The sequence below is a fragment of the Nonomuraea sp. NPDC049129 genome, from assembly GCF_040648495.1.
In the GTDB taxonomy this organism is placed as follows: Bacteria; Actinomycetota; Actinomycetes; order Streptosporangiales; family Streptosporangiaceae; genus Nonomuraea.
Map to the genome: position 1 here is coordinate 1 of NZ_JBEZDU010000013.1, position 55747 is coordinate 55747.

Annotated in this window: 56 protein-coding genes and 3 tRNA genes (1 of these 59 cut by a window edge); 28 read left to right on the plus strand and 31 right to left on the minus strand. The window is 70.8% G+C overall.

Translation table 11 applies throughout. The features are described 5' to 3' along the window. Positions 1 to 158: 158 nt before the first annotated feature. Genes AB0B64_RS34780 through AB0B64_RS34800 form a run of 5 tightly spaced genes read right to left on the minus strand, consistent with a single transcriptional unit; the run spans position 159 to position 6458 of the window. Positions 159 to 998, minus strand: a complete 840-nt coding sequence (locus tag AB0B64_RS34780) for an ABC transporter permease (protein ID WP_357951602.1) — start codon at positions 996 to 998, stop codon at positions 159 to 161. After that, positions 967 to 1938, minus strand: a complete 972-nt coding sequence (locus AB0B64_RS34785) for an ABC transporter ATP-binding protein (protein ID WP_357951616.1) — start codon at positions 1936 to 1938, stop codon at positions 967 to 969. Before AB0B64_RS34785 ends, AB0B64_RS34780 begins: the two co-directional genes overlap by 32 nt. 5 nt (positions 1939 to 1943) lie before the next feature. Next, a complete protein-coding gene (locus AB0B64_RS34790) occupies positions 1944 to 4406 on the minus strand; it encodes a PEP/pyruvate-binding domain-containing protein (RefSeq protein WP_358182696.1) in 2463 nt (820 codons plus the stop codon). After that, positions 4403 to 5236 (minus strand): class I SAM-dependent methyltransferase, encoded by an 834-nt coding sequence (locus AB0B64_RS34795; protein WP_357951599.1) that lies wholly within the window; start codon positions 5234 to 5236, stop codon positions 4403 to 4405. Before AB0B64_RS34795 ends, AB0B64_RS34790 begins: the two co-directional genes overlap by 4 nt. A gap of 31 nt (positions 5237 to 5267) precedes the next feature. Continuing rightward, positions 5268 to 6458 (minus strand): nucleotide disphospho-sugar-binding domain-containing protein, encoded by a 1191-nt coding sequence (locus AB0B64_RS34800; RefSeq protein WP_357951597.1) that lies wholly within the window; start codon positions 6456 to 6458, stop codon positions 5268 to 5270. Between the two features lie 169 nt (positions 6459 to 6627). Between AB0B64_RS34800 and AB0B64_RS34805 the strand changes: the two genes are divergently transcribed. Continuing rightward, entirely contained in the window at positions 6628 to 7779 is a 1152-nt protein-coding gene (locus AB0B64_RS34805) for a nucleotide disphospho-sugar-binding domain-containing protein (protein WP_357951596.1), read from the plus strand. A 38-nt stretch (positions 7780 to 7817) separates the two neighbouring features. Here the strand turns inward: AB0B64_RS34805 and AB0B64_RS34810 are convergent, their stop codons facing one another. Then, positions 7818 to 9599 carry a BTAD domain-containing putative transcriptional regulator gene (locus AB0B64_RS34810; RefSeq protein WP_358182699.1) on the minus strand — a complete coding sequence of 594 codons (1782 nt, stop codon included), beginning with the start codon at positions 9597 to 9599 and terminating at the stop codon, positions 7818 to 7820. 930 nt (positions 9600 to 10529) lie between these two features. Here AB0B64_RS34810 and AB0B64_RS34815 point away from each other — a divergent pair. The 5 genes from AB0B64_RS34815 to AB0B64_RS34835 are packed head-to-tail and all read left to right on the plus strand — an operon-like array spanning position 10530 to position 15326. Further along, the gene (locus AB0B64_RS34815) at positions 10530 to 10772 is read left to right on the plus strand and encodes a DUF6059 family protein (RefSeq protein ID WP_357951592.1); all 243 of its coding nucleotides are present in this window, start codon (positions 10530 to 10532) and stop codon (positions 10770 to 10772) included. Further along, entirely contained in the window at positions 10766 to 12418 is a 1653-nt protein-coding gene (locus tag AB0B64_RS34820; RefSeq protein ID WP_357951591.1) for an acetyl-CoA carboxylase carboxyltransferase subunit alpha, read from the plus strand. The genes AB0B64_RS34815 and AB0B64_RS34820 overlap by 7 nt, the downstream gene beginning before the upstream one ends. Continuing rightward, positions 12411 to 12905 carry a biotin/lipoyl-containing protein gene (locus tag AB0B64_RS34825; protein WP_358182702.1) on the plus strand — a complete coding sequence of 165 codons (495 nt, stop codon included), beginning with the start codon at positions 12411 to 12413 and terminating at the stop codon, positions 12903 to 12905. The genes AB0B64_RS34820 and AB0B64_RS34825 overlap by 8 nt, the downstream gene beginning before the upstream one ends. 5 nt (positions 12906 to 12910) lie before the next feature. Then, entirely contained in the window at positions 12911 to 14281 is a 1371-nt protein-coding gene (locus tag AB0B64_RS34830) for an acetyl-CoA carboxylase biotin carboxylase subunit (RefSeq protein ID WP_357951587.1), read from the plus strand. A gap of 4 nt (positions 14282 to 14285) precedes the next feature. Beyond that, positions 14286 to 15326, plus strand: coding sequence for an NAD-dependent epimerase/dehydratase family protein (locus tag AB0B64_RS34835; protein WP_357951586.1), 1041 nt, complete (start codon positions 14286 to 14288; stop codon positions 15324 to 15326). Positions 15327 to 15380: 54 nt separating this feature from the next. Here the strand turns inward: AB0B64_RS34835 and AB0B64_RS34840 are convergent, their stop codons facing one another. From AB0B64_RS34840 to AB0B64_RS34915, 16 genes are read right to left on the minus strand one after another with little or no spacing between them, the layout of a single operon-like run. After that, positions 15381 to 18488: an AMP-binding protein gene (locus AB0B64_RS34840; protein ID WP_358182705.1), complete on the minus strand. Its 3108-nt coding sequence runs from the start codon at positions 18486 to 18488 to the stop codon at positions 15381 to 15383. Continuing rightward, the gene (locus AB0B64_RS34845) at positions 18481 to 19353 is read right to left on the minus strand and encodes an NAD(P)-dependent oxidoreductase (RefSeq protein ID WP_358182708.1); all 873 of its coding nucleotides are present in this window, start codon (positions 19351 to 19353) and stop codon (positions 18481 to 18483) included. The genes AB0B64_RS34840 and AB0B64_RS34845 overlap by 8 nt, the downstream gene beginning before the upstream one ends. Then, positions 19350 to 19733 carry a SchA/CurD-like domain-containing protein gene (locus AB0B64_RS34850; RefSeq protein ID WP_357951581.1) on the minus strand — a complete coding sequence of 128 codons (384 nt, stop codon included), beginning with the start codon at positions 19731 to 19733 and terminating at the stop codon, positions 19350 to 19352. Before AB0B64_RS34850 ends, AB0B64_RS34845 begins: the two co-directional genes overlap by 4 nt. Positions 19734 to 19746: 13 nt before the next feature. After that, the gene (locus AB0B64_RS34855) at positions 19747 to 20475 is read right to left on the minus strand and encodes an SDR family NAD(P)-dependent oxidoreductase (RefSeq protein ID WP_358182711.1); all 729 of its coding nucleotides are present in this window, start codon (positions 20473 to 20475) and stop codon (positions 19747 to 19749) included. Between the two features lie 58 nt (positions 20476 to 20533). Beyond that, a complete protein-coding gene (locus AB0B64_RS34860; protein WP_357951577.1) occupies positions 20534 to 20995 on the minus strand; it encodes a DUF1772 domain-containing protein in 462 nt (153 codons plus the stop codon). Positions 20996 to 21031: 36 nt separating this feature from the next. After that, positions 21032 to 21340 (minus strand): antibiotic biosynthesis monooxygenase, encoded by a 309-nt coding sequence (locus tag AB0B64_RS34865; protein ID WP_357951575.1) that lies wholly within the window; start codon positions 21338 to 21340, stop codon positions 21032 to 21034. Continuing rightward, positions 21337 to 21660: an antibiotic biosynthesis monooxygenase family protein gene (locus tag AB0B64_RS34870; RefSeq protein WP_357951573.1), complete on the minus strand. Its 324-nt coding sequence runs from the start codon at positions 21658 to 21660 to the stop codon at positions 21337 to 21339. The genes AB0B64_RS34865 and AB0B64_RS34870 overlap by 4 nt, the downstream gene beginning before the upstream one ends. 2 nt (positions 21661 to 21662) lie before the next feature. Further along, positions 21663 to 22388, minus strand: coding sequence for an SDR family NAD(P)-dependent oxidoreductase (locus AB0B64_RS34875; RefSeq protein ID WP_357951571.1), 726 nt, complete (start codon positions 22386 to 22388; stop codon positions 21663 to 21665). A 17-nt stretch (positions 22389 to 22405) separates the two neighbouring features. Next, positions 22406 to 22867: a DUF1772 domain-containing protein gene (locus AB0B64_RS34880; RefSeq protein ID WP_357951569.1), complete on the minus strand. Its 462-nt coding sequence runs from the start codon at positions 22865 to 22867 to the stop codon at positions 22406 to 22408. Positions 22868 to 22870: 3 nt separating this feature from the next. After that, entirely contained in the window at positions 22871 to 23326 is a 456-nt protein-coding gene (locus tag AB0B64_RS34885; protein ID WP_357951567.1) for an SRPBCC family protein, read from the minus strand. Positions 23327 to 23329: 3 nt separating this feature from the next. Then, positions 23330 to 23596: an acyl carrier protein gene (locus tag AB0B64_RS34890; RefSeq protein ID WP_357951566.1), complete on the minus strand. Its 267-nt coding sequence runs from the start codon at positions 23594 to 23596 to the stop codon at positions 23330 to 23332. Positions 23597 to 23611: 15 nt separating this feature from the next. Then, positions 23612 to 24835, minus strand: coding sequence for a ketosynthase chain-length factor (locus AB0B64_RS34895; protein ID WP_357951564.1), 1224 nt, complete (start codon positions 24833 to 24835; stop codon positions 23612 to 23614). Further along, entirely contained in the window at positions 24832 to 26100 is a 1269-nt protein-coding gene (locus AB0B64_RS34900; RefSeq protein WP_357951562.1) for a beta-ketoacyl-[acyl-carrier-protein] synthase family protein, read from the minus strand. Before AB0B64_RS34900 ends, AB0B64_RS34895 begins: the two co-directional genes overlap by 4 nt. Next, positions 26100 to 26519: a cupin domain-containing protein gene (locus tag AB0B64_RS34905; protein WP_357951561.1), complete on the minus strand. Its 420-nt coding sequence runs from the start codon at positions 26517 to 26519 to the stop codon at positions 26100 to 26102. The genes AB0B64_RS34900 and AB0B64_RS34905 overlap by 1 nt, the downstream gene beginning before the upstream one ends. Continuing rightward, entirely contained in the window at positions 26519 to 26839 is a 321-nt protein-coding gene (locus tag AB0B64_RS34910) for a TcmI family type II polyketide cyclase (RefSeq protein WP_357951560.1), read from the minus strand. Before AB0B64_RS34910 ends, AB0B64_RS34905 begins: the two co-directional genes overlap by 1 nt. A 56-nt stretch (positions 26840 to 26895) precedes the next feature. Then, complete coding sequence (locus AB0B64_RS34915; protein WP_358182714.1) at positions 26896 to 28401, minus strand: oligopeptide:H+ symporter; 1506 nt, start codon at positions 28399 to 28401, stop codon at positions 26896 to 26898. A 145-nt stretch (positions 28402 to 28546) separates the two neighbouring features. Between AB0B64_RS34915 and AB0B64_RS34920 the strand changes: the two genes are divergently transcribed. The 4 genes from AB0B64_RS34920 to AB0B64_RS34935 are packed head-to-tail and all read left to right on the plus strand — an operon-like array spanning position 28547 to position 32630. Then, positions 28547 to 29587, plus strand: a complete 1041-nt coding sequence (locus AB0B64_RS34920) for a methyltransferase (protein WP_357951556.1) — start codon at positions 28547 to 28549, stop codon at positions 29585 to 29587. Next, positions 29584 to 30387: a methyltransferase domain-containing protein gene (locus tag AB0B64_RS34925; RefSeq protein WP_357951555.1), complete on the plus strand. Its 804-nt coding sequence runs from the start codon at positions 29584 to 29586 to the stop codon at positions 30385 to 30387. Before AB0B64_RS34920 ends, AB0B64_RS34925 begins: the two co-directional genes overlap by 4 nt. 30 nt (positions 30388 to 30417) lie before the next feature. Continuing rightward, positions 30418 to 31659 carry an MFS transporter gene (locus AB0B64_RS34930; RefSeq protein WP_357951554.1) on the plus strand — a complete coding sequence of 414 codons (1242 nt, stop codon included), beginning with the start codon at positions 30418 to 30420 and terminating at the stop codon, positions 31657 to 31659. Continuing rightward, on the plus strand, positions 31656 to 32630 hold the full coding sequence (locus tag AB0B64_RS34935) for a hypothetical protein (RefSeq protein ID WP_357951553.1): 975 nt from the start codon (positions 31656 to 31658) through the stop codon (positions 32628 to 32630). Before AB0B64_RS34930 ends, AB0B64_RS34935 begins: the two co-directional genes overlap by 4 nt. Before the next feature lie 21 nt (positions 32631 to 32651). Here the strand turns inward: AB0B64_RS34935 and AB0B64_RS34940 are convergent, their stop codons facing one another. Then, the gene (locus AB0B64_RS34940; RefSeq protein ID WP_357951552.1) at positions 32652 to 32810 is read right to left on the minus strand and encodes a hypothetical protein; all 159 of its coding nucleotides are present in this window, start codon (positions 32808 to 32810) and stop codon (positions 32652 to 32654) included. A 23-nt stretch (positions 32811 to 32833) separates the two neighbouring features. On the opposite strand from AB0B64_RS34940, the gene AB0B64_RS34945 reads away from it, so the two are divergent. The 8 genes from AB0B64_RS34945 (at position 32834) to AB0B64_RS34980 (ending at position 38288) form a co-directional block, all read left to right on the plus strand. Continuing rightward, a complete protein-coding gene (locus tag AB0B64_RS34945) occupies positions 32834 to 33028 on the plus strand; it encodes a hypothetical protein (protein WP_357951550.1) in 195 nt (64 codons plus the stop codon). A 93-nt stretch (positions 33029 to 33121) separates the two neighbouring features. Beyond that, positions 33122 to 34039 carry a cation diffusion facilitator family transporter gene (locus AB0B64_RS34950; RefSeq protein WP_357951548.1) on the plus strand — a complete coding sequence of 306 codons (918 nt, stop codon included), beginning with the start codon at positions 33122 to 33124 and terminating at the stop codon, positions 34037 to 34039. Between the two features lie 332 nt (positions 34040 to 34371). Further along, positions 34372 to 34444: transfer RNA gene (locus AB0B64_RS34955), tRNA-Met, on the plus strand. Between the two features lie 4 nt (positions 34445 to 34448). After that, positions 34449 to 34521: transfer RNA gene (locus tag AB0B64_RS34960), tRNA-Arg, on the plus strand. Positions 34522 to 34523: 2 nt separating this feature from the next. Next, a tRNA-His gene (locus AB0B64_RS34965) sits at positions 34524 to 34600 on the plus strand. A gap of 161 nt (positions 34601 to 34761) precedes the next feature. Then, the gene (locus tag AB0B64_RS34970; RefSeq protein WP_358182717.1) at positions 34762 to 36108 is read left to right on the plus strand and encodes an amidase; all 1347 of its coding nucleotides are present in this window, start codon (positions 34762 to 34764) and stop codon (positions 36106 to 36108) included. 10 nt (positions 36109 to 36118) lie between these two features. Further along, complete coding sequence (locus AB0B64_RS34975; protein WP_358182720.1) at positions 36119 to 37681, plus strand: phospholipase D family protein; 1563 nt, start codon at positions 36119 to 36121, stop codon at positions 37679 to 37681. 94 nt (positions 37682 to 37775) lie between these two features. Next, positions 37776 to 38288, plus strand: a complete 513-nt coding sequence (locus tag AB0B64_RS34980; protein WP_357951542.1) for a GNAT family protein — start codon at positions 37776 to 37778, stop codon at positions 38286 to 38288. 21 nt (positions 38289 to 38309) lie between these two features. On the opposite strand, the gene AB0B64_RS34985 is transcribed toward AB0B64_RS34980, so the two are convergent. From AB0B64_RS34985 to AB0B64_RS35010, 6 genes are all read right to left on the minus strand, one after another. Next, positions 38310 to 38924, minus strand: a complete 615-nt coding sequence (locus tag AB0B64_RS34985) for an alpha-ketoglutarate-dependent dioxygenase AlkB (RefSeq protein ID WP_358182723.1) — start codon at positions 38922 to 38924, stop codon at positions 38310 to 38312. 256 nt (positions 38925 to 39180) lie between these two features. Then, complete coding sequence (locus AB0B64_RS34990; protein WP_357951538.1) at positions 39181 to 39708, minus strand: CGNR zinc finger domain-containing protein; 528 nt, start codon at positions 39706 to 39708, stop codon at positions 39181 to 39183. A 79-nt stretch (positions 39709 to 39787) separates the two neighbouring features. Beyond that, positions 39788 to 40762 (minus strand): hypothetical protein, encoded by a 975-nt coding sequence (locus tag AB0B64_RS34995; RefSeq protein WP_357951537.1) that lies wholly within the window; start codon positions 40760 to 40762, stop codon positions 39788 to 39790. Positions 40763 to 40767: 5 nt separating this feature from the next. Continuing rightward, positions 40768 to 41769: a hypothetical protein gene (locus AB0B64_RS35000; RefSeq protein ID WP_358182726.1), complete on the minus strand. Its 1002-nt coding sequence runs from the start codon at positions 41767 to 41769 to the stop codon at positions 40768 to 40770. Positions 41770 to 41864: 95 nt separating this feature from the next. Beyond that, positions 41865 to 42227, minus strand: a complete 363-nt coding sequence (locus tag AB0B64_RS35005) for a DUF2203 domain-containing protein (protein ID WP_358182729.1) — start codon at positions 42225 to 42227, stop codon at positions 41865 to 41867. 41 nt (positions 42228 to 42268) lie between these two features. Beyond that, positions 42269 to 42961 carry a GntR family transcriptional regulator gene (locus tag AB0B64_RS35010; protein ID WP_357951614.1) on the minus strand — a complete coding sequence of 231 codons (693 nt, stop codon included), beginning with the start codon at positions 42959 to 42961 and terminating at the stop codon, positions 42269 to 42271. 85 nt (positions 42962 to 43046) lie between these two features. On the opposite strand from AB0B64_RS35010, the gene AB0B64_RS35015 reads away from it, so the two are divergent. The 7 genes from AB0B64_RS35015 to AB0B64_RS35045 all read left to right on the plus strand — a co-directional run bounded on the left by AB0B64_RS35015 (position 43047) and on the right by AB0B64_RS35045 (position 50081). Then, a complete protein-coding gene (locus AB0B64_RS35015) occupies positions 43047 to 44369 on the plus strand; it encodes an MFS transporter (RefSeq protein WP_358182732.1) in 1323 nt (440 codons plus the stop codon). Between the two features lie 185 nt (positions 44370 to 44554). Beyond that, complete coding sequence (locus tag AB0B64_RS35020; protein ID WP_358182735.1) at positions 44555 to 45517, plus strand: SPFH domain-containing protein; 963 nt, start codon at positions 44555 to 44557, stop codon at positions 45515 to 45517. Positions 45518 to 45642: 125 nt separating this feature from the next. Then, the gene (locus AB0B64_RS35025; protein WP_357951529.1) at positions 45643 to 46269 is read left to right on the plus strand and encodes an RNA polymerase sigma factor; all 627 of its coding nucleotides are present in this window, start codon (positions 45643 to 45645) and stop codon (positions 46267 to 46269) included. Next, on the plus strand, positions 46266 to 47054 hold the full coding sequence (locus AB0B64_RS35030; RefSeq protein ID WP_357951528.1) for a zf-HC2 domain-containing protein: 789 nt from the start codon (positions 46266 to 46268) through the stop codon (positions 47052 to 47054). Before AB0B64_RS35025 ends, AB0B64_RS35030 begins: the two co-directional genes overlap by 4 nt. Then, a complete protein-coding gene (locus AB0B64_RS35035; protein WP_357951526.1) occupies positions 47054 to 47890 on the plus strand; it encodes an ATP-binding cassette domain-containing protein in 837 nt (278 codons plus the stop codon). Before AB0B64_RS35030 ends, AB0B64_RS35035 begins: the two co-directional genes overlap by 1 nt. Continuing rightward, entirely contained in the window at positions 47887 to 49365 is a 1479-nt protein-coding gene (locus tag AB0B64_RS35040) for a hypothetical protein (protein WP_358182740.1), read from the plus strand. The genes AB0B64_RS35035 and AB0B64_RS35040 overlap by 4 nt, the downstream gene beginning before the upstream one ends. An 80-nt stretch (positions 49366 to 49445) precedes the next feature. Beyond that, positions 49446 to 50081 carry a hypothetical protein gene (locus AB0B64_RS35045; RefSeq protein WP_358182743.1) on the plus strand — a complete coding sequence of 212 codons (636 nt, stop codon included), beginning with the start codon at positions 49446 to 49448 and terminating at the stop codon, positions 50079 to 50081. Here AB0B64_RS35045 and AB0B64_RS35050 read toward each other — a convergent pair. Further along, positions 50061 to 51362, minus strand: coding sequence for an MFS transporter (locus tag AB0B64_RS35050; protein ID WP_357951521.1), 1302 nt, complete (start codon positions 51360 to 51362; stop codon positions 50061 to 50063). The genes AB0B64_RS35045 and AB0B64_RS35050 overlap by 21 nt on opposite strands. A 256-nt stretch (positions 51363 to 51618) precedes the next feature. On the opposite strand from AB0B64_RS35050, the gene AB0B64_RS35055 reads away from it, so the two are divergent. Then, positions 51619 to 52326 (plus strand): hypothetical protein, encoded by a 708-nt coding sequence (locus AB0B64_RS35055; protein WP_357951519.1) that lies wholly within the window; start codon positions 51619 to 51621, stop codon positions 52324 to 52326. A gap of 139 nt (positions 52327 to 52465) precedes the next feature. Here AB0B64_RS35055 and AB0B64_RS35060 read toward each other — a convergent pair whose 3' ends face one another. Next, positions 52466 to 53488 carry a LacI family DNA-binding transcriptional regulator gene (locus AB0B64_RS35060; protein ID WP_358182746.1) on the minus strand — a complete coding sequence of 341 codons (1023 nt, stop codon included), beginning with the start codon at positions 53486 to 53488 and terminating at the stop codon, positions 52466 to 52468. A gap of 148 nt (positions 53489 to 53636) precedes the next feature. On the opposite strand from AB0B64_RS35060, the gene AB0B64_RS35065 reads away from it, so the two are divergent. Next, the gene (locus AB0B64_RS35065; protein WP_358182749.1) at positions 53637 to 54917 is read left to right on the plus strand and encodes an extracellular solute-binding protein; all 1281 of its coding nucleotides are present in this window, start codon (positions 53637 to 53639) and stop codon (positions 54915 to 54917) included. Then, positions 54914 to 55747: the 5' portion of a sugar ABC transporter permease gene (locus AB0B64_RS35070; RefSeq protein ID WP_358182752.1), read on the plus strand. 129 nt of this gene lie beyond the right edge of the window; the window shows 834 of its 963 coding nt (coding positions 1-834); it begins with the start codon at positions 54914 to 54916; its stop codon lies off the right edge, out of view. The genes AB0B64_RS35065 and AB0B64_RS35070 overlap by 4 nt, the downstream gene beginning before the upstream one ends.

The window sequence follows — 55747 nt, forward strand, 5'->3', positions numbered from 1 at the left end:
CGCGGCGCCGCCCCCCGGTCGCCCTATTGGGGGGGGGGGGGGCCCGCCCCGACCAACTACAAAACCCGGGGGGGGGGGGGGGCCCCCCCCCCCGCCCCGCCCTCTGTCGTCTTCTTGCTGACGGCTCTACCTGCCGACGGCTCTACTCGCTGACGGCTCTACTTGCTGACGGCCTTGCGGAAGAACCGGATCGAGAGCAGCGCGGTCACCAGGGTCCCGCCGACCAGCGCGAGCATGAACGCCCACTGCGGCATATGCGGCATGACCGGTGTCAGTACGGCGCGCAACGCCTCGCTGAGGTAGACGATCGGGTTGAGCAACACGAGAGCCTGAAGCCAGGGGAGGTTGCCGAGCGCGGCCCAGGGATAGTAGACGCAGCCCAGCATCAGCGCCGGCATCATGATCACGGTGAAGAGCAGGTTGAACTGGGTGGGGTCGATGATCGTCCCCAGTAGCAGGCCCAGGCACGACGACAGCAGCGCCCCCGAGACGACGACGGCGGCGAACAGCGGCCAGCTCGTCACCAGCAGCACCGGCGACTCCCCGGGAGCGTGGGTGAAGTAGAGAACCGGGAAGACACAGATCGCGGCGAGCAGCGCCTGTATCGCGCCCGAGGTGATCTTCTGGAGAGCGAGCGCCCAGAGCGGGATGGGGGCCAGCAGCCGGTCCTCGATCTCGCGCGGGAAGGACATCTGCGAGATGAGCGGCACCGAGACGCCCATGATGCCGGCGTAGATCATCGTGGTGGCGAGGATGCCAGGGATCATGATCGTGCTGTAGGAGACGCCACCGGCGGCCGGGGAGAGCTGGGCCGCCGGCAGGACGTACGAGAAGACGAACATGAACAGCAGCGGCTGCACCAGCACCCGCGACAGGAACGTGAACCACTGCTTGCGCAGCACGACCCTGGCGTCCCTGGCCAGCATCGCCCAGAAGGTGTGGGCCCCGCCCAGGCGCCGCGTCTCCTCAGCGGGCGGCGCGATGTCCAATGTGGTCATTGCGGTACTCCCTTCCGGTCAGCGCCAGGAAGACGCTCTCCAGGCTCGGGCGCAGGGTGGTGATGTCCAGCAGGTCGGCGCCGTGCGCGGCGCCGATGTCGATCAACTCCCGCAACAGGCCTTCTGGCCGGGTGGTGACGACGCGGATCTGCGCCCCCGAGACCGTCACCGCGCTGACGCCCTCGCGCCCGAGCAGGGCCCGCGGCTCGCCGGGCGGCGGTACGTCGTAGGTGGCGGTGATGACGGTGTCGCCGTGGGATTTCTTGAGCGCGTCGACGGTGTCGCAGGCCAGCACCCGCCCCTTGTCGATGATGGCCACCCGCTCGCACAGCGCCTCGGCCTCCTCCAGGTGATGGGTGGTCAGCAGGACCGTCTGGCCGCTCGCGTGCATCTCCCGCAGCACACCCCACAGATCGATCCTGGTCTGCGGGTCGATGCCGGCGGTGGGCTCGTCGAGGAAGAGCACCTCGGGGCGGTTGATCAGGGTACGGGCGATCATCATGCGGCGCATCTGGCCGCCCGACAGCTGTGCCGCCTCCGCGTCGCGCCTGTCTGCCAGCTCGAACTGCTCCAGGAGCAGCTCGGCGCGGGCCCGCGCCGCCCGCCGGGACAGCCCGACATAGCGGCCGCGGAACTCCAGATTGTCGATGACGCTCAGCTCGCGGTCCAGGGTGTTGAACTGCCCCATGACGCCGATCCTGCGCTTGACCTCCAGAGGGTCGCGGCTGACGTCGAAGCCCGACACCCTCGCGACGCCGCCGCTGGGGGTCACCAGCGTGGTCAGCATGCCGATCGTCGTGGACTTGCCCGCGCCGTTGGGCCCGAGCAGCCCGAAGAACTCCCCACGCCCGACCTCCAGGTCGACGCCGCATACGGCGTGCACCTCGCCGGACGGTGGGGTGTAGGTCTTGCGAAGGTCCCGCGCCTCGATGGCGGACATCGACGTCACGACAGGACCTCCACCAGTCCGGCCCGGCCGTCCACGGTGACGAGCTGGCCGTCGCGCAGCAGCCGGGTGGCGTTGCCGGTCGCGACGACGGCGGGCACGCCGTGCTCCCTGGCGATGATCGCCGGGTGGGAGAGCAGCCCGCCGCTGTCGGTGACCAGCGCGCCGACACTGCCGAACAGCATCGACCACTGCGGCGTGGTCTCCGGGCAGACCAGCACGTCACCCGGCTCGAGCTTGGCGAAGTCGGCCTCGCTGACCAGGATCCTGACCGGCCCCGTGTAGCGCCCGGCCGAGGCGGCCACGCCGCGCAGCAGGACGCCCGGGCTCTGTTCCGGGCGTTCGGAGCCGACCCGGTAGGCGGCGTCGACCCAGCGCATGGGGGCCAGCGCGGCGTGATCGTCGGCGTCCAGCCCGGCCATCGTCTCGGCCACCGGGGGAAGCGTGGGCGGGTCCCCGTAGGACTGGGGCCCCATGTGCATGGCGGCCCATGCCACGCGCGCCGTCTCGGCGGCGACCAGCTCGCCTCGCGGCCGGCCGTCGGCGACGGCCGAGCGCACCTCGTCCAGGTTCAGCATGAACACGTCGGCCTCCTCGGAGATCTGGCCACGCAGGGCGAGGCGACGGCCCGTCTCCAGCAGGCCGAGCCGGAACAGGCCCCAGGCGGTGTGGGCATGGAAGGCCGTGTCGTCCCTGAGCGGGTAGGCGATGAGCGCGCGCTCCAGCAGCCGCTCGAACCGGGCGACCGTGTCGCTCCCGGAATCGTCCCCGGAGGTGGCGAGCCGGGCGTGGGCCTCGGCGACCGCCTTCTTCCGTGCCCTGGCCGCCTCAGTGCCCGCGGCGGGGCCGGGGGCCTCGAGCTGGGCGGCCACCAGGCGCAGCAGGGAAGCGGGGCGTTCGGCCATGGTGGGCTCGGCCAGGTCGGCGCCGAGGCAGCGCAGGCCGTACACGTCCATGAACGCCCGCACCCGGGCGGCGAACTCGGGATCGGCGGCGAGGACCCGGTCGGCCTCCGCCTCCTGGAGCAGCAAGTCCCGGACGGCGGGCTTACCGCGGGCCAAGGCCGCCAGGCCGGACAGCTCGCGCGCGGGTTCGCTGGTCTTGCCCGGCGTCCCGGACACCAGCACGAGAACCTGGGCCACGTCCCAGCCGAGCAGTTCCTCGCAGAAGGCACCGAGCTCGCCCCAGACCAGGCTGGATGCGCCGCCCACCAGAAAGTGCAGACGTTGCGCCTCGGCGGCCAGTTCGTGCAGCGCGGCCAGCCGGTCGAGCAGCTCGGTGTCGGTCAGCGCCGCCAGGTCGGTCCGCTTCGCGCGGTCGATGCCCGCGGCGATCTCCGGCTCCCAGGTGTCGTGCCAGGAGCTGACGAGCTGCCAGGGTTCGTCGGCGCGCAGGGCCGCCGCGATCCGGGTGAGGCGCTTCAGGATGGCTTCGGGCTCGTGGATGAGAGCGATCCTGACGTAGGACCAGCCCTCGATGCTGCGCACCTGTACGCGGTCCGCGACAGCGAACCTGAACAGCTCGGTGCTGAAGTCATTGACGGCCTGGATCAGAGTGCAGACGTTCATCGGGGACAGCGGCTTGAGCGAGTACTCGCCACGCGTCCAGAATCCGGGCGGCGGCGCTGATCCGTTCGGTGCCCCCGTGTCGCCGAGAGTGGTGATCGGACGGGCCTGCAGCAGCGCCACCGCGCCGCCGTACCAGGCCCACTCCACGTCCACCGGCACCCCCGCCCACGCCTCGACCCTGGCGACCAGGTCGGCGACGGCCGCGACCTCCTTCTCACCGAGCGCGTTCTCGGACTCCGCGGTCCGCGTGGGCCTGCCTTCGCGTACGGACCACTCGTCGGGCGTGGCCTGCCCCGAGACCAGCCGCTCCCCCAGCCCCGCGACCACGCTCACCAGCGTCTCGTCCCGGTCGCCTGTGACGGGATTGGCGCTGAAGGCCACCCCAGCCGCCTCGGCGGGAACCATGCGCTGCACCAGCACGGCCATCGAGGGCTCCCGGTCACCCCGGTAGGCGGCGACCCGGTCATGGAAGGCCGAGGCCCAGCAGGTCCGCACCGCGTCCAGCAGCGCGTCGTGCCCCGTGACGTCGAGCACCGTGTCGTACATCCCCGCGTACGAGCGGCCGGGGAGGTCCTCGTCGGCGGAGGAGGAGCGCACGGCGACGGGGCCGCCGCCGAGCGCGTCGTAGGCCGCGCACAGGGCATCGGCGACCTCACGGGGGACCCCGCCTTCCGGCAGCGCTCCCTCCCCCGCAGCTCCCTCCGCCACAGCTCCCTTCGCCACAACTCCTTCCTCCAGCGCGAGGGCCAGCGCACGCGTGGTGAGTACGAACCCGCCGGGCACGAGAAAACCCGCGGCCATGAGCCCGCCCAAGGTGGCCGCTTTGGTGCCGACCTGGGCGGAGGTGGCCCCACCCAGGTCGGCCAAGGCGAGCGTCAGCGTGCCGGAACTCACCCGACCGGCTTCCGCAGGGCGGCCGTCTGCGTCATCACCGGGTACACCTTCGAGATCAACAGCTCGGGCAGCAGGTCCACGACCCGCTCGAAGTCGAACTCGGGGAAACCGAGCAGCTCGCGCGGGTCTCCGGCGACCAGGTCCAGGCCTGAGCGCTCGACCAGGGCGTGGACGTCCTGGTTGATGCCCCACACGTTCCTGGTCATGACCCCGAACGGCTTGAGGTCCAGGAACAGGTCGACGGTCAGCAGCAGCATCCCGCCCGGACGCAGCAGCTTGACGCAGTGGTCGATGATCTCCAGCGTCTCGGCGGCGTCCAGGTGTTCGAGGACCGACAGGCAGAAGATCCGATCGAAGCTCTCGACCCCGAGGTCGGCGTCCTGGATCCGCTCGGCGACGAGCTTGACCGAGGTGCCGAAGGTGTTGTTGAGCACCTGGTGCCGGTTGGGGGTCAGCAGGATGTATCCGGGGTCGCTCCAGTCGTTGTAGTCGCTCCTGGCCGTGGGATCGACGTTGACCACGTCGTGCCCCTCCATGCCGGCCACGAACTGGAAGCCGCTGGCGCCGCCGCCGATGTCGAGCAGCCGCTTGGGCGAGTCGAGCTCGGCCGTGAGGTAGGCCCACGGGTATTCGTAGATGCGCGTGTGGCTGGCGGGCTGGAAGGCGAACGGGCCGAAGTCGGGGCCGCTCGGGTTGTGCTGGGCGGCCCGGACGTCCTGTGTGGGATGCCCGCCCGCGGCCAGGCGCCGACCGGCGGCGTGGCCGAACGGGGCGCCCCAGCGCTCGTTCCACTTGCGGTAGTCCTCGGGAAGTTGCTTTCTGCCGATCATGCGGATCTACCTTTCGGGATCACTTTCGGGATCAGGAGTGAGCCGGCGCGTGCGGTGAGCGGGCGGCGAGATCCTCCAGCACGCCCACGATCTCCGTGGGGGCCTGCTGGCTCACCGCCTCGTCGTGCAGGCTGCGCACGGAGGCGCGCAGTTCCTCGTCATCGAGCAGCCGCCGCACATGGGCGCGTACCGCTTCGGGATCGGCGTCTTCGGGCATCAGCACGATGCCGCCGCCCGCTCCCGCGAGGCGGGCGGCGTTGAAGGCGTGGTCGGGGAACTGCGGCACGATCAGTTGTGGCACGCCGCAGACCAGGCTGGTCATGGTGGTGCCCGTGCCGCCTTGATGGACGATGGCGTCGCAGGTCGGCAGGAGCATGTGCAGCGGCAGGGACTCCACCAGCCTGACACCCGCCGGAAGGTCCCCCACCAGGGCCGCGTGCCCGGGGGCGACGGTCGCCACGACCTCCACGTCGAGCTCGGCGATGGCCCGCAGCATCGTGCCGGCCAGGACCATGTTCGGGTTGAGCCTGCCCAGGGTGGTGCCCCAGGTAACACAGACACGAGGCCGCTCGGCCGGCTCCAGCAGCCAGTCCGGCATGACTCCCGGGCCGTTGTAGGGGATGTAGCGGATGAGCTGCCGGGGGTACTCCGATGGGACCTGCATGCGCGGCGGGCACGGGTCGACGGTCAACGCGCCGATCGGGTCGACGGGGGCGGAGATCCCCAGCCTCTTGCGCAGCGGCTCCAGCAGCTCCACCTCCAGTTCCCGCGCCGGGTAGGCGATGTCGGGCGCCTTGAGATGGCGGACGTTGGGCACGCCGAGCGCGGCCGCGGTCAGCGGTCCCGCGAACCCCGACGGGGTGTGCACCACCAGGTCGGGCCGCCAGGCGCGGCCGAAATCGACGAGGTCGTCCACCATGGCCTCAGCGAGGTCCACGAAGATCCGCAGGGCCGCCTTGCCCTTGCCCTTGCGCAGCTCGCGCCAGCGCTCGGGAGTCATCTCCGCTGTTCCGTCGATGCCCATCTGCTGGCGTACGGTCTCCACGAAGTCGATGTCCTTGCCCACGCTGACCGCGGGCAGACCCGAGTTGACGATCGGGTCGATGATCCCCGGCTGCCCGGCGACCCGGACCTCATGCCCGGCGTTGCGCAGGGCCCAGGCCAGCGGGACCATCGGGAAGTAATGCGGGCTCCACGCCCAGGTGGTGAACAACACGCGCATAGGGCGACCACTCCCTCGGGTGACATGTGCTGTCACGGTCGCAGCGAGCGTTCGCGATCCGCTCGAGTATCGATGAGCCGGGGTGCCTCAACCGATCCAGGATCGGCTCACGAGGGGCCGGTCCCACGCTGACGGCCAACCCTCATCGCACCATCGACAGGAGCGCCTCATGCGGGTCCTCTTCACGACGTACGCCGCGGCCTCGCACTACTTTCCGATGGTGCCGCTGGGCTGGGCCCTGCGCCTGGCCGGGCACGAGGTGCGGGTCGCCGCCCAGCCGTCCTTCGCCGCGCGGATCGCCGAGGCCGGGCTGCAGCCGGTCGCCTCGGGCACCGACGCCGACCCGGGCGCCGCCTGGCTCGGCCTGGACCTGACCGTCAGGGGCGACCCCGCGGGCGGCGCCGATGAGCGGACGGCGCGGACGATGACGATGTTCCGGCTCGCGGCCGAGGCGATCGTGGACGACGTGGTCGCCATCGCGCGGGAGTGGCCGGCCGACCTGGTGGTGTTCGAGCCGCGCGAGTACGCCGGACCCGCGGCGGCGCGGGCGCTCGGCATCCCCTCGGTGAGACTCCCCTACGGGATCGACCACACCTCGCCGCGGCGGGGCGCCGAGTGGCCGCTGCTGGCGCCGCTGTGGGAGCGGCTGGGGCTGACCGGCGTCGACGCGGCGGGGACGGCGACGCTGTGCCCGTGCCCGCCCAGCCTGCAGATTCCCGGCCTGCCCGAGCGGTGGCGGATGCGCTACATCCCGCACAACGGGCGCACCCACGCGCCGGCCTGGCTGCACGAGGGCGGACCCAGGGTCTGCGTCACCTGGGGCACCTCGCTGGCCCAGGCCCGAGGGAATCTGGAGCCGCTGGAGGAACTGCTGCGCGCCCTGGCCGGCGTGGACGGCGAGATCGTGCTCGCGGTGGACCCCGCCCAGCGTGAGCTGCTCGGTGACCTGCCTCCAGGGGTCAGGGTCGCCTGCGGCGTCCCGCTGAACCTGCTGCTGCCGACCTGTGCCGCCGTCGTCCACCAGGGCGGAGCGGGCACCACGATGACGGCCGCCGCGTGCGGCGTCCCCCAGCTCGTCGTGCCCGTCAAGGGCGACCAGCTGGTCAACGCCGAGCGCGTGGCCGCGCGCGGCGTCGGCCTGTCAGTGCCCTACCCCCAGCTGGACGCCGCCGAGGCGAGGCAGGCGGTACGAGTCCTGCTGAGCGACCAGTCGGTACGGCGGGCCGCCCTCGAGGTGGCGGCGGAGAACGCCGCCCAGCCGAGTCCGGCCGAGGCGGTGACCACCCTCACCGAGCTGGCCGGCGCATACGCAGGTGCCTGAGCCGGCGCATGCTGGTCGGCGCCCGAGCCGGCGGCTGACTAGACAAGACCCAGGATCGGCCCGACGGTCTCCAGGAGCTCCATGGCGAACAGCCGGAACAGCACGGGGATCTGGTAGCCGATGTCGCCGTTGGGCAGGCCCTGCTCGACGGCGGTGTGCAGGAACTGCCTGATGACCAGGCTGTCGAGCGTGCTGTCCACGAGCTGTCTGTCGCCCTCCAGCATCGACGCGGCCGCGCCAAGAGTGAAGATGGAGGTCTTGGCCGCCGCCAGGGTGAGCACGGCCGACCGCTCGACATCGTCGAGTTCCTGGTAGCTGGAGGCGATCTCCGCGCGGATGTCGAGGTCCTCGGTGCGCAGCTCGCTGAGCCTGTCGCACTCGTCGCTGAGCCGTACGACCAGCTTGTCCAGCGTCCAGTGCGGCGCGGCGACCAGGCGGTCGGCCGCCGTACGGATGGCCAGCGGCCACAGCCCGCACATCGTGACGATATCGACGGCGGCCTCGGGCTCAGCGGCCACTCGCTCCTTCCCGACGATGTTGCCGAGCATCTCCACCGCCTCCTCGACGGTGAGCAGGCCGATGCGCAGGTGGTCGGCTCCCGCCAGCCCGGTCAGCACGGAGCGGCTGGTGACCACGACCGCCCAGTGCGGGCCGCTCGGCAGGAGCGGCCGTAACAAGGCGGCGGAGGTGGCGTTCTCGAGCAGCAACAGTCCCGCCCGGTTGGCACCCCAGGCCCTGAAGAGCTGCTCACGACCGCGCAGGCTGCTGGGGATCAGATCGGGGCGCACTCCGACCGTCCGCAGGAACCCGGCGAGCACCTCGGCGGGATCGGCCGGCCCGGTGTCGCCGGCCAGGTCGGCGTAGAGCTGGCAGTCGGGGAACCGGTCTCTCACCCGGTGGGCGGCCCTGCTGGCGAGCACCGACTTGCCGATGCCCGCCGACCCCGTCAGCACGACCACCCTCGGGGCGGTCTCGCGCGGGGTGAGCAGCCTGTCCAGGTCGGCCAAATCATCGTTTCTTCCCGCGAAGTCGCCGATGTCCGGCGGAAGCTGCGCGAGCTGCACGTTCTGCAGGATCGTGCCACCCCACGTACGGGCCTGCACGGGAGGCTGCAGCGAAGGCGCGTCGGACAGCACTTCCTGGTGCAGGCGCCGCAGGGCGGGGGACGGGTCGAGCCCGAGCTCCCGGTTGAGCGAGCAGCGCAACTCGTGGTAGACCTCCAGCGCGGTGGAGCGCCGGTCGGACCGGTAGAGCGCGATCATCAGCTTGGCGTAGAGATCCTCGTGCAGCGGGTTCTCGGCGACCAGCGCGCGCAACTCGCTGACCAGCTCGTGATGCCGCCCCAGCTGCAGGTCGGCTTCGACGCGCAGGACCAGCGCGCGCAACATGGCCTCGTCGATCCTGGCGACCTGCGCGGAGAGCAGCGCCCCGCGCTGCACGTCGGGCAGCGCGCTCCCCCTGCACAGGCGAAGGGCGGAGTGGAGCGCGGTGGAGGCCTCCTCGACCTGGCCCGTGTCCAGAGCCGCCCGCCCCCTGGCCAGGAGCTTCTCGAACACGGTCAGGTCGAGGTCGTCGGGCGAGATGGCGGCCACATAGCCGAGTGGCTTGGTGATGAGGATGTCGTCGGCGTGCTGTCCCGCGTGCACGGCGAACAGTTTGCGGACCTGGTAGACGTACGTCTGGAGGGTAGTGACCGCGCTCTTGGGCGGCGACTCGCCCCAGATCTCCTCGATCAGCGTACTGACCGGCACGACGCGGTTGCGATGGGTCACCAGCAGAGCGAGCACGGTACGCTGCTTGAGCGCACTCGGCGTCAGCACTTTATCGCCCTCAGTGACCTCAAGTGGACCCAGCACACGGAATTGCATATGCCACCAGCCTTCGCTTGACCCGCCAAGCGCCAGGCGTCTCCACGGGCGGCAGCAAGCTCCAACGCCTCCGGTAGCCGGAAGGGCAAGCCACGATCATCCGGCCCGAGACAGTGCTACGAAGACCCCGAGAACCACCTGAGACTCGACGCGAATTCCCCGTTAGGGCGAAGCCTTTCAGCTCGCCCTCCGGCCTGCGCCACCTCCGACATACGGCGCCAGAGGCGCTCTGACTAAGTCACATCGAGCAACATATAGAAGCATGTTATTGAAAGTCCAGGGTTTGTGACAGCATCTGAACATAAATCCGGACAGGCCGCCGAAGCTGGCTATTCCCTGGCAACTCTGCCGCGGGCCGCGTCCACAACGAAGCGGGTCGACCTGGCAATGTTTCCGAAAGTGACGAGTGCGTCACCGTTAGGCTGTCAAGAATTGCCCAACATTCCAAAGAACATTGTCAACAGTCATTGGGGACAGTCCAGAACCGCGTTATGTGTCACTTAACGGATGAGGCGCCTACCGTCCGCAACCAGGGCCCCTTGCGGCGCGGGCGAGCCGGCGCCGCCGGATCACCCGCGCCCCAGGAGGCCCTGGAGCTGCTCGGCGCCGACGGGATCGGCGGACCGACGCCTACCTGGCACCACACGACACAATGATCAACAATGCGAGCTATGTTCCGTTTGTCTGACATAACACTTCTTATGACCGATAGTCGGATTGTCGCACCTCAAGTCGATCTCTACCGATCCTCGAGCGGCGAGACGCAGAGTCACAAGGAAGGACGTCCCCAACAATCTTCTCGCGCCGCCAATCGAGCGAGGCGGAGAATATGACAATTGCTCACATCCGGTAAGGTAACCGGCTGTTAACAAAGGGCGTGCGATGTCCCTGAAAATCATCGGAAAATTTTTCTGGACGAAATCCCGGGCATTCGCCCGCTATTTGACGACAGGTCTGGCGGCGATTGGCCACTCCCATTATTCATGGTCGGGGGACTGGATGCCTCCCGAGGAGGCGATGGTCCCCGGGCACCCTGAGCGTCTCGTATCGCACCTGCGGCCCTCCGACGAGGAGAGGCGACTCTGGGCCCAGTTCGGCAACGCCCCCGATGAGGCCCGATGGTGAAAGGGACCTGGGCGCGCTGCGAGAGCTGCCGCACCCCCGTGTACGACCGGCGGCTGGCCCGCACTTTGCAGGTGTGCCCCGAATGCGGGCACCACGGGCGGCTCGACGCCCGCCACCGCCTTGAGCTGCTGTTCGACGACGGGGAGTGGAAGGAACTGCCGGCACCGCCCGACGCCGACGACCCGCTGGACTTCACCGACATCCGCCCCTACCGCGAGCGCCTGGAACAGGCACGCGAGTCGACAGGGCTGGATGAGGCGATCGTGTGCGCGACGGGCACGATCATGGGGCGTCCCCTCGTCGCGGGCGCGATGGACTTCCGTTTCCTCGGCGGCAGCCTGGGCGGCGGCGTCGGTGAGCGCATCGAGCGGGCGGCGCGACAGGCCCTGAACGACCGGATCCCGCTGATCCTCATCAGCGCCTCGGGCGGGGCGCGCATGCAGGAGGGGGCCCTGGCCCTCATGCAGATGGTCAAGACCAGCCAGGCCCTGACCAGGCTGGACGAGGCGGGAATCCTGACGATCTCGCTGGTCACCGACCCTACCTACGGCGGTGTCGCCGCCTCCTTCGCCGCGCTCGCCGACGTGATCCTGGCCGAGCCGAGGGCGCGCATGGGCTTCGCGGGGCCGCGTGTGATCGAGCAGACGATCGGCCATCGGCTGCCCGATGGCTTCCAGACGGCGGAGTTCCTGCTGGAGCATGGCCTGATCGACGCCATCGTGCCGCGCGCCGAGCTGCGCGAGGTCATCGGGCGGCTGCTCGCCACCGCCGACGGCGAGCGACCTCCCCGTGTGCCGTGCGCGAGGGTCAGCCGGGTCATGGGCCGCCCTGACGACGCCGATCTGTGGCGGGCCGTGCAACTCGCCAGGGATCCCGGCAGGCCCACCGCGCTCGACCACGTGGACGCCATCGTGGACGGGTTCCAGGAACTGCGTGGCGACCGCGCCTCCGGCGACTGCCCGGCGATCATCGGCGGCGTCGGCGACCTGGCCGGGCGGCCGATCGTGGTGATCGGCGTCCAGAAAGGCCACGACCTACGTGAGCGGATCGCCCGCAACTTCGGGATGCCCTCGCCCGCCGGTTACCGCAAGGCGAGGCGGTTGCTGCGGCTGGCCGCCAAGCTGCGGCTGCCCGTGCTGACGCTCGTCGACACGCCGGGGGCCCATCCCGGGCAGGAGGCCGAGGAGCGCGGCCAGGCCTTCGCCATCGCGGAGAACCTCCGTCTGATGTCCGGACTGCCGGTTCCCATCGTCAGCGTCATCACCGGTGAGGGAGGCAGCGGCGGAGCTCTCGCGCTGGCGGTGGCCGACCGGGTGCTGGCCCTGGAGAACGCCGTCTATTCGGTGATCAGCCCCGAGGGCTGTGCCAGCATCCTGTGGCGTGACCCGGCCGCCGCGCCGCGCGCCGCCGCGGCCCTGCAGCTCGGGGCGCACGGGCTGCTACGACACCGCATCGTCGATGCCGTCATCCCCGAACCGCCCGGCGGCGCCCACACCGATCCGCAGGCCACCTCCATGGCCGTCAAGGACGCGGTCGCCGCTCATCTGGACGAGCTTGCAGAGCTGGAGCCCGCCGTACTGGTAGAGGAGCGCCGCAGGCGCTTCTCCCTGTACGGGGGCCCGGGAACGGGAGACTTCCATGACTGACACACCACCAACGGACGCACCACCGCAGGACTCGGCGGCCACGGGAGCCCTGGCAACGTTGCGGCATCACCTCATCGGGATTCTGGACGCCACCCGCGACCGCCCCGTGGCGCACCTGCGGCTCGCCTTCTCCGGCGCCGAGGTGGAGCTGGCCTGGCCCGCCACGCCTTCCACCGATCCGCCCACCGATCCGCCCACCGTCCCTTCCACCGATCCGCCCGCCACCCCTCCCACCGTGTCCGGACACGCGGTCGCCGCCCCGCTCGTCGGCACCTTCTACGCGGCGCCCGCCCCGGGAGAGAAGCCGTTCGTCCAGGTGGGCGACTACGTCGTCGCCGGTCAGCAGCTCGGCATCCTCGAGGCGATGAAGCTGATGAACAGGATCGACGCCGACGTGGCCGGCCATGTGGCCATGGCCTGCGTCATCGACGGCACACCCGTCGAGTACGGCCAGGAGTTGTTCGTCATCATCCCGGAAACCTCCTGAGCGCCATGTTCAAGACCATACTCGTGGCCAACCGCGGGGAGATCGCGCTGCGGATCGTCCGCACCTGCAAGGAACTCGGCATCAGGGTCGCCGTCGCGCACTCCACAGCCGACGCGGACTCACCCGCCGTACGGCTGGCCGACCAGGCCGTCCAGATCGGCCCCGCGCCCGCGCGTCACAGCTACCTGAACATCCCCGCCGTCATCGAGGCCGCCAGGCTCTGCGGCGCGAACGCCATCCACCCGGGGTATGGCTTCCTGTCCGAGGATCCCGACTTCGCCGAGGTCTGCGCCGACCACGACCTCACCTTCATCGGCCCGTCTCCGCGGGTGCTGTCCACCCTGGGCGACAAGGTCCACTCGCGTACCGCCGTGGTGGGCGCCGGGCTCCCCGTGCTGCCGGGCAGCCGTACCGCGACCTCGACGGCCGTGCAGGCCCAGGAGGCGGCCGACCATCTGGGTTACCCGGTCATCATCAAGGCCAGCGCCGGCGGTGGCGGGCGCGGCATGGCCGTGGTCGACCATCCGCGCGAGCTGTCCGGAGCCTTCGCCAGGACCAGGGCCGAGGCGCGGTCCCTGTTCGGTGACGACCGCGTCTACGTGGAGCGCTACCTGCGATCCAGCCGCCACGTCGAGGTTCAGGTCCTGGCCGACCAGCACGGCGGCGTCGTCCATCTGGGTGAGCGAGACTGTTCGGTCCAGCGCAGGCGGCAGAAGCTGCTGGAAGAGACGCCTTCGCCAGGGCTGCCGGCCTGCCTGCTCGACGGGATGACCTCCGCCGCGACGCACGCCGCCCGTGTCCTGGGATTGACCGGAGCCGCCACGTTCGAGTTCCTCGTGGAGAAGGACGGCTTCTACTTCATGGAGGCCAACTGCCGGCTGCAGGTGGAACATCCGGTGACCGAGATGGTCACCGGGATCGACCTGGTGCGTGAGCAGATCCTGATCGCGGCCGGGGAGCCGCTGTCGCTCACCCAGGACGACGTGGCGCCGCGGGGGGTGGCCGTCGAGTGCCGCGTCAACGCCGAGGACCCGGCGCGGGCCTTCATGCCGACGCCCGGGGTGCTGGACACCTTCGTCCCGCCCGGCGGTCCCTTCACCAGGGTCGACACGCACGGCCACGCCGGACAGCGGATCAGTCCCGAGTACGACTCACTGCTGGCCAAGGTCGTCGTGTGGGCGCCCGGCAGGGAGGCCGCCCTGCGCCGGATGGACCGGGCCCTCGCGGAGTTCCGGATCGAGGGCGCGGGCCTCCACACGACCGCCGGCTTCCTGCGGCAGGTCATCGACCATCCCGCCTTCGCGGCGGGCACCCACTCGACAACGCTGGTCGAGGAGATGCTCGACCAGTTCGGCGACCGCTCCGAAAGGCATTAGAGACATGCGCGTTCTGGTCACGGGAGGAGCCGGGTTCATCGGGACCCGCATCGTGGAGGCCCTGCGGGAGCAAGGTCACGAGGTGCGGGTCCTGGACGCCCTGCTGCCGGCCGTACACGGGGGACGGCTGCCCGACTTCCCCGACGACGTGGAGTTCATCCATGGGGACGTCCGCGATCCCGGCACCGTGGAGGCGGCGATAAGCGGGGTCGATGTCGTGTGCCACCAGGCCGCGATGGTGGGCCGCGGGCACCACATCTCCGACGCGCCGGAGTACGCGTCGATCAACGACATGGGCACGGCGATCCTGCTGGCCGCGATGACGAAGGCGGGAATGGGCAGGCTCGTCTTCGCCAGCTCCGTGGTCATCTACGGTGAGGGCGTCTACACCTGTGCCGAGCACGGCCGCGTGTCGCCGGGGCCGCGCTCGCCCGCCGACGTGGCCGAGGGCCGCTTCGACCCGCTCTGCCCCCGCTGCGGGTCCACGACGGCGCCCGCCGATCTCGACGAGGACGACCGGCTGGCCCCGCTCAATGTGTACGGTGCGACCAAGCTGGCCCAGGAGCACCTGGTGGGAGCATGGGCCAGGGAGACCGGCGGCACGGCGGTGGCGCTGCGCTACCACCAGGTGTACGGCCCCGGCATGTCACACGACTCCCCCTACTCCGGGGTCACCTGCGTCTTCCGCTCGGTCCTGCAGAACGGGCAGGCCATCGAGCTGTTCGAAGACGGCGCGATGCGCAGGGACTTCATCCACGTCCGCGACATCGCGCTGGCCAATGTGGCCGCGATAGGGGTGGACCGCCCGGGGTTCCGCGCCTACAACGTGGCGACGGGAGCGCCCAGGACGGTCGGGCAGCTCGCCCACACTCTTACCGACCTGTCGGGAGGCCCCGCGCCGGTGATCACCGGCCGCTGCCGCTTCGACGATGTGCGCCACCTCGTGGCCTCCCCCGCCCGCCTCAGGAGCGAGCTCGGCTGGGCCCCCACTGTGGCCTTCGAGGACGGCATGAAGGAGTTCGCCACCGCCCCCATGCGAACCTGAGAACCACGGGCCGGGGAGACGACCAGGGCCGCCTGAGAGCTGCGGCCCTGGTCGTCAGGCTCTTGGAATCGCGGAGTCTCCGGCGGACAGGGATGTGACGAGGGACTCGGCCTCGGCCAGGCAGCGGTCGGCCAGGCGCCGGGCCTCGGGTTCGGTGAGCACGTCGGAGCGGTAGCGCAGCATGGCACGAGGCCGCGGCGCGGGCCAGACCTCGAAGGCCACGTCACTGCGTTCGCGGGCGGGCCCGATGCGCTCGCCCTCGCAGGTGATGCCGGGCAGCTCGATCCGGCCCGGTGCGTAGTCGTGCATGGCGAAGCGGACCTGGAGCAGCGGGTGCCGGGGTGCGTCGGCCGGCGGGTCGTAGAACCTGTCGATCGGCACGACCGGCGAGGAGACCGCCGCGCGCAGGCCGTCGGCGACTGCTCTGACCGCCGCCATCGGATGGGCGGAGAGCCCGGGGAAGCGCAGGGTGATGAGAGAGGCGAAGCAGCCGATCACGTCTTCGGTCTCGGGGATGGACCTGGCGGCCACGGGCACCGTCACGGGGAAGTCGTCCGCGCCGGTGTGGGCGCGCAGCGCGCGAACGTAGGCGGCCAGGAACAGCGCCGTCACGGTGCCGCCCGCGAGCGCCGCGGCCCGCGCCGCCCGTTCCAGCAGGCTCTGGTCGATCGCCAGGACGAGCTCGGCCGCGGGACCGACCTCGTCGGCCGGGCCGGGCAGCGGCAACGCGGGCATCCCCGCCAGGTGGTCGGCCCAGAAACGGCACGCGTCGTCGTAGCGGGGCGCCGCCCACCGCTCCTGCTTGGCGATCACGCGGTGGAAGGAGGTCGGGACGCGGTCCGGCGGACGGCGGCCCGCGACCAGGTCGGCGTAGACCTGGCCCACGTCCCGCCAGAACAGGACTTCCGACCAGCCGTCGAACCCCGAGTGGTGCGCCGACAGCACCAGCAGGTGATCATCGGTGCCCAGCGGGATGAGCAGCACCCCGAGCGGGGTTTCGCGCCCGATGTGGTAGCGGCGCCGGGCGAAGGCCGTGGCCAGCTGCCGCGCCGCCGCCAGGTCGCCCGCCGGCTCGGCGACGGTGAACACGGAGGGCAGGGACGCGGGGTCGAGGATCTCGATGGCCGGTCTGCGTCGTACGGCCGGCAGCCGGGTATGCAGCGACTCGTGCCAGCCGACCACGGTGTCGACGGCGGCGGCCAGGGCCGCTCGGTCCAGCGGCCCGCGCAGCCGATACTCCATGCCGATCAGCGCCTGGTCGTGCTCGGGGCTGAGCCACTCGCTGAGCCAGAATCTGTACTGGTTGAGCGGTAGCCCGTCGAGCCAGTCCGGGCTGCCGTCCTCCGCCTCCGCGCAGGTCATGGAACCCGGGTGCAGGAGCTTGGCGATCCGCGCCGGGGTACGGCGCTCCAGTATGTCGGCGGCGGCGATGACCTGCCCCAGCCTGACCCGGATCCGGTTGGCCAGCCGTACGGCGGTGAGCGAGGTGCCGCCCCTGACGAACAGGTCGTCCCCCTGGCCGATCGGCCGGTCCAGCAGGTCACCGGCGAGCTCCATGATCGTCCGCAGCTCGGGGCCGATCGGCGCGGGGTTGTCCCGCTCCTGCTCGGCGGCGCCGCCGGCGTCGTCAGGATCGGGGAGCAGGCCGGGGAGCGCGGCGTAGTCCACCTTGCCGTTGGCCAGCAGCGGCAGCGCCGCGAGCGGGACCAGCGTGTCGGGGACGAACGCCTCGGGCAGGCGGCTCAGCAGGTACTCGCGCAGGGCCTTCGGGCCGACCCGGGTGCCGGCGTCGGTGGTGTAGCAGGCGGCCAGCCGTACCGGCACCCGCGTGCCCGCGGGCAGGGCGAACGCGGCGGCGCGCCCGACCCCTGGGACGCGCTCGATGACGTGCTCGACCTCGCCGAGCTCGATGCGGAAGCCGCGCAGCTTGATCTGGCGGTCGCGGCGGCCGGCGAAGACCAGGTCGCCTGAGTCGTCGATCCTGGCCAGGTCGCCGGTCAGGTAGACCCGTCGCGGCTCGCCGTCCAGCTCGAGTGTGGGGAAGCGGTCGGCGGTGGCCTCGGGATCACCGAGGTAGCCGATGGCCAGTCCGTCGCCGCCGATCGCGATCTCACCGAGCTCACCGGGGGCACTCAGCCGCCCTTCCGCGTCCAGCAGGTACACCGTCGTGTTGGCCACGGGACGGCCGATCGGCACATCCTCTCCCTCCTCGGCGCTGGTCACCAGGTGGGCGGTGGCGCAGATGGAGCTCTCGACGGGTCCGTAGGCGTGGACCAGGCGCATCCCTGGGTGCTCGCGCACGCCCGCGGCGAAATGCCGGCCCGAGGCGCGCTCGCCGCCGGTGACCATGAGCTCGATGCCGTCCAGGCAGCGGGGGTCGTCGTCGAGGGCCGCGTTGAACAGCACGGCGGGCAGGGCCAGCACGTTGACGCCCTGGGCGACCGCGTCGCGGATGCCCGCGGCTGTCAGGTGCCCCTCCTCGTGCAGCATGCAGAATCCGCCGCGCATCAGCGGGACCCACAGTTCCATCGCGAACACGTCCCAGGCGACGGACGCGCTCTGCAGCGAGTTCATCGGCCCGTCCAGGGTGTGCAGCGGGTCGAGCGCGGTACGGATCACGCCTCGGTGCGGCGCCAGCACGGCCTTGGGGGTGCCGGTGCTGCCCGAGGTGAGGAAGACGCAGCAGGGGTCGGTCCCCGAGCCGCGTTCGGGTGGCTCGGCGGGCGGCAGGCGCCAGCCCTCGCGTAGCAGCGTGGCGGCGGTGACGACGCCGTGGCGCAGTGTCCCGCCCGCGCCGGTGATCTCCACGCGGGGGGTGACCAGGTCGGTGAGCTGCTCGTAGCGGGCCCGCGGCCAGTCTGGAGGGACCGCCGCGTAGGCCGCGCCTCTCTTCAGTACGGCCAGCAGCGCCGCGACCATGCGGGGGCCGCGCCGCATCCTGACCGGCACCACGTCGCCGGGGCCGACGCCGCGCTTGGCCAGCGCCCCCGCCATCGTCTCGGCGTCGACGACGAGGTCGGCGTAGGAGGTCTCCTGGCCGCGCCAGCGCAGAGCAGGGGCGGCGGGGTGCAGCGAGGCCTGCCGGTCGATCCATTCGTCGATGTGCTCGCCGTGCTCGTAGGAGACGACGGGCCCGCGCAGCACCGGTGCCCCGTCACTCATGCGCACCCGCCGCCGCTTCGCGCTCGGCCAGCTCGATGAGGACCGCGGCGTCCAGATCGCCGTCGCCCGAGGCGATGACGGCGGCGAAGCGCTCGGCCGCGCGTTCCGCGACCGGGAGGGCGACGCCCAGCTCGGCGGCGGCCGCCATACCCAGGCGCAGGTCCTTCTCCATCAATCTGGCTCTGAAGGCGGCGGGTTCGTAGCGGCGTTCGCGCATGATGCCGGCGCGGAAGGCCATCACCTTGGAACTGAAGCCACTGGCGGCGATCGCGTCCAGCAGCAGCTCGCGGGAGATCCCGGCCCGCACGCCGTAGACGACGGCTTCGGCGAGAGAGGCGACCTGCGCGCCGAGCAGCAGGTTGAAGACGAGCTTGAAGGCAGCGGCCTGACCTGTGGGCCCGAGATGGATCACCTCCTTGCCCAGCGCGTCCAGCACGGGGCGCGCCACCGCGACGTCCTCCGCCTCCCCCGCGGTGAGCACCCGCAGCTCGCCCGCGCGCGCCTGCGACGGATTGCCCAGCAGGCTCGCCTCGACGAAGCGCCGTCCGGCGGCGACGACCCGCCCGGCCAGGAGCCGGGAGTAGCCGGGCGACACGGTGGAGGTGTTGACGATCACGGCGTCCGGCTTCACCTCCGCCAGCACCCGCGCGGTCAGGACGGCGTCGACGGCGGCCTCGTCGCTGAGGCAGAGCAGGACCAGCTCGGCGCCGGCCACGGCCTCCGGGGGTGAGGCCGCCACGACCGCCCCGGCGAGGGACTCGGCCCTCCCGGGAGTCCGGTTGTGGACCGCGACGGGGAATCCCGCCGCCAGCAACCGGTGGGCCAGGCCCGTTCCCATCCCGCCCAGGCCGATGACGGCGATCACGCCGTCGTCTCCTTCGCCGGCTCGGCCGACAGCTGGGAGATGCAGCGCATCAGGCTCGCCGAGAAGTGCCGCTTGAACCCCTCGGTGGTACCGGTGTCGCGGGGGCCGGCGAGGTAGGGCTTGAGCTTCTCCTCGATCAGGTGCACGCCCTTGTGCCCGGCCATGTGCCTGGCCACGTGCTCGATCGCGCCCTCATAGTGGATGAACCTGACGAGGGTCGCGTCGTTGATGAACACGGCCGTGCCGAGCAGGCGGCCGGCGATCTTGCCTTCCTCGTCGCGCAGTTCGGGAGTGTCGACGCGCTGGAAGTCGGCGAAGATGGCCGCGATCTCGTCCTCGTGGCCGGGCTTGACGTTGTAGGTGATGGCTGCGTAGGGCATGGCCCCTCCTCCGCTAGATGCCGCCGTCGACGGTCAGGGTGGTGCCTGTCAGGTAGGCCGACAGGTCGCCCGCCAGGTAGAGGGAGGCGGCGGCCACCTCTTCCGGGCGGCCCAGGCGGCCCAGGGCCGTCATGCTCTTGATGCGCTCGACGACGGGCGGCGGCAGCGGATCGCCACCTCCGGTGTCGATGATCCCGGGTGCCACGGCGTTGACCCGGATGTTGCGAGGTCCCAGCTCCTTGCACAGGGAGCGGGTCAGGCCGAATATCCCGGCCTTGGCCGCGGTGTAGTGGGAGCGTCCCGGTACGCCGCGCAGCGCGGCCGATGCCGCGACGTTGACGATCGCCGAGCCTGGGCCGAGCAGCGGCAGGCATGCCTGGGTGACCCGGAAGACCGAGGTCAGGTCCAGCCCGAGTACGCGCTGCCATTCCAGCTCGTCCAGGTCCGCCAAGCGGCTGTGACCGTCTACGCCCGCGTTGTTGATCACGGCGTCCAGCCCGCCGAACTCCGTACGGCACTCGGCGGCCAGGCGGGCGACGTCGTCGGCTCTTGTCAGGTCGGCCCGGACGATCCGGTGCGGGGTGCCCAGTTTGGCCGAGAGGGCGGCGGCGGCCGCCTCGTCGGCGTGGAAGCAGGTCACCACGCGGGCTCCGGCCCGCGCGGCGGCCAGCACCGTGGCTCTGCCGACCCCCCTGGTGCCTCCCGTCACAAGCAGGCGCTTGCCTGCGAGAGCAGTGTCCATCGCTCTCTCGTCCATCACTCGTCCATCACTCCTCCACGTCCATAACTCCTCCTCGAGCTCATGTGTGTGGCGAGGCCACCGTGGCGATGGCCATGCAGGCCAGGGCGAGCAGGGCCAGCCCGGTGCGGAGCAGGTTCAGGGCGCGCCACCTGCGCCGCAGGTCGGTCAGGCGCGAGTGCGGCACGTCCCGCTCCGGCGACTTCACCAGGCGGTTGATGGGCACGTTGCCCAGGTGCGAGACCAGGGACACGGCCAGCAGCAGCACGGCGGCCAGCGTGAACGGCAGGCGCTGCGGCCAGCCGGCCGTAAGGGTGGCCCGCGCCGCGGCGGCGAGGGTCGTGCCGATGACGATGATCGGCATGGTGGGGTCGTAGTTGCGGCCGACGAGCCGGTGCACCTGGATGTAGGTGTCGGGGGGCAGCGCGGCGAAGGTGGGCACGATGCTCAGCGCGACGCAGAACAGCACGCCCGCGGTGACGCCGCTCCCGACGAGCGCGAGAACGTCCAGTACGGCGAGCACGTGAAGACCTCCGTCAGGTACTCCGTGAAAGGCGGCTCAGTAGAAAGCGACGACCTCGTAGATGCCGTAGCGATCCTGGCGTCGCTGGTCCTGGTAGGGGCGCAACGGCGCGGTGCTCTGGCGGTGGGTCGAGCCCTCCTCCCAGACGCGGAAGGCCTCCAGGCTCTCCCACTCGCTCATCACCACGAAGGTGCCGGGGTCCAGGAGCGAGTGCATGAGCTCGTTGCCCAGCAGTCCCGGGGTGCCGGCGAGTTCCTCACTGATCTGCCGGTACGCCTGCTCCAGCCCCGACGGCCCGGACTCGGGGGCCACGGTGTGCAGCAGGACCCGCAGTCTGTTGCTCATGACCGCCGCGCCGCGCCGGCCAGATCGTGGACGACGTGCATGGTCGTCATCGAACCGCTGGACCGGTAGGGATGCAGCCGGCCGCGGTGCCGTAGGTGCGCCTCGCTGCGCTCGTAGGCGCGGAACGGCTCCTCCCCGACCCAGTCGCTGACGATGTAGTAGACGCCGTCCTCTTCCGCGCTGCGGGACAGCCACTGGCCGAGGTTGGCGGGCTGGCCGGTGATGGTGGCCGCGCTGTCGTGCCAGACCTTCTCGAACTCCGCCCCCTTGCCGGGGAGCACCTCCATGCGGAGCATCACTCGAAAGACATCAGCGCTCATGCTCAAATCCCTCCGTCCACGTGGATGGTCTCGCCGGTGACATAGCCGGCCTGGTCGCCCGCCAGGAACAGCACGGGCCCCGCCACCTCTTCGGGGGTGCCGAGCCTGCCCAGCGCGGTGAGCCCCTCGTAACGCTGCCTGACCGGCTCGGGCAGGGTGCCGTCCCCCGGGTCGATGACGCCCGGCGAGACGAGGTTGACGCGGATCCCGCGTGGTCCCAGCTCCTTGGCCAGCGAGCGGACCAGCCCGACCAGGCCCGCCTTGGCGGCGGTGTAGTGAGCGCGCTGGGGGATGCCGACGAAGGCCGAGCGCGAGCCGATGCCGATGACCGAGGCGCCCTCACCCAGCAGCGGCAGTGCCTGCCGTACGAGGCGGTACATCGAGGTCAGGTTGGTGTCCAGCACCCGCTGCCACTCCTCGACCGCGAGTTCGCCGAAGGGCACGTGGCTGATGGTGCCGGCGTTGCTGACGAGCACGTCCAGGCCGCCCAGGTACGTCCCGCACTCGTCGATGAGCGCGGCGACGTCGCCGGCGTCCGTCACATCGGCGCGCACCACCTTGTGTTCGCCCAGCTCGTCCAGCTCGGCGGCCAGGAGCTTCGCGGCGTCCTCGTCGCTGCGGTAGCAGGTGACCAGCCGCGCCCCGGCCCGCGCCAGCGCCAGCGCCAGGCCATGGCCGATGCCCCGGGTGCCACCGGTCAGCAGGACTCTCTTGCCATCGAGTCGCATGTCTCCTCCAAAGATGATCAGGTCAGGACTGCCGCGCCGACGGCGTTGGCCGCGAGTGCGGCGACCATCAGCACGGTGCGGACCAGGTTCCAGTTGCGCCAGCGCAGCCGAGGGTCGCGCTCGCCCCAGTCGGCGGGGCAGGCCTCGGGGTCCAGTGCCATCACATAGCGGTTGATCGGTACGGCTTTCGCCACCGAGATCACGATCACCGCGCCGATCAGTGCCGCGGCCGCCCCGAAGAGCAGCCGCGGCACCGGCTGCCCGGTCATGACCGCCATGACCAGGTCCAGCAGCAGGGTGGCCAGGTTGATGGCGGGCACCGCGGGGTCGTAGCGCGGCCACAGGAACTGCACGAGGCGCACGTAGCCGCCGTAGGGCAGGGTCAGCATGAGCGGTGCCAGGCCCACGGCCGTGCAGAACATGTCACCGGCCGCGAGGCCGTTGCCCAGCAGCGCCACCGGGAGCAGGAACCTGATCACGGGTCAGCCCGCCGCCGCGTCGGTCTCGATGATCTTCTTGATGCGCTCGAGCTGGACGACGCTGTTGCCGTTGACCCGCTCGGCCATGTCGCCGTCGCCCAGCGGAGCGTTCGCCTTCATCTCGAAGTCCTGCACCCAGCGCAACAGGACGCCTTCCTGGGTCTGCAGGTACTCCCAGAACAGGTTCATGTACTTGAAGGGGCCGGTCTCCACCCGGTAGGACCTGGTGGTGCGCGTCACGGGGTCGAGGGTGCGCTGGGACACCCAGCTCCACACCATGCCGTTGTGGTCGGGGTGCATGGTGAGCCGGAACCTGATCACGTCGCCCTGGCGCTCCAGCACCTCGGCCGAGGCGTACTCACTGAACAGCGACGGCCAGGACTCCACATCGTTGGTCCGGTCCCAGACCAGGTCCATGGGTGCGGAGATAAGGATGGAATTGTCGGTGTGTACGGCCATATGTCAGCCCGCCTGAATCTGTGCGTTGACAATCTGTGCGTTGACGTAGTGGATGATCGTGCGTGGCGTGTCGAGCTCAGCGAACGCGGCGTCGTCGATGGTGATGCTGGTCTCCCGCTCGATCAGCGAGGCGATCTGCAGCATCGCCAGGGAGTCGTAGCCGAGGTTGGCGATATGGATGTCGTTGATGTCGCCTTCGAAGTCGAGGGATTCCTCGACGCCGCAGGAACGCATGATCACGCGTAGGTCGTCGAGCGTGAAACCCGGCATCTGTTGCCTTTCTCATCAGGCGGCCGCCGTGACGACGACCGCGGAGTTGAATCCGCCGAAACCCCTGGCCAGGACGAGCGCGCGGCGCACCGGCGCCGGCCTGGTCTCGGTGACGAGATCGAGGCCGGCGCAGGCGGGAGCGAGCTCGCGCACCCCGACGGTCGGCGGGATCACGCCGTCGCGGATCGACAGCAGGGCCGCTGCCAGATCAAGCGGTGCGCCGCCGCCGTACAGGCGGCCGAGCATGGTCTTGGGCGCGGTCACCGGGACACCTCGCGGCCCGAACAGCCGCGTGATGGCCTCGGCCTCGGCCCGGTCGAGTTCGGGAACGGCCGCGGCGTCGGCGAAGACCACGTCCACCTGCTCGGGCGTGATCTGCGCGCGCTGGAGAGCCAGCTCGGCCGCGCGGTACAACGTGGGGCGCCCGCCGCTGCCCGGGGGCGGGTCGAAGGTGGCGGCGTGACCGGCGACCCGGCCGTAGACCTGCGGCGCGTGGCGTTCTCTGGCCTCCTGCTCGGGTTCGACGATGAGGATCGCGCCGCCCTCGCCCGGGATGTGGCCGCAGGCGTCCACATCGAAGGGCAGGTAGGCGGAGCCGGGGTCGTCGCGGTGGCTGAGGCGGCCGCCCGAGAGCTGGCAGACCAGCGCGTACGGGCTGAGCGGGGCCTCGGTACCACCGGTGACGACCAGCCGCGACCCCGAGCGGAGCGCGCTCACCGCCTGCGCCAGCGCGTCCAGCCCGCCGGCCTGCTCGGCCACGACGACCCCGCAGGGGCCGCGCATGCCGTGCCTGATGGAGATCTGGCCCGTGGTGGCGGCGTAGAACCAGGCGATCGACTGGTAGGTGCTCACCCGCTGCGGGCCGTGCCGCCACAGGTCGGCGATCTCGCGCTGGCCGAACTCGTTGCCGCCCGAGGAGCTGGCGGTGATCACGGCCAGCCCGTACTCGTCCAATCCGGCCAGGTCCTCGGCGCTCAGGCCCGCGTCGGCGAGCGCCGCCTGAGCCGCGTACAAGCTGAGCTGCGTCCAGCGGTCGGTCTGGGCGACCAGCCGGCTGGGCAGGCGTTCGGCGGCGGTGAAGTCGGCGACCTCGCCGGCCAGCCGTACCGGGTAGTCGCCCGCCTCGAAGCGGCTGATGGGGCCGATGCCGCTGGTGCCGGCCAGAACGGCGGCCCAGTGGGCGTCCACGCCCGTGCCGTTGGGCGCGACGACGCCCAGCCCGGTGACGACGGCGTTCATTCCGCCCGCCCGGGGGCGGTCAGCAGCATGGCGCTCTGGAAACCGCCGAACCCGCTGCCCACGGTCAGCACGGTGTCCATGCTGACCTCGCGCGCGGTGAGCGGCGTGTAGTCCAGGTCGCATTCGGGGTCGGCGACGCGCAGGTTGGCCGTGGGCGGGACGACCTGATGTTCCAGGGCGAGGACACACGCGGCGATCTCGATGGAGCCGATCGCGCCGAGCGAGTGGCCGACCATGGACTTGATCGAGCTGATCGGGACGCGGTAGGCGTGCTCGCCGAGGCTGTGCTTGAAGGCCGCCGTCTCGTGCCGGTCGTTCTGGCGGGTGCCGGAACCGTGGGCGTTGATGTAGCCGATGTCGGTGGGATCCACCCTGGCGTGCCGCAGGGCGCCCCTGATCGCCTCGGCCATCTCCCGGCCGTCGGGCCGCAGGCCGGTCATGTGGAAGGCGTTGCTCCTGTTGGCGAAGCCGGAGATCTCGGCGTAGACGTGGGCTCCCCTGCGGCGGGCGGCCTCCCGCTCCTCGATGACGAAGACGGCCGCGCCCTCTCCGAGTACGAACCCGTCGCGTTCTTTGTCGAAGGGGCGCGAGGCCGACTCGGGTTCGGCGTTGTTGGGTGAGGTGGCCCTGATGGCGTCGAAGCAGGCGACGGTGATCGGCGAGATGGGCGCGTCGGTGGCACCGGCGATGGCGACCTCGGCCACACCCTCCTCGATGAGGGCCAGGGCGTGGCCGACGGCGTCCAGGCCCGAGGTGCATCCGGTGGAGATGGTGGTGACCGGGCCCTCCGCGCCCACCAGCCAGGCGACCTCGACGGCCGTGGAACTGGGGACCAGATATTCGTACAGGTGCGGCATGGCGTAGCGGTGGTCGACGACCCAGTCACGGGCGACGTCGCTGACCACCAGGTACTCGTTCTCCAGGCCGACGGTGGCACCGACCGCGCTGCCGATGACGACGGCGACGCGGTCGCGGGGCCCGTCGTCCTGGGGCCAGCCGCTGTCGGCGAGCGCCTCGCGGGCGGCCACCACGGCGAACTGAGCGCTTCTGTCCATCCTGCGGGTCTCGCGCGGGGTGAGACCCTCGTGGGCGGGGTCGAAGTCGCATTCGGCGGCGATTCTGGAGCGGAACCCGGTCGCGTCGAAGGCGGAGATGGGGCGGGTGGCCGTCCTGCCCTCGGTGAGCAGCGACCAGAAGGCCTTCACCCCGAGGCCACCCGGGGCGACGACGCCGATGCCGGTGATCACCGCATGCCGGGCGCCCATCAGCCGGCCTCGACCTGGAGTGCGGGCTCGTGCGCGGCGGGCAACGGCTCGGTGTCGACGTGGCCCAGCTCGGGACGGGGGGCCAGGGGGCACAGGTGAAAGACGGCCTCGGCCGGCTCGCCGCTGTCGTTCCACACCCGATGCCTGACTTCCTTGGGGACCAGCACGCCCTCACCCGCCCGCACGGTCAGGTGCTCGCCGTCCAGCCTGACCACCAGCTCGCCGCCGGTGACGTAGAGGAACTCCTCGGAGTAGGGGTGGTAGTGCTCGGCGATGTGCTCGCCGGGATCGAGTCTGAGCACGCCGAGGAACCCGGTGGTGGCACCGGTCGTCGCGGGACCGAGCACCACGCGCAGTTCGCCGCCCCTGCGCCGGTTGGGCGGCACCTGCGCCGCCGAGATCACGGTGAAGCGGGACATCAGCGGCTCCAGGTGTAGAAGGTCTGGGCCATCGCGTCGGCGGGAGAGCGCCAGGTGGCCGGATCGTAGGCGCCGATGTACGGTTTGAGCCGCTCATTGAGATCGGTGAAGAGCGGGTCTGTGCGCAGTTCGGCCAGCCGCGCGTCCACGGGGCCCTCGGCCTCGATGAGGTGGAAGTAGAGTCCCTGGAATTGGAAGAGCGCACGGCCGGAGACCCCGACCCGGTGCGGCAGATCCGTCGCGTCCGACTCCTCGAAGAGACGGGCGACCGAGTCCGCGTCTTTGGGATCCATCCGGGCGACGATGAGCGTTCGATGCACCGTTGCTCCTTCACGGGACGACTAGTTAGTTCATGGTGTTCTGAGCGGTTCGAAAGTCACTCGAATAGCGCTGTGGTTTCCGCCGTCCGCAGCCGCCGCGTCAGCGGCACGCGCGCCAGGATGAAGGCGAGCATCGCGCCCAGGCCCGACAAGCCCAGGATGAGGAAGTACGCCCACCGGGGAACGACGTCCGACAGGCGCACCACCAGGCTGCCCAGGCCGCCGCCCAGCGCGGAGAAGGTCCAGTACAGGCCGATGACGCGGCCGGTGAGCGCCGCCGGCACCACGTCGACCGACGTGCTCAGCCCGATGGGCGCGATGGCCACCTCGCCACAGGCCAGCAGCAGGAAGGCGGCCAGCAGCCAGAGCGGGGAAACCGGCTCGCCGCCCTCGGCCAGCCAGGAGGCCAGGCTCATCAGCAGCAGCCCCGACGCGGCGAAGGCCAGTCCCGCCGCGAACTTCACCGGTGCCCCGAGCCGGCTGCCCGCCGACAGCCAGACCCGCGCCGACAACGGCGCGAGCACCAGAATGAACAACGGGGTGACCGACTGGAACCAGCTGGCGGGCACGAGCTGACCGAACATGACCCGGTCCGTGGAGTTTCTGGCGAACAGGCTGAGCGTGGAGCCGCCCTGGATGACGAAGAGCCAGAACAGCGCCGAGGCCAGCAGCAGCCAGCGGTAGGCCGACAACCGCGCCCGCGCGGCCGCGTCCAGCTCGGGGCGGCGGCGCAGCGCGGCGAAATAGGCCAGCGGCGTCACCAGCGTGACCACACCCAGAGCCGCCACGACGTGCATGATGCCGAACCCGCCGCTGAGCAGGTCGGCGGCGAGGAGGACCGCGACCACGGCCACCGCGCCGGCCAGCAGTCGCAGCGCGCGCCGCCGCTGACCCGCGTCCAGCGGATGCCCCGGCGCCCGCCCTTTGCCCGCGAAGTGCCCGGCGCCCAGCGCGAACTGCAGCACCCCGAAGGTCATGCCGACTCCCGCCGCCGAGAAGCCCAGATGCCAGCTCAGCGTCTCGCCGAGAAAACCGGTGATCAGCGGTGCCAGCAGCGCGCTGATCTGGATGCCGACATAGAACACCGAGATCGCCGCCTCACGTGCCGCCGCACGCCCCCCGCCGTAGAAGCGGCCGAGCAACGCCAGCAGGTTGGGCTTGAGCAGCCCGGTGCCCGCCGCGATCAGCGCCAGACCCGCGTAGGCGCTCGCTTGGAAGGGAAGCGCCATGGTGAAGTGGCCCAGCGCGATGACGGCGCCGCCGATCAAGGTCGCGCGCCACTCGCCGAGTACCCGGTCGCCCAGCCAGCCTCCCGGTACCGCCAGCACGAAGATCAGCCCGATGTAGGAGCCGTACAACGCGGTGGCGACGGTACCCGGCAGTCCGAGGCCGCCCCGCGCGACCGGCTCGGTGGCATACAGAACCAGGATCGCCTGCATGCCGAAGAAGCTGAATCGCTCCCAGACGTCGGTCAGGAACAGGGTCCTGAACCAGCCGAGGCGCCCGTAGGCGCCCAGCGTCGTCTCCTCGGCGGGCCGGGCGCGCGGAAAACCGATGGTCATGGCAGGACCTTGCGGGCCTGCCCTCGTGCCCGGCTCGAACCTCGCTGGACCCCGGGCGGTGCCCGGTCGAGCGAAGCCATGCTCGAGCGGATCTCGAGATCGGCCTGCCAGCGTCCTGGCAGGACACATCGAGAGAGGACCCGACGTGACGGAAACGGCCGTACCCAGGCGCGAAATCACGACGCTGGCCGACATCAACCGGCTGGGCACCGCGTTCTGCGGCGCCAAGGCCGTTCTCAGCGCGATCGAGCTGGGCTTGTTCACCGAACTGAGCGCCGGACCGGCCACGGAGGCGGAGCTGTGCGAGCGCCTCGGTCTGCACCCTCGCGCCGTACCCGACTTTCTGTCCACGCTGGCCGCCCTGGGCCTGCTCGACGTGAAAGACGACCACTACGCCAGCACTCCGGCGGCGGCCCGCTTCCTCGACCGCACCTCGCCCTCCTACGGCGGCGGGTTCCTCGAGCGGGCCAACCACATGATGTATCCCGCCTGGGAGAACCTCACCGGCCTGTTGAGGACCGGCGAGCCGCAGGTCGCCGGTCGAGAGGACCAGGCCGCGGCCTTCGAGCGGATGATGGGCGACCCCGACCACCTGGATCGCTTCCTGCGCATGATGGACGCGGTCAGCGGGCCGCTGGGTCCCGAGCTGGCCGCCAAGTTCGACTGGGCGAATTACACCACGGTCGTCGACATCGGCGGCGCTCGCGGAAACCTGCTCGCCCACATTCTCAACGCCCACGAACACCTCAGCGGATATGTCTTCGACCTGCGGGGAATCGAGTCGGCCTTCGGCACGCACATGGAGGCGCTCGGCCTCAGGGACCGGGCACGGTTCGTCAGCGGCGACTTCTTCAAGGACGCGCTGCCCCAGAGCGACGTCCTGATCATCGGACACGTCCTGCACGACTGGTCGCCCGCCGAACGCGCCCAGTTGATCAGGAAGGCTTTCGGCGCCCTCCAGCCCGGCGGGGCGCTCCTCATCTACGACCAGCTCACCGGGCAGGGGCACGGCGGCGACCCCTGGAACGAGATCATCAGCTTGAACATGCAGCTGCTGTCGCCCGGCGGCTCGGAGTACACCCTGACCGAATGCCGCACCTGGCTGCGCGACGCGGGCTTCCAGTCCATCTCCACCTTCACTCTCGGCGAGCACGACACCTGCGTGGTCGCGCTGAAGGACAGGTGAGCTCGGTGCTGGAGGAGTCGCTCCTGCTCGAGACGGAGCTCCGGATCGGTGACGCGTTCGGCGAGATGCTGCAGGCCGCCTTCTACGAGCTGCCGGCCCCTCCCGAGGCGCGCTGGACCTACGACATCGTGGAGCGCGAGGACGGGAACCTCCTGGTCACCCCGGCGGCCCACTGGTTCCAGCCGCCGGCGCTGTGGCCCGAGCACATCGTGACCGGGATGGAGCGGGCACGCGGCCGCGTGCTCGACGTCGGATGTGGCGCGGGCCGGCACGCCTTGGCGCTCCAGGAGCAAGGGGAGGAGGTGACCGGCCTCGACACCTCCCCAGGTGCCCTCAAGGTCTGCCGGCGCCGTGGTCTACGGTCGGTGGTGCACGCCACCGTCGCCGATCATGCCGTGAACCGCGCGGCCGACGGCGGGCGATATGACACCTTTCTCCTGCTCGGCGCGAACGTGGGCCTGCTCCAGGGGCGGGCGAGCGCCCCGGCCTTCCTCGGCGCCCTCGCCGCGATGGCCACGCCGGGAGCCCGGATCATCGCCGACAGCATGGATCCCGACCTGCTGAGCGAGCTCGACCCGACCCAGGTGGCCTACGGCGAGCTGAACCGGCGCCGCGGCCGCCTGCCCGGGCAGACCCGGATGCGGGTCCGGCACAAGACCATGACCACCTCGTGGTTCGACTACCTGTACTGCTCCCCGGCCGAGCTCGGCGAGCTGGCAGAGGGAACGGCCTGGCGCGTCGAGGAGATCCTCCCCTCGGGCGGCCCGTCCTATGTGGCGACGCTGGTACATAAGCCCTGATCCCCGCCGGACGGAGGAAGAGCACGCACCGTGTACCTGTCAACCATCGGAAGGAGCACCGCTCCCACCGGGAAACGGCCATGGGCCGCCGTCGGCGCCAACGTCGTCGCGCTCGGCGCCGTCAGCATGATCACGGACGTCTCCGCCGAGATGGTCACCGCGGTCCTGCCGCTCTACCTCGTCATCGGGCTGCACCTGGGCCCGGCCGCCTACGGCCTGGTCGACGGCCTGTACACGGGGGCCACCGCCGTGCTCAGGCTGGCCGGCGGGTATGTCGCCGACCGGACGCGCAGGCCCAAGGTCGTCGCGCAGGTGGGGTACGCCCTGTCAGCCGTCGCCAAGCTCGGTCTCCTGGCCGCGGGCTCCGCAGGCATGATCGGCCTGGTGGTGGCCGTCGACAGAACGGGCAAAGGGCTGCGTACCGCGCCACGCGATGCGCTGATCACGCTGTCCGCCGCCCCCGAGGCACTGGGCAGAGCCTTCGGCCTGCACCGCGCGATGGACAGCTTCGGCGCCTTCCTCGGCCCGATCGCGGCGCTTGCCGTACTCGCCGTCTCTGGGCAGGCCTTCGACGCGGTGTTCGTCGCCAGCTTCTGCGTCGCGGCGGTGGCGGTCATGGTGCTCATGCTGTTCGTACGCGACCATGCGCCCACCGCCGCCCCCGCCCCGCGCGCGCCGTTGCGAGAGCTGCTCGGCACCCCCGGCGTGCGGCGGATCGCCGCGGCGGCTTGCCTGCTGGGGCTGACCACCGTCGGCGACGGTTTCGTCTACCTGCTGTTGCAGCAGCGGGAGTCGCTGGCAGTCGGCTGGTTCCCGCTGCTGGCCGTCGGGACCAACCTGGCCTACCTGCTGCTGGCCGCGCCGCTGGGCGCGCTGGCCGACCGGGTCGGGCGACTGCCCGTGGTGCTCGGCGGCTACTGCGCGCTGGCGGCCGTCTACCTGTTGCTGTTCAGCCCGTTGGGCGAATGGCCGCTGCTGGTGGCGGCACTCGGGTTGTACGGCGTGTTCTACGCGGCCACCGACGGCGTCCTGATCGCGCTGGCGGGTCCGATGCTGCCCGAACACCTGCGCACCACGGGGCTCGCCCTCGTCCAGACCGGGCAGGCCCTGGCATACCTGCTCTCCTCGGTCCTGTTCGGGCTCACCTGGCAGCTGTGGGGAGCCGCAACGGCGACCCGGGGAGCCGCCGCGGGCGCCGTCGTCGCGACGCTCGCCACCGCAGTCCTCCTGTCCAGGCGTACGGCCCTGTCCAGGCGTACGGCGGCCCGGTGACCGCCTCCGCCCGCGTCACCATCGCCGCCGTGGTCACGCTGATACTCACCGCCGTCACCGTCTTCTACATACGGCACGCGGTCGCGCGCAGCACACCCATCCCGCCGGTCGCGACGACCGAGGCGGCCACCGGTCGCGGCATTCTCGTGCGCAGCACGGCCCCGGGATCGAGGAACCGGGTCATGAGAGTCTCGCTCGCCGACCACTCCGCCGCGCCCACCTCGCTCACGTGCAGCCGGGTCTACGCCTCCGGCGGCACCACCGTGTGCCTGCGGCCCGAGGGCGCACTCGGCACCTACCAGGTCGCCGTCCTGGACGCGCGGCCGCACCAGACGAAGGTCTTCTCCCTGGCCGGATTGCCCAACAGGGCCAGGGTCTCGGCCGATGGCCGGATGGTCGCCTGGACGGTCTTCGTCACGGGCGACTCCTACGACAGCAGCACGTTCTCCACGCGTGCCGGGATCTTCGACACCCGTACGGGCGAGCTGACGGTCACGCTGGAGGACTTCGCCGTCACCGGGGGCGACGGGCTCACCACGGCGCCTGACCGCAACTTCTGGGGCATCACCTTCGATGCCGACGATGACCACTTCTACGCCACCATGTCCACCGGCGGCCACCGCTATCTGGTGGCGGGAGACCTCGCCGTCCGCACGGTGAGAATCCTGCGGGACAACGTCGAATGCCCCTCACTGTCCCCCGACGGTACTCGCCTCGCCTTCAAGGAGGCCGTCGGTGGCGATCCGGCACACGGCTGGCGGCTGTCCGTCCTGGACCTGTCCACCCAACGGGTGACCCACCTGGCCGAGACTCGCAGTGTGGACGATCAGGCGATGTGGCTGGACCGCCAGACGCTCGCCTACGCGATCATCCGTCCCTGGGGCCACGCCGATGTGTGGTCGGCGGCCGCCGACGGCTCAGGAACCCCCAAGCTCCTGGCCGCGGAGGCGGACTCCCCTTCCCCCGCCTGAGATGGGCCGGATCGACCGCGCTCACCGTACGGACGCCGAGACGGCTCGCGCGAACAAGGTGAGCACGTCGCGGACGAAACGCGTCCGAGTCAGGCCCAGGCAGCGCAGCGCCAGACCGTGATCGACGGCGACCACGGTCACCGTGCCGAGCATCAGGCCCCACCAGCAGCCCGTCAGCACGGCGGGTGAGCTAGCAGGCGGGCGTGGTTCTGCTCTTCCGCGACGAAGAGGCGGACTGCCGCGCTATATGTGTCGTCCTCGGCTTTGTCCGCTTCGCCGATCAGAGCGGTGTCATCCCCGGCTTTGTCCGCTTTGCCGACCAGCGCGGCGCCGTCGCCGCTCTCGCCGATCTGGAAGCGCTGGGGTACGAACGGATTGTGGACAAATCCTGCGGGTGATCGTCGAGGTTTCGTGCAGATTGTCCGCCAGCAGCCGCAGGGTCGTGGACCGCGGAATGTCAAGATTGCCGCCACCTGGGTAGAGGGGGCCGCATGAGCGGCGACGGATCACATCAGGCGACTCTCGCGGCGCTGGCCGCCAACGTGGGAGTCGCGGCCACCAAGTTCGTGGCCTTCTTCTTCACCGGCTCCTCGGCGATGCTCGCCGAGGGCATCCATTCCATCGCCGACACGGGTAACCAGGGCCTGCTCATGCTCGGCCGGCGGCGGGCCAAGCGGGAGCCGAGCGCCGACCACCCCTTCGGCTACGGGCGCGAGCGCTACTTCTACGGCTTCCTGGTGTCGCTCGTGCTGTTCTTCGGGGGCGGGCTGTTCGCCCTGTACGAGGGGTACGAGAAGATCACCCACCCGCATCCGCTGGAGAGCTGGCCGTGGGCGGTCGGGGTTCTGGTGGTGGCGATCGTCATGGAGGCGCTCTCGCTGCGGACCGCCGTACGCAACTCCAACCGGGTGCGTGACGGCCGGTCGTGGGCCGGGTTCATCCGCGACGCGAAGGCGCCCGAGCTGCCGGTGGTGCTGCTGGAGGACACGGCGGCGCTGGCCGGGCTGGTGTTCGCGCTCGTCGGCGTCGGGCTGACGGTGCTCACCGGGAACTCCGCCTTCGACGGTCTCGGCTCGATCGCCATCGGGCTGCTGCTGGTCGCGGTGGCGGTGACGCTGGCCAGGGAGACCAAGAGCATGATCATCGGCGAGGCGGCCACACCCGCCGTTCAGGACGCCATCGAGAAGGTTTTGGACGGCGACCCGTCCATCCAGGCGTTCGCCCAGGTACGGACCCTGCACCTGGGGCCGGAGGACCTGCTGATCGCCGCCCGGGTGACGATGCACTCGTCGGGCGACGTGGACGGGGCCGCGCAGGCGCTGGCGGAGACGGAGCGGCGGATCAGGGAGCAGGTCTCGATCGCGTCGGCGGTGTACCTGCAGCCGACCCCGCCGGAGAGGGTGCCGTGAAGCAGGTCGATGCTCCGTGAAGGCGGGTCAACGTGCCGTGAACTCAAGCGGCTCTGCCTGCGCTTGCTGCGCGTCTGAGGTCCAGCGAGCGGCCGCTGCGCCTGCGAGCCGTTGCCGGCGTGGGCCGACGCACCGGCTCAGTGAATAAATGCGTTGCCCGGCGATGATCCGTCCGGCATGCTTCTCGACATGAAGAACCTCAGCAGCGACGCGATGCGCCACGGTCATATGGTCCGCCATGGCCGTATGCCCTGGGGTCTTCGTCACTGACGTCACAGTCAGCGAGCCGCCGCCCAGGACCACACGGTCTGGGCGGTTTTTTAGTTCCCGATGGCGGGTGAGGGTGCTGGTGTGCCCGGCGGTTTCATAAACCGCTGCAGGCGGGTTCGATCCCCGCACCCGCTACCGGGCCTTCGTGGCGCAGTGGAGAGCGCGCCTGCTTGCGGAGCAGGAGGACGCCGGTTCGAATCCGGCCGAAGGCACTGCGGCCGATCCCGAAGCGAACGAGGGACCAAGTTGTGATCTTGGTGAAAGCGGGTTCAAGTCCCGTCGGCCGCCCCACGTCGGTGTCATCGAGAGGGTGTGGAAACCGGGCCGGTCGAGGATCGTGCGGATCCCGGCCTGGGTCGGGGGTCCGGCTCGGCGCGGGCCACCGTGATGTGCTCGCGCGGGTCGGCGAGGAGGTCCTCGCGGCGACCGGCCGGCCTCTACGGTTAAGCCCTATGCCGACACCCTCTGGCCCCTTCACCGGACGTACGATCGACGGCCTCGCACGCGACCTGCGCGACGGCCGGACCACCTCGACGGCGCTCGCCCAGCTGGCGCTCGACGCCATCGCCGAGCTCGACCCGCTGCTCAACGCGTTCATCACCGTGGACGCCGCCGGGGCGCGGGCCGCGGCGCGGCGCGCGGACGAGGAGCTGGCCGGGGGCGTCGACCGGGGGCCGCTGCATGGCGTGCCGGTCGGTGTGAAGGACCTCATCATGGTCGCCGGGCTGCCCGCGACCATGGGCTCGCGGCACTTCGCCGGTCACGTCGCGGTCGCCGACGCCGCCTGCGTGACCCGCCTGCGCCAGGCCGGTGCCGTCGTCATCGGCAAGACGAACACCCACGAGTTCGCGTACGGCCCCACGGGCGATCGTTCCGCCGCCGGCCCGTCGCGCAATCCGTGGGAACCCGCGCGCATGTCGGGCGGCTCCAGCGGCGGCAGCGCGGTCGCCGTGGCGGCGGGCATGGTGCCGGTGGCCCTCGGCACCGACACCGGTGGTTCGGTCCGCATTCCGGCGGCACTGTGCGGGGTCGCCGGTTTCAAGCCGGCGTACGGGGTGATCCCGGTCGACGGTGTCTTCCCCTTGGCGCAGACCTTCGACACCGTCGGGCTTCTCGCGGGCCACGAGCGGGACTGCCTGATCGCCTACCGGTCCCTCGTCCCCGCCGGTGTCCAGAAGGGGGACGGCTGGCCGGCGCGGGTCGCCTGGCTTGATCCCGCCGGCGTGTTCGCCTGCGACCCGCAGGTGGCCCGTACGGTACGCCGGGCTGTGGAGGCGGGCACCGGACCGCTGGAGGAGCTCGCGTTCCCATTCAAGGAGGTGGACGAGCTGCGCGAGACCTTCACCGCCATTCAGAGCAGCGAGGCGGCGGCCGTACACGCCGACCGGCTGGCCGAGGCGCCCGAGCTGTTCGACCCCGAGCTGCTCGAACGCCTGCGCGGCGCCGCCGAGATGCCGGGCTGGCGGTACGTACGGGCCATGCGGGCCCGCCCACGGCTCGCCGAGAGCGTCGGCGCGCTGTTCGAGCGGCATGACGTGCTCGCGCTGCCAACCGTACCGCTCACCGCGCCGTTTCTCGGTCAGCGGACGACCGAGCTGGACGGCGGGTCCGTCGCCGTGCGAGCCGCGCTGCTCGCCCTGACGAGCATGTGGAACGTGGTCGGTTTTCCGGCGCTGAGTGTCCCGGCCGGAACGGTGCGCGGCCTGCCGGTCGGGTTGCAGCTCGTCTGCCGTCCCGGTGGGGAGCATCTGCTGTTCGAAACCGCCGGGGCCACGCATGGAGGCCCGCCGCCCGGGTAGCCGACTGCGAATGCGGATCCAGGACTGGTTCCTCACGGACCAGGAAAGAGGCAATCCGGCGACCAAGCTCGACGCCTGGTCGACGGGTAACGACGTACGCCCGCTGATCCACGGCGCGACCTACTTCGCCGAGCTGAAGACCTGCGTCGAGGCGCTGCGCGAGGACGACTTACTCCTGTTCGCCGACTGGCGCGGCGATCCCGACGAGCGGCTCGCCGAGAACGGGCCCTCCGTGGGCGACGCGATGGCCGCCGCCGCGCACAAAGGCGCGCTGGTCAGAGGGCTCATCTGGCGTTCGCACCTGGACCGGTTACGCTTCAGCTCGGCCGAGAACCGGCACCTGGGCGAGGCGATCGAGGCCGCGGGCGGGCAGGCCGTCCTCGACACGCGGACCAAGCCGGGCGGCTCGCACCACCAGAAGTTCGTCATCCTGCGTCATGACGGCGATCCGGTCGCCGACGTGGCCTTCCTCGGCGGCATCGACCTGTGTCACAGCCGCCGGGACGACGCCGACCACCTCGGCGATCCGCAGGCGTGCCCGATGCCCGGCGAGTACGGCCGGCGGCCCCCGTGGCACGACGTCCAGGTCGCCATCCACGGCCCCGCGGTGGCGGAGGTGGAGAAGGTGTTCTGCGAGCGGTGGGAGGATCCCGCGCCGGAGACCAGGGATCCGATCAGGCGGCTGCGCGACCATTTCGCCAGGATGGACGACGTTCCTCCGCTGCCCGAGCCGGGGCCGCCGCCGCCTCCTGCGGGCACGCACACCGTACAGCTCCTGCGCACCTATCCCGCCAGGCGTAGCAGTTACCCGTTCGCGCCGGAGGGCGAGCGGAGCGTGGCGCACGCCTACCAGAAGGTGCTCGGGCGGGCCCGTTCGCTGGTCTACCTGGAAGATCAGTATCTGTGGTCCACGGACGTGATCGAGCCGTTCGCCGAGGCGCTGGAGCGCGAGCCCGATCTGCGGATGGTCATCGTGGTGCCCCGCCACCCCGACCAGGACGGCTGGCTGGCCGGGCCCGCGAGCCTGATCGGCCGGGTCCACGCGCTGAACCGGCTGCTGCGGGCGGGCGGCGACCGGGTCGCCCTGTACGACCTGGAGAACCATGAGGGCACCCCCGTCTACGTGCACGCCAAGGTCTGCGTGGTCGACGACGTGTGGGCCTCGGTCGGGTCCGACAACGTCAACCTGCGCTCCTGGAGCTACGACTCAGAGCTGAGCTGTGCCGTACTCGATGAGCAGGAGGATCCGCGCGAGCCGCCCGGCGCCCGGCGGTTCGCCCGCGAGCTGCGCCTGGCGCTGATGGGCGAGCACCTGGACCTGCCCGAGGACGATGCGGCTCGCGACGAGCTGTGCGATCCCGCGGCCGCGTTCGACGCCTTCGCCGACGCGGCGGCGCGGCTCGAAGCCTGGCACGCCGGCGGCCGTAAGGGGCCGCGACCGCCGGGGCGGCTGCGGCCGCATTCCTATCCCGAGCTGCCCCGGGTGCGCGGGCTGCTCGCCACGCCGCTCTACCGCCTGGCGATCGATCCCGACGGGCGGCCTCCCGCACTGCGGAGATCCAGGACTTTCTAGCGCTCGCTGCTGTCCTAAGGCCACCCTCCGTGATCACTCGGCGGCGCGCTGCCCTATCCTGTACGGCTCTGTGCAGCTGAGGAAGGGAACCCGAGTGAACGTGAGCCTGCGCCCGGTCCGTGCGGCGGACCTGGATGTGTTCGAGGAGAATCTGGGCAGCCCGAAGGGGACCGGCGAGCTGCAGTGGTTCGGCCATCGCACCCTGCACGCGATGCGCGAGGAGTTCGCGGCGACCGGGCTGCTGAGCGCCGAGGGCGGCTATTTCACCATTGACGCCCGTGGCGAGGTGGCCGGGTGGATGCACTGGTTCCAGCGGATCTGGGGTCCGCGGCACACCTCCTGGTGCTGGTCGCTGTCCATCGTGATCTTCCCGCGCCACCGCGGCAAGGGTGTGGGCAGCCGGGCGCACCGCGAGCTGGTGACGTACCTGTTCGACCACACCCGGGCAGAGCGGATCGAGGCCATTACCGACGTCACCAACCTCGCAGAGCAGGGCGCGCTGGCCAATGCCGGATTTGAACGAGAAGGCGTGATCCGCCGGGCCCAGTGGCGCGGCGGAAGCTGGCACGACCAGCTGTTGTATTCGGTGCTGCGGCCGGAGAAGTAGTGCCTGGCGCCATCCCTGCTCTCAGCGCACGCCGCGCGGCCGGAACTGGATGCTGATGCGCGGCCCGGTGGGACGGGTGGTCTTGGGGATCGCGTGCTCCCACGTGCGCTGGCAACTGCCGCCCATCACGATGAGGTCGCCGTGCCCCAGGTCGTGACGGATCGAGGCGCCGCCGCCCCGGGGGCGCAGCAGCAGCGGGCGCGGGGCGCCGACCGAGATGATCGCGACCATGGTGTCCTCGGTGCCGCCCCTGCCCAGAGTGTCGCCGTGCCAGGCCACGCTGTCGCGCCCGTCGCGGTAGAAGCAGAGCCCGGCCGTGCGGAACGGCTCCCCGAGCTCCTCGGCGTAGCGCTCGTTGAGCGCGCGCAGGGCGTCGTCGAGCGCCGGGTCGGGCAGCGGCTCGTCCTCGTCGTAGAAGGCGAGCAGCCGCGGCACGTCGACTACTTTGTCGTACATCCGGCGCCGTTCGGCCCGCCACGGCACCACCTCGCACAGCCGGGAGAACAGCGCGTCGGCCTCCGCCAGCCAGCCGGGCCCGAAGTCGATCCACGCCCCGCGCTCCAGACGCGTCCGGCGGATCGCCGAGCCGACGAGCTCGTCGGCTCCCAGCAGAGAAGCTTGGAAAACAGCCGTCATGGCATCAAGTGTAGGCGATCGTTCAAACATTCATTCGATTAGGTCCGCAGACCGGCTGCGCCCGGCCATCACGGCCGGGCGCGCGGCTCGTCGTCCCACCCGCCCGGTCTGTACGGCACGCAGCCCGTACAGACCGGGGCGGCCACGCAGGCCGCCGATCCCCACGGGTCCAGTATCGGGTATCCCCGCCCGTCACGCCTGTTACCTCACTGCCCGTTTGTGCCGTTTGCTGCCGTGCCGGTTGCCGCCGAGACGGTCAGGTGCGGCCGCGGTGAGCGGCGACGCGTTCGCGGGTGGCGCACCGCGTGCTGCAGTAGCGCCTCGGGCTGCCGCCTCCCAGGTCCAGGTACGGCCGGCGGCAGGTGGCCGAGGCGCACAGCCCGCCCGGCATTCGCTGGTGATCGGCCAGCAGGACGGCCAGCGCCAGGGCCGAGGAGGCCAGGAACCACTCCCCCCACGGCGCGTAGTCGTCGCCGTCCACGTGCAGGTGCCACGGAGTCGTGCCCGCGTGGTTCGTCAGGCGGGGCGCCCGCGCGGCCGTCGCCAGAAGATCGTTCAGCCGGGCGGCCGCCAGGTCGGGACCGGCGGCGGCGAAGACGGCGACCAGCCGCTCCGCCGCGGCCCGCATCGCCGCCAGGTCGGCCTCGCCCAGGTCCAGGTCGCCGGTTTCGCCGTGGTCGCGCAGCACCCGCGCGACGGACTCCGCCGACGGCTCCTCGTGCAGCAGCGCGACGCACAGGGCCACGGCCCGGGCCGCCATCGCTTTGGTCGAGTGAACCGCCACGCCAGCAGCGTATGCCCGCGGACACGAAAACGGCGGGGCTCCCCCAGCCCCGCCGTGCCGCGTCGAACCTGACGAGAGCTCAGCCGCCGCAGGCCGCGAAGACGTAGCTGTCCTTCAGGAGCGAGTAGTGGTCCCGGACCTTGACGGCCCCGGTTTCGGTGTCGATCTGGACGATCGTCATCTTGTTCGCCTTGCCGTCGGGGTACTGCACGAGGTGCAGCGTCACCTGCCGCTCGCCGGTCCAGTCGATCATGTGGAGGTCGCCGGCCGGCAGCTTGACCTTCCGCTTGGCGATGACCTGGTCGCTCTGCATGTCGTACAGGACGAGCTGGGACTTGGCGCCGCCCATGACGACGTTCGCGGTGGTCCGGCCGTCGGCCGCGAGGGCCGACGGGGAGTTCGAGGCGACGATCTGCGGCGGCGTGGCCCGGTACAGCTGCTCGCCGGACTCGCTGTAGGCGATCAGGTCCGTGACGGACTCGTCGGCGGAGACCTCGGTTAGCAGTTCGCCGCCGTCGGCGCTGAAGCCGAGCAGCGTCTGCCGGCCGGGCGTCGAGCCGAGCAGGGTGCCGGTGGCCGTGTCGAAGATCCGCGTCTTCACTGCCTTGTCGGTGGCGAAGACGGCCGCGAGCCGGCCGCCGTCGTCGGAGAGCTGGAACGTCACGTCGTACTGGGCCACGCGCGGCAGCGCGTCCTTGGCGAAGACCTTCACCCCGCCCCCCATGGTCCGTACGGCCAGCCGCCCGGACTTGGTGAAGTACGCGACGCGCCGGCCGTTACCGCTGACGGCGATGGGCGCGACCTGGGTGTGCGACGACTTGCCGTTCGCCTCGCGGGCGATGGTCTCGGCGTCGGGCAGGGAGCCCTTCTCCCCGCTGTGCATCACCAGCCGCCACTCGCCGCACGGCCGCTGCTCGCCCTTGACCGTGCAGCCCTTGACCGAGGCGTAGCGGATGCCGTCGTGGTGGTCATGTGGCGTGGCCTGGGCAGCCTGAGGCGCGGTCACCAGGGCGGCCAGCCCTGCCGCGATCGCCACGGCGATCCTGATCTTCATGGTCGTCACTCCCCCGCCACTCTGAAGGCGTACCTGGTCTTGCTGATCGAGTACTTGTCCGTCTGCGTGGCGGCGCCGGTCTCCGTGTCGACGGTGAACTCCCGTACCACCGCCGTCGAGCCTTCGTCACCTGTCTGCACGAGCACCGTGAGCCGCCCGTCCGCGCTCCACTGGGCGAGGTACGGCGTCTGCGCCGGCTTCAGCGCCAGATCCACGCCCGCGGAGAGGTCCCCGGTCTCCAGGTCGTAGATCCGCAGCCGAGGGGCCTTCTTGGCTTCCTCGTCCCCGGAGATGATCACCGCGACGGTCTTGCCGTCCGCGGCCAGCGCGGTCATGGCGGAGTTCGCCACGACCTGCGACGGCGTGCGCCTGACCGAGGTGCCGTCGGCCCGGTACGCGATCAGCGTGAGGGTGTTGTCGCGATTGAAGCGCTGGGCCAACACCTCGCCCCCGTCAGCGCTGAAGCCGTTCATCGAGTCCTTGGCGGGCAGCTCGACGATCTTGCCGGTGGCGATCGTGACCACCTTGGACGGGACGCGCTCCTTCTCATCGGTGGAGTCGACCAGCAGCTTGTCCCCCTGGGGCGACAGGTACAGGCTGAGCGGGCTCGTCCCGTACCGCTTGGGCACCAGGGACGCGGCCAGCACCTTGACCGGTCCGCCCGCCGCCTGCCGTACGACGATGCGGTGGTCGCCGGCCCGCTCGTAGGCGATCACGCGGCCGTCGCCGCTGATGGCGAACAGGCCGGCGTCGTCGAGCTTCCTGCCCTTGCCGTCGATCTCGGTGGCGGCGGCGTCCTTGACGGTGAGCTTCCCGCTGTCACGCGTGATCAGCCGCCAGTGGCCGCAGGGGTAGGTGGTCTCGTTCTTCTTGTGGGTGCAGGTCTTGATCCAGGCCGCCCGGACCTGGGAAGGGCCTGCTTGGGCGTGCGCGGCGGGGGGAGTGATCCCCAGCCCGCCGATGACCGCCGACGCGAGGAGCGCGGCGGCCGCTGAGGTGTGCCTCATGGTGGTGTTCCCTTCACTCGTCCGGTTAGATACCGGCGGAGTGAAACGGGTTGATCACAGGTGAGACACATTCATGTGCCCGCCCGGACAGGTGGTCAGCGCAGCGGGCGGCGGCCCGCGAAGCCCAGTTCCGTGCGGTGATACCAGGTCAGCTCGGTCTCGCCCTCGATCCAGCACAGGCGTACGGACACCCCGTCGAGCACGGCGGGAAAGTCGATGAGGACCGGCGCGATCCCCTTCACCTCGATGCCCTGCCCGGTCCAGGTGCTGAGGATCTCCTCGATGCGCGCCTCGATCGCCTTCATCTCGGGGATGCCGCCCAGCGCGGACCCGCCGGCGCTCTCGCGGTCGAAGGCGATCTCGGCCAGGTCGGCGCGGGCGGCGATCAGCACGCCGGCGTCGTCGATGATCGACGGCATGAGCGAGCGCGCCTCGTCGAGGGTGAACGTCCTGGCCATGTGCGAACGCTATCGGGTGGGCTCGTAGGCGCGCATCATCGTCACCGGTTCGGCTCGTAGGCGCGCACGAGCAGTTGCTCGGCGTCGTCGAGGTAGGCGTCGAGGAAGGCGGCGGCCTCGTCCGGCCGGTCGGCTTCGAGGAGCTCGAGGAGCTTGCGGTTGCGGGTGACGAACGGCTCGTGGAAGGCGCGCGGGTTCTTCATGACGTGGAAGACGAGCCGCAGCTCGGCCAGGAGCTGGCGCATGGCCTCGTCGAGCCGGGGGCTCTGGTTGAGCGTCACCAGCGCCTGGTGGAAGCGGATGTTGGCGGTGCCCACGCCGCGCCAGTCGTCGTCGGCGGCGGCCCGCTCGGCGTCGGCCACGGCCTCCCTGATCACGGCCAGCTCCTGGCCGCTCGGGCGGCGCCGGACGGCCGCGCCCTCGATCACCCGGCGTACGCGGTAGAGGTCCGCGACGTCCTCGGCCGACAGGATCCGCACGAACACGCCCCTGTTGAGCCGGTGGTCCAGCAGCCCTTCGTGGCCGAGCAGCCGGAACGCCTCGCGCAGCGTGTTGCGCGACACGCCGAGCGCGTCCGCGATGGCCTCCTCGGACAGGCGCTGACCTGGCTCGAAGAAGCCCTCGGTGACACGGTCGCGCAGGATGTCGGCCACCCGCTCGGCCGTGCTGCTGCGGCCCAGCCTGGACCGGTCATGTTCGAGATCCGAAAGGGGGCTGTCCACCGCGTCATCCACAGTCAACAGGGAATCATCCAACAAACCTATTGTCGAATTGTTCAACGATCCTTATGTTGATAAGAACTCCCTGATCGAAGGAGCGATGATGACAGGCTCCACGCGGCAGACCCGGCGGGTGATCCTCGCCAGCCTGATCGGCACCTCTTTGGAGTGGTACGACTTCTTCCTCTACACGACCGCGGCGACGCTGGTCTTCGGCAAGCTGTTCTTTCCCACCTTCGACCCGCTCAACGCGACCCTGCTGGCCCTGACGACCAACGCCGTCGCGTTCGTGGCCAGGCCGCTCGGCGGGATCGTGTTCGGCCACTTCGGCGACCGCGCGGGCCGCAAGACCGTGCTGGTCGTGACGCTGCTGGTGATGGGCGTCTCGACGTTCCTCATCGGCGTGCTGCCCGGCTACGACAGCGTCGGCGCGCTCGCGCCGGTCCTGCTGGCCACACTCAGGTTCGTACAGGGGCTGGGCCTGGGCGGCGAGTGGGGCGGTGCGGTCATCATGTCGCTGGAGCACGGCGACGACCGCCGTCGCGGCTTCAACGCCAGCTGGCCGCAGGTGGGCGTGCCCGCCGGATACGTGCTGGCCACCGGAACGCTGGCGATCCTGTCGTTCACGCTCTCGGACGCGGCGTTCCTGTCATGGGGCTGGCGGGTGCCGTTCCTGCTGTCGGGCGTGCTGGTGCTCGTCGGGCTCTGGGTCCGGCTGAAGGTCACGGAGTCGCCGCTGTTCACGGAGCTGGCCCGGCAGGGCGCCAAGGCGAAGATGCCACTGCTGGAGGTCCTGCGTACGCACCCGCGCGCGCTGCTGTCGGCCTTCACCGCGCGCATCGGCGTGGACGTGGCCTTCTACACCTTCACCGCCTACATCCTGGTCTACCTCACTGGCCCGCTGAAGCTGGAGCGCTCGGTGGGGCTGAACGCGGTGCTGATCGGGTCGGCGCTGCAACTGGCGCTGATCCCACTGTTCGGCGCGCTGTCGGACCGGGTCGGCAGGCGGCCCGTCTACTTCGCGGGCGTCATCGGCGCCGCGGTCTGGGTGTTCGTCTTCTTCCCGCTGCTCGACACCAAGTCGTTCCCGCTGATCGCCCTGGCCGCGATCGTCGCGCTCATCACCCACGCGGCGATGTACGGCCCGCAGGCCGCCTTCATCGCCGAGCTGTTCAGCACCAGGCTCCGTTACAGCGGCGCGTCCATGGGGTACCAGGTCGCCGGGATCGTCGGGGGCGCGCTGGCGCCGATCATCGCGCTGAAGCTGTTCGCCGCGTACGGAACCACGACGGCGGTCTCCCTCTACGTGGTGGCCGCGCTGGCCGTCACGGCCGTCGGCCTGGCCATCGCGCCGGAGACCCGCGACCTGGACATCACCGCCGACCCCGCCGCCGACCCCGGCGACATCCCGCAACGAGCCTGAGCCCACCGCCTCCGGCGACGTAGCGCAACGAGCCTGAGCGCGCCGATTCCAGCGCCGTCCCACGACGGGGCCCGAGCGTCCCGCCCTCGGCCGGACACCGTCCACGTGATCGGCCGTACCTCCGCAAGTCTGCCGCGAAAATGCGCGGGCGGTGGCTGCCACCGCCGCCCGCGCGGGAGGTCTCCGTGCGCATCACCCTGTCGGTCATCCTGGTCCTCGCCGCGCTGCTCGCCATCCCCACCGTCATCGGGGCGATCGGCGGTCTGGAGAGCACCGAAGGCGGCGAGATCGCCGTGGTCCGCGACGGCGGCTGGTTCGACGACAACCAGGTACGCCAGGTCATCGACCCGGGCTCCGGCCTGACCTGGACGGGCATGTGGTCCTCCGTCCACCCCTATCCCGCGCAACAGCGCTTCTACACGATCACCGCCGACGCCAAGCGCGCGACCACGCTCGGCGTGGACGTGGTGACGGTGCCGAGCAGCGACGGCGTGAACCTGGGCATCGAGGGCACCCTGTACTTCACGCTCAACCTCGACCACGACACGCTGAAGAGATTCGACGACAAGTACGGCACGCGCACGTACCGCGCCCAGAACGACGAGTCGCTGGCCGCGTGGGACGGCGACGACGGCTGGTCGGCGTTCTTCGGCCAGGCCGTCCGCCCTGTGGTGGACAATGCGCTGCGCGGGCAACTGGGCAACATGCGCTGCGCCGAACTCGTCCCCTCGTGCTCTCTGCTGGCGAACACCGCGCTCAAGGACCAGGGCGGCGACATCAAGACCCAGGGCAGCAACACGAACATCACCAGGGTCCAGAACGCCGTCAACGCCACCCTGGCCCGGGACCTGCCCGAGGCGCTGGGCGGCGAGTTCTTCACCGGCCTGCGGTTCACCCTGGCCAAGGTGACGCTGCCGGCCGAGGTGCAGCAGGCCGTGGACAGATCGCTGGCCGCCAACGCCGCCGTCTCCGAGGCCCAGGCCCGGGTGGCCCAGGCCAAGGCCGAGTCGGCCGCGAACCAGGCCCGGCAGGAGGGCTACGACAAATGCCCGGCCTGCGCCGAGATCGACAAGCTCAAGTCGCTCCCCCAGGGCATCACCGTCTACGCCCCGGGGAACCCGCAGTCCATCGTGGTCCCGGCCCGCTGAGTGACTCCGGCCTGCTGAGTGACTCCGGCCCACTGAGTGACCCCGACCCGCTGAGTGTTCTCGGCCGGTTGAGTGTTCTCGGCCGGTTGGGAACCGTTCAGGCACTCATGTGCGATAGCTGAGGTGTGAAACGGTTCCACCTCAGCAGGCGCGAGCCCCCGGACGTCGGCTCCGACAGCACGGACGCCGAGTTGATCGCCGCTATCGCCGCGGAGAGCGTCACGGCGCTGCGCCTGCTCCACCGCCGGCACGCCCCCTGGCTCAGAACCCGGCTGGCCCGGCGCTGCGCCGACCCTGACGCGGTGGACGACGCCCTGCAGGACACCTTCCTCGCGGTGTGGAAGTCGGCGGCCCGCTTCGACGGGGGCAACACGGCGGGCTGGCTGTGGACGATCGCGGTGCGCCGCCTCGTCTCGGCCCTGCGCGGCCGCGGCTCCCACCGGTTCGGCCCGCACCGGTTCGGCAGCGGGCCGGTCGAAGGGCGGGCCCTCGATGAGCGACCCCTCACCGAACGGGCCGTCGAAGAGCACGCCATCGCGTCGGCCGAGGACGTCGCGCTCCTCGGTGTCGAGCACGGGGACCTCGGCGCCGCCCTCAACCGCCTCTCGCCGGAGCTGCGCGCGGTCATCCAGGCGACCGTGCTCGACGGGCTGACCGTCAAGGAGGCGTCCCGGCTGCTCGGCGTCCCGGAAGGAACCATCAAGACCCGGGCGATGCGGGCTCGGGCTCGGCTCAGGGAGGAACTCGCATGAGCTGGCACATCAGCGACGATCTCATGGACGCCTACCTGTCAGGCGGGCTCGATCCCGCCCGGGCGATGTCCGTGGACGCGCACCTCGGCGGCTGCCCGGACTGCCGGGCGGCGGTGCCGTACGAAGAAGACTGGCTGCGGGACTCGTGGCAGCGGCTGGAGGCCGAGGTGCTCAGCCCGCGCCCGTCGCCGATGGAGCGGCTGCTGGGGTTGTGCGGTGTGCCCCAGCACGTGGCCAGGCTGCTGACCGCCACGCCGACGATGAACGGGGCGTGGGTCGCCGCGGTGGTCGCGGCGCTGACGTTCGCGGTGCTCGCGGCCAGAGAGTCGGCCACGTTCCTGCCGCTGTTCCTGGCCGTCGCGCCGATACTGCCGCTGGCCGGGATCGCCCTCGCCTACGGGCCGCGGGTGGATCCGGTGCACGAGTCGCTGGCCGCGACCCCGCTGTCGGGAGCGCGCCTGCTGCTGATCAGGGCCACCGGCACGCTGGCCGTGGCCGTGGTGCTGGCCGCGGCGGCGTCGCCGCTGCTGCCCGCCCCCGCGTGGCTGAGCGCCGCGTGGCTGCTGCCGTCGCTTGCTATGACGTCCTGCTGCCTCCTGCTGTCGTCGTGGCTGCCGGTGCCGCTGTCCGCGCTCACGACGGGCGGCCTCTGGCTCCTGGGGGTGGCCGCCGCCGGCGGCGCCACCGGTGACCTGCTCGCCGCCTTCGGGCTCGCCGCGCAGATCGGGTACGGCTGCGCGGCCCTGCTGATGTCCCTACGCCTCTACTCCAAGGTGACCGCCTGATGCTCCACATCCGTGACCTGACCAAGAAGTACGGCCACAAGCAGGTGCTCGACGGGCTGACCCTGTCCGTCGGGCCCGGCGTGACCGGGCTGCTCGGGCCGAACGGCGCGGGCAAGACCACGCTGCTGCGCTGCCTGGCCACCACGCTGTCCTATGACGGCGGCCACGTCGACGCGTTCGGCCTGGACCCCGCGCAGTCGACCCAGCGCACCGCGCTGCGGCGCAGGCTCGGCTACCTGCCGCAGGACCCGGGCCACTACCCGCACTTCACCGCGTTCGACCTGGTCGACTACGTGGCGATACTCAAGGAGCTGACCGACAGGCGGCACCGCCACAGCGAGGTGCGGCGGGTGCTGGCCGAGGTGGACCTCACCGACCAGGCCAGGACGAAGGTCCGCAAACTGTCCGGCGGCATGCGCCAGCGGCTGGCCCTGGCCCAGGCTTTGCTGGGCGAGCCGGAGCTGCTGATCCTGGACGAGCCGACCGTGGGCCTGGACCCGGAGCAGCGGATGCTGTTCAGGGCGCTCGTCTCCCGGCTCGGCGAGAGTCGTACGGTGCTCCTTTCCACCCACCAGACGGAGGACGTCGCGGCGCTCTGCGAGCGCGTGGTCACCATGGCCCGCGGCCGCGTCGTCTTCGACGGAACCCCGGGCGGGCTGGCCGCCACCGCGGCCGGGCAGGTGTGGTTGTCGGACCGGCCGCCGACGGAGTCGCGGCTGTTCTGGCGCACCGCCGACGGCCGCTACCGCACCCTCGGCGACCGCCCGCCCGGGGCCGAACCCACCGATCCAGGTGTGGAGGACGGCTATCTGCTGCTGATCGGGGAGGCCGCGTGACCGGCCGGTCGTCCACCGACGACAGCCTCGCCATGACCGAGCGACTGTCCGCCGAGGGGAGCGGCAGTATGACCGGTCAGCTGTTCCGGGTCGAGCTGCGCCGGATGGCCAGGCATCCACTGGTGTGGGGCATGGCCGCGCTGGTCCTGGCCGTACAGCTGCGCCTGAGCCGGGACCAGCAGCCGGACCTCACCGTCGATCCGGTCCACGCCACCGGGATCGCCGCCTGCCTGGCCGGGGCGCTGCTCGTGGTGGCGAGCCTGGCCGTGTCCCGCGACGGGCGGCACCGGATGCCGGAGCTTCTCGCGGGTCTGCCGGGGCGGGCCGAGGTGCGTACCAGGGCGGTGCTGTTCGCGGCCGTCGTGGTCGCCGTGGTGGGACAGGCGCTGGTCGTCGGCGGCTATCTGCTGGTACGGGCGCTGAGCGGGCCCGCCGGCGGGCGGCTGGACATGTTCGAGCCGCTGACCGCGCTCGGCGTCGGCGCGCTGGCCGCCACCCTCGGCGTGGCCGTGGGCCGATGGGTCAGCTGGCTGATCGCGGGGCCGGTGGTCGTGGCCGGGCTGGGGTTGCTCATCTTCTTCAACACCAACCCCGGCACCTGGTGGCTGCCGGTGATGCAGACGCACTGGATGGACTGGCCCGACCGGCCGACCGGCCCCCACCTGGTCTACGTCCTGGCCCTGGCCGTGCTGGCGGGCCTGGCCGCGCTGCTGCGGCACGGGCGCCGGCCGGTAACGCTCGTCGCGGCCGTGGTCGCGCTGGCCGTCGCGGTGCCCGCGGGGGCCACCGCGGCGGCGGTACGGCCCGTGGCCCTCTTCCCGACCGGAAGAACGCTGACCATTGACGACGTCGACACGCGCGTGCGGGAGAAGTACTTCGGCCGGGACGCCTACCGGTGCGAGCGGCGTGAGGGAGTCCGCTACTGCGCCTTGTCGGACTACGCGTCGTGGATCCCGCTGTGGGCCGGAGTGGTCGCGCCCATCGTCCGCGCCGTGCCACCGGACGCGCGCGTTCGTGTTCCCTTGGTGAAGCAGTACACCTCGAACTGGTGGTACACGAATGAAGATCGGGTCGCCATCGCGCCCATGGCGTGGGGCGCGTCTGACCAGCGCAAGCTGCTGGCGCAGAGCGTCGCGCTCGACATCATCGACGACTTCGACAACGCGTGCGACGCGCGTGGACAGGCCCGCATGGTCGTCGCCCTCTGGCTGATGGGGCAAGCCTCGGCGATCGCTCTCCCTCAGGAAACCCTGAACATGGACGGGCGCACAGCCCTACGCTCCCTCATCGACTACGGGGACAGCGAGATCGGATACGCCAAGCTCCTGCTCCAGTCCCCCGGCGCCCGGGAACGCGTCTGGACCAACTGGGACACGCTCATGCGCCCCGCCACCACCGTCGAGCAGGCGCTTCCGCTGCTCGGACTCCCCCAGCGCTACCCGATCAGCAAGCCGAAAGGGACCCCATGTCGATGATCGCGCAAAGAACCGCGCCCGCTCCTCCACCCGCGCTTGGGACCGCGCCGACAAGCCCGCCGACGACCTCGCCGGCAACCGTGCCGAAGACGGCGCGGCTCGTTGTGCCGCTCCTGCTCCTGCGGCCGCTCGTCCGGGCCATCGACTGGGCCCCGCTGGCGGTGGTCACGCTCTTCACCGCGGCGCTGGTCACGCTCGCGGACTTCGGGCAGCCGCTCACCAGCGCCATGGGGCTCATCCTGCTGCGGATCGCCGGTACGCTCCTGGGCTCCGCCGCCGCCTTCGCGCTGGTCGACGCCATGTCCGGTGGCCCGGAGCCGGTGCGGCACCGGCTGCGGCAAGCTCAGCGGTGCCTGCTCGCCGGCGGCCCCGCCGTCGCCGTGTGGCTGGGCGCCTTCGCCTACGTACTGTCGAGGCTGCCCGAGGAGACCCTGTTCCCCGTCGGGGACATGCTGATCGAAGTGGGTGTCTGCCTGGGGATCGGGCTGGCGGCCGCGGCGACCGCCGTCCGGTACGCCGCCGGACGGCAGGCCGCCATGGCCGCCGTGGTCGTGCAGCTCGTTCTGGTGCTGGGCACGATCCTGCTGCCGCCGGAGGTCAGGCTGTGGCCGCCGACGTGCGGGTTCGGGCATTGGGACGAGGCGCACCGGTTCTGGCTGTTCGCGTTGCCGGTGCCGTACCTGTGGCTGGTGGTGTCAGGCCGTGACCTTCGGTGACTCGTCGGCGCGGGGGCGGCGCCAGGAGCCCTTGAAGGCGGCGATCGAGAGCAGGAAGACCACCTGGCCGGCCAGCGCCACCCACAGCCAGGTTCCCCACCCGCCGCCGGCCTTCACCACCGTCGGCGAGATCACCAGCAGGGCCACGATCATGACCCGGACCACCATTCCCCACAGACCCAGTGCCGCGCCCTGGAGCCGGGAGTCGACGTCTTCGGCGTCCTCGGAGAAGTTCGCCATCCAGGGGACATAGGCGACGCCCAGGACCAGGAACAGGATCGCGTAGACCAGAGTGACCGTGCCGACCGTGGCGCCCGTGCCGATGAGGCTGATGAAGTAGGCGAGCGTCGCGACCGTCAGCACGATGCCCACGGCCGTGAACGGCTTGCGCAGCTCCAACCGGTCGGAGATCCGGCCGACCACGATGACGGCCAGCGCGTTGAGCAGGATGCCCAAGGCGACGACGCGGTTGGCCTCAGCGGTCTCCATCCGGAACGAGTCGGCCAGGATCGTCTGACCGAAGATCGCGAAGGTCCAGTAGAGCACCTGCCAGCCGGTGTTGCCGAGCACGTGGGCCCAGAGGTGCGGATGCCGGAACAACTCCTTCACCTTGCCCGGATCGATCTTCTCCTCGGAGACCACCGCCTCTTCCTGCCGCATGATCTGCGCCCGCAGGGCCGCCGACGGCTCGGCGATCTGCCAGATGATGACCCCGCACAGGATCAGCGAGACGACGCCCATGATGACCGCCTGCGACTGCCAGGCGTTGCCGAACATCGGCAGCGTGAAGCCGGCGATGAACGAGGCGAGGAAGGAGGCGCCGACCGGCCCCCAGGTCCAGAACGCGAACGCCTGCGCACGGCCCAGGCGCGGCGAGAAGTCGCGGACGAGCGAGGCGGTGATCGTGATGCCCGCGCCCTCGATGAACAGCATCAGGCAGCGCACCGCGAACAGCTCGCCGACCGAGTCCACGGTGGCCAGGAGGAAATTGCAGGCCGCGGTGACGGTCAGCGTGGGCACCAGGATCGTGACCCGGCCCCACCGGTCGGACAGGATGCCCCCGAACCCGGCCGACAGCCCGCCCACCAGCACCGAGACGGCGGCGATCTGCCCGTAGACCGTCAGGGACATCTTCAGGTCGTCCAGCAGCAACGGCAGGATGGTGGCGATCGTCGTCTCGAAATTGGCCACCAGACTCGCCAGCACGGCTATCGCCAGGAGCCAGACCCGTCGGCGACCGACGGGGTAAACGCTCAACTCGCGGACATAGAACGGCTTCATACCAGTCCTTAGGGGGACGGTGCGTGACTGTCGCTCTAGAACGCGTTTCTAGTTGCTGTTGAGTTTGCCGCTTTATCCAGATAAGTCAAGATTTGCGGCTATCACGATGTGATCTCGGTCACACGGCCAGCGTTGTGATTGAATCGCGGCCATTTCGCAGAACACAGGTCCCTTTATAGGCATAAACTGCGCGCCTGTGAGCCTGCCTGTACGTGAACGTTCCCCCCGGCCGGGCGGCGGTCGACACCGCCGTCCCGTGCCCACGTCCCTGCCGCCGGACGCCCCTGTCCTCGTCCTCGCGGTGCCGGGCAGCACCTCGGGCGTGGCAGCGGAGATCGCGGCCGTGGTACGCGTCGACAACCCTCAGATCGAGGTGCGCCTCACCAGCGTTACCGATCTCGCCGATTCGCTCCCCTCGGGGCGCGAGTCGATCGTGGTGCCGCTGCTGACCTGGGACGATCCGATCGTCCTGGCCGAGATCGGCAAGGCCGTCGCGGCGTCCGGGTCGAACGCGGTCGTGACGGAGGCCCTCGGCCCGCACCCGCTGCTGGCCGAGGCGCTGCACATCAGGCTGGCCGAGCGCGGCCTGGCCAGGGCCGACCGGGTCCGGCTGCTGAACGTCTCCAGCCCCGTCGACGCCATCATCCTCGGCACGGTCGGCGGCGAGCGGGCCGTGCACGCCGTCCAGGCGACCGCGGTGCTGCTCGCCTCGCGGCTCACGCTCCCCGTGGTCGCCGCCTCTCTCGACAGCGATCCGGGGGTGCCGGTGGCGGCCGAACGGCTGCGGGCCGCCGGCGCCACGCGCCTGGCCATCGCTCCCTGCCTGATCGGCCACGAGGCGTCGGCGGAGGTGGTCGAGCAGGCCGCCACGGCGGTCCGCGCGGGTCACTCCGAGCCGCTCGGCGCGCACAGCGCGGTGGCCGAGCTCGTCGCGCGGGCTTACGGAAGCCAGCTCGCGACCTGACAACGCTGTCGACCTGACAACGCTGTCCAGGCCGCCACGGACGAACGAACCGCGGCGGCCTGGACGTACAGCGGCAGCGCGGTCCGCTGCCGACACGTGCTGGGGCCGCGCGACCTGAGCCGCCCGGTGCGGTCGCCCCTCAAGCCTCGGGCTTGACCAGTGCCGCCGTGCTCTCGCGGACGATGAGGTCCGTGGCCAGTTCCACCCGCCGGCTCTCCGGGGCCTCCCCGCGCTTCATCGCCAGGACCGTGCGCGTCGCCAGGGCGGCCATCTCCTGCAGCGGCTGGCGGACCGTGGTGAGCGGGGGCCAGGCCGACTTCGACAGGGGCAGATCGTCGAAGCCGACGACGCTCAGGTCTTCGGGTACGCGCAGGCCGCGCTGGCGGGCCGCCTCGAAGACGCCGAAGGCCATGAGGTCGCTGCCCGCGAAGATCGCCGTCGGCGGGTCGGGCAGGGAGAGCAGGGCATGGCCCTGGTCGTGGCCGGAGTCGACCAAGAAAGTCCCTCGGCGGATCAGCGTGGGGTCCACCTCGACGCCCGCGGTCTCCAGCGCCGCCCGGTAGCCGTCGATGCGCGCCTGGCTGCAGAGCATGTCGCCCGGCCCGCTGATCATGGCGACCCTGCGGTGCCCCAGCTCCAGGAGATGACGGGTGGCCGCCAGGCCGCCGTGCCAGTTGGTGGCGCCCACCGAGACCACGCCCGGCGCCGGCTCGCCCTCCGGATCGACCACCACGAACGGCAGTGAACGGGCGCTCAGCTGCGCCTGGACCCCGGTCGAGAGTTTCGAGGCCACGACGACCACGCCGTCCGTCCGCCGCGAGGCCAGCCGGTCCAGCCAGTCTCTGCCGGGACCCGCGTGGGTGTGCAGGACCGACATGACGACGCTCGCCCCCGCGTCGCGGGCCGCGGACTCGGCGCCGCGGACGATCTCCATCGCCCACGGCGACTCGATCTCGGCGAACACCAGGTCCACCAGCCCCGAGGGCGTGTCGTCCTGGCTGGTGCGCCGCTGGTAGCCGTGCTCGTGCAGCAGCCGTTCGACGCGGTGGCGAGTCTCCGGGGCCACTTCGGGGCGGCCGTTGATGACCTTGGACACCGTGGGGATCGAGACCCCGGCCTCCTCGGCTATCAGGGCGATCGTCACCCGCCTCTTCGCTGGCATGAGCCGGAGTCTAACCGAAACTTTCGGCCCAGAGTCGGGATCGCCTCCACGATGGCTATTGACGCATTACAGACAGGTTACTTATGCTCCGGGCAATGAAATTATCGGGGGTTTAACGAAACTTTCAGCAGCGGAGAAGGGAACCCCTATGAGGCGCAGTCTCGTACTGGTCGCCACGGCCTTACTCCTCGCCGGCTGCGGCGGCGGCGGGACCCCGGAGCCCGCGCGGAGCGGCAAGCCGGCCTCGGCCGCGAAGGTGACGCTCGAGTGGTGGCACTTGTCGACCTCCGAGCCGATGAAGACGATCTGGGCGACCAGGGCCAAGGAGTTCCAGGCCGCGCATCCCAACGTCACCATGAAGCTCACCGTCCTGGAGAACGACGCCTACAAGGCCAAGATCACCACGCTCACGCAGTCGGGCAAGGCGCCCGACCTGTTCGCCACGTGGGGCGGCGGCGTCCTGAAGCAGCAGATCGACGCGGGCCTGGTCAAGGACATCACCACCGACGTCACTCCCGTTGTGGACGGCTTCACCAAGGCGTCGCTGGCGGCCTACCAGTTCGACGGCAAGACGTACGCGCTGCCGACCGACATCGGGATGGTCGGCTTCTGGTACAACAAGCAGCTCTTCGCCAAGGCGGGCATCACCGCGCCGCCCGCCACGTGGGCGCAGCTCCTGGAAGCCGTCAAGAAGCTGAAGGCGGCGGGGACCACCCCGATCGCGCTGGCCGGCAAGGAGAAGTGGCCCGGCCACTACTACTGGGCCTACCTGGCCATGCGCATCGGTGGGCTGCCCGCCCTGCAGCAGGCCGGAGTGGACCACGACTTCACCAAGCCCGACTTCGTCGCCGCCGGCCAGCAGCTCAAGGCGCTGGTCGACCTGCAGCCGTTCCAGAAGGGCTTCCTCGGGGCCGGCTACGGCACTCCTGACGGCCAGGCCGCGACCATGTCCAACGGCAAGGCCGCGATGGAGCTGATGGGCCAGTGGGCGCCGAGCGTGCAGGCTTCATCGGGCAAGGGACTCGGCGACAACCTGGGCTTCTTCCCCTTCCCCACGGTCGACGGCGGCAAGGGCGCGATCACCGAGGCGTTCGGCGGCGGCGGTGGCATCGCGGTGGGCGCTGACGCGCCCGCGGAGGCGGTGGAGTTCGTGAAGTTCATGACCGAGAAGGGCAATCACACCAAGGCCGTCGAATCCGGCGGGGTGCTTCCCGTGCTGAAGGGCGAGGAGAGCGCGGTCAAGGACGCCAACCTGAAGGTGGTGGCCCAGTCGCTGGCCTCCGCCACCGGCTTCCAGCTCTTCCTCGACCAGGCGTACCCGCCCGCGGTCGGTCAGGAGGTCAACGACAGCGTGGCGCAGCTCATCGCCGGCACCAAGACGCCCCAGCAGGTCGTCGAGGCCATCACGGAAGTGGCCAAGAGCGAATGACGACGCTGACCCGGGGACCGGAGGCGCCCGCGCTCCCGGCCCCCGCCTCCCCCTCCCGGGGGCGGCGGCGCGGCTGGGTGACGATCGCGCTGTTCGTGCTGCCCGCGCTGGTGCTGTTCCTGCTGCTCGTCGTGGCGCCGATCCTCATCGCCTTCTACGCCAGCGCCTTCAAGTGGAACGGCTTCGGCGGGCTGCCGACGAACTTCATCGGGCTGGACAACTTCACCCGGCTGTTCGGCACGGACGTCTTCCGGGACGACGTCTGGCACCTGGTGGTCCTCGTCGTCCTGACCGTCGTGGTGCAGCTGCCCATCGCGCTCGGCATCGCCATGCTGCTCAACCAGCGCATCCGCGGGCGGACGCTGTACAGGCTGGTGTTCTTCGCGCCGTACGTGCTCTCCGAAGTGATCACCGGCGTGCTGTTCTCACTGATCCTGTCGCCGGACGCGGGAGTGGCCAACCGGATCCTGGGCCTGGTCGGGCTGAACTCCGACTGGCTCGCCGATCCCGACACCGTCATGCTGTCGCTCTTCCTGGTCATGACGTGGAAGTACTTCGGCTTCCACATGATGATCTACCTGGCCGGGCGGCAGAACATCCCCGACGAGCTGATCGAGGCCGCCCAGATCGACGGCGGCACGCCGTGGCGGGTGTTCTGGCACGTCACGCTGCCGTTGCTGGGGCCGACGATCAGGATCAGCGTGTTCCTGTCGGTCATCTACACGATCCAGCTGTTCGACCTGGTCTGGATCCTCACCCAGGGCGGGCCCTCGCACTCCTCGGAGACGATGGCCGTCACGATGCTTGAGTTCGGGTTCAAGCGGTCCCAG

Excerpts from the sequence above, each read along its gene's own strand:
- AB0B64_RS34780 (WP_357951602.1), bottom strand. The coding sequence starts at position 998 with ATGACCACATTGGACATCGCGCCGCCCGCTGAGGAGACGCGGCGCCTG.
- AB0B64_RS34785 (WP_357951616.1), bottom strand. The coding sequence starts at position 1,938 with ATGTCCGCCATCGAGGCGCGGGACCTTCGCAAGACCTACACCCCACCG.
- AB0B64_RS34795 (WP_357951599.1), bottom strand. The coding sequence starts at position 5,236 with ATGATCGGCAGAAAGCAACTTCCCGAGGACTACCGCAAGTGGAACGAG.
- AB0B64_RS34800 (WP_357951597.1), bottom strand. The coding sequence starts at position 6,458 with ATGCGCGTGTTGTTCACCACCTGGGCGTGGAGCCCGCATTACTTCCCG.
- AB0B64_RS34805 (WP_357951596.1), top strand. The coding sequence starts at position 6,628 with ATGCGGGTCCTCTTCACGACGTACGCCGCGGCCTCGCACTACTTTCCG.
- AB0B64_RS34815 (WP_357951592.1), top strand. The coding sequence starts at position 10,530 with ATGTCCCTGAAAATCATCGGAAAATTTTTCTGGACGAAATCCCGGGCA.
- AB0B64_RS34820 (WP_357951591.1), top strand. The coding sequence starts at position 10,766 with ATGGTGAAAGGGACCTGGGCGCGCTGCGAGAGCTGCCGCACCCCCGTG.
- AB0B64_RS34825 (WP_358182702.1), top strand. The coding sequence starts at position 12,411 with ATGACTGACACACCACCAACGGACGCACCACCGCAGGACTCGGCGGCC.
- AB0B64_RS34830 (WP_357951587.1), top strand. The coding sequence starts at position 12,911 with ATGTTCAAGACCATACTCGTGGCCAACCGCGGGGAGATCGCGCTGCGG.
- AB0B64_RS34835 (WP_357951586.1), top strand. The coding sequence starts at position 14,286 with ATGCGCGTTCTGGTCACGGGAGGAGCCGGGTTCATCGGGACCCGCATC.
- AB0B64_RS34840 (WP_358182705.1), bottom strand. The coding sequence starts at position 18,488 with ATGAGTGACGGGGCACCGGTGCTGCGCGGGCCCGTCGTCTCCTACGAG.
- AB0B64_RS34850 (WP_357951581.1), bottom strand. The coding sequence starts at position 19,733 with ATGCCCTACGCAGCCATCACCTACAACGTCAAGCCCGGCCACGAGGAC.
- AB0B64_RS34855 (WP_358182711.1), bottom strand. The coding sequence starts at position 20,475 with ATGGACACTGCTCTCGCAGGCAAGCGCCTGCTTGTGACGGGAGGCACC.
- AB0B64_RS34865 (WP_357951575.1), bottom strand. The coding sequence starts at position 21,340 with ATGAGCAACAGACTGCGGGTCCTGCTGCACACCGTGGCCCCCGAGTCC.
- AB0B64_RS34870 (WP_357951573.1), bottom strand. The coding sequence starts at position 21,660 with ATGAGCGCTGATGTCTTTCGAGTGATGCTCCGCATGGAGGTGCTCCCC.
- AB0B64_RS34875 (WP_357951571.1), bottom strand. The coding sequence starts at position 22,388 with ATGCGACTCGATGGCAAGAGAGTCCTGCTGACCGGTGGCACCCGGGGC.
- AB0B64_RS34885 (WP_357951567.1), bottom strand. The coding sequence starts at position 23,326 with ATGGCCGTACACACCGACAATTCCATCCTTATCTCCGCACCCATGGAC.
- AB0B64_RS34890 (WP_357951566.1), bottom strand. The coding sequence starts at position 23,596 with ATGCCGGGTTTCACGCTCGACGACCTACGCGTGATCATGCGTTCCTGC.
- AB0B64_RS34895 (WP_357951564.1), bottom strand. The coding sequence starts at position 24,835 with ATGAACGCCGTCGTCACCGGGCTGGGCGTCGTCGCGCCCAACGGCACG.
- AB0B64_RS34900 (WP_357951562.1), bottom strand. The coding sequence starts at position 26,100 with ATGGGCGCCCGGCATGCGGTGATCACCGGCATCGGCGTCGTCGCCCCG.
- AB0B64_RS34905 (WP_357951561.1), bottom strand. The coding sequence starts at position 26,519 with ATGTCCCGCTTCACCGTGATCTCGGCGGCGCAGGTGCCGCCCAACCGG.
- AB0B64_RS34915 (WP_358182714.1), bottom strand. The coding sequence starts at position 28,401 with ATGACCATCGGTTTTCCGCGCGCCCGGCCCGCCGAGGAGACGACGCTG.
- AB0B64_RS34950 (WP_357951548.1), top strand. The coding sequence starts at position 33,122 with ATGAGCGGCGACGGATCACATCAGGCGACTCTCGCGGCGCTGGCCGCC.
- AB0B64_RS34970 (WP_358182717.1), top strand. The coding sequence starts at position 34,762 with ATGCCGACACCCTCTGGCCCCTTCACCGGACGTACGATCGACGGCCTC.
- AB0B64_RS34975 (WP_358182720.1), top strand. The coding sequence starts at position 36,119 with ATGCGGATCCAGGACTGGTTCCTCACGGACCAGGAAAGAGGCAATCCG.
- AB0B64_RS34985 (WP_358182723.1), bottom strand. The coding sequence starts at position 38,924 with ATGACGGCTGTTTTCCAAGCTTCTCTGCTGGGAGCCGACGAGCTCGTC.
- AB0B64_RS34995 (WP_357951537.1), bottom strand. The coding sequence starts at position 40,762 with ATGAAGATCAGGATCGCCGTGGCGATCGCGGCAGGGCTGGCCGCCCTG.
- AB0B64_RS35000 (WP_358182726.1), bottom strand. The coding sequence starts at position 41,769 with ATGAGGCACACCTCAGCGGCCGCCGCGCTCCTCGCGTCGGCGGTCATC.
- AB0B64_RS35005 (WP_358182729.1), bottom strand. The coding sequence starts at position 42,227 with ATGGCCAGGACGTTCACCCTCGACGAGGCGCGCTCGCTCATGCCGTCG.
- AB0B64_RS35015 (WP_358182732.1), top strand. The coding sequence starts at position 43,047 with ATGATGACAGGCTCCACGCGGCAGACCCGGCGGGTGATCCTCGCCAGC.
- AB0B64_RS35030 (WP_357951528.1), top strand. The coding sequence starts at position 46,266 with ATGAGCTGGCACATCAGCGACGATCTCATGGACGCCTACCTGTCAGGC.
- AB0B64_RS35035 (WP_357951526.1), top strand. The coding sequence starts at position 47,054 with ATGCTCCACATCCGTGACCTGACCAAGAAGTACGGCCACAAGCAGGTG.
- AB0B64_RS35050 (WP_357951521.1), bottom strand. The coding sequence starts at position 51,362 with ATGAAGCCGTTCTATGTCCGCGAGTTGAGCGTTTACCCCGTCGGTCGC.
- AB0B64_RS35060 (WP_358182746.1), bottom strand. The coding sequence starts at position 53,488 with ATGCCAGCGAAGAGGCGGGTGACGATCGCCCTGATAGCCGAGGAGGCC.
- AB0B64_RS35065 (WP_358182749.1), top strand. The coding sequence starts at position 53,637 with ATGAGGCGCAGTCTCGTACTGGTCGCCACGGCCTTACTCCTCGCCGGC.